General features: G+C 33.8%; 53 protein-coding genes and 3 pseudogenes (1 of these 56 cut by a window edge). 24 read left to right on the top strand and 32 right to left on the bottom strand.

All coding sequences use genetic code 11. The annotated features are described in order from the left end of the window. The 5 genes and pseudogenes from PSA_RS19395 to PSA_RS19375 form a co-directional block, all read right to left on the bottom strand. Window positions 1-346, bottom strand: partial view of a hypothetical protein gene (locus tag PSA_RS19395; protein WP_042151993.1) — the start only. 2,096 nt of this gene lie to the left of the window's left edge; 346 of the gene's 2,442 nt are visible here — the first part of the coding sequence; its start codon is at window positions 344-346; its stop codon lies beyond the left edge, outside the window. 639 nt (window positions 347-985) lie between these two features. After that, window positions 986-1,582, bottom strand: a pseudogene (locus PSA_RS19390) (transposase); the annotation flags it as partial. A 164-nt stretch (window positions 1,583-1,746) separates the two neighbouring features. Next, a complete protein-coding gene (locus PSA_RS19385) occupies window positions 1,747-2,136 on the bottom strand; it encodes a hypothetical protein (protein ID WP_042145731.1) in 390 nt (129 codons plus the stop codon). Between the two features lie 139 nt (window positions 2,137-2,275). Further along, the gene (locus PSA_RS19380) at window positions 2,276-2,584 is read right to left on the bottom strand and encodes a hypothetical protein (RefSeq protein WP_042145729.1); all 309 of its coding nucleotides are present in this window, start codon (window positions 2,582-2,584) and stop codon (window positions 2,276-2,278) included. Window positions 2,585-3,054: 470 nt separating this feature from the next. Then, window positions 3,055-5,235, bottom strand: coding sequence for a malate synthase G (locus PSA_RS19375; protein WP_042145726.1), 2,181 nt, complete (start codon window positions 5,233-5,235; stop codon window positions 3,055-3,057). A gap of 237 nt (window positions 5,236-5,472) precedes the next feature. Here PSA_RS19375 and PSA_RS19370 point away from each other — a divergent pair, with 237 nt between their 5' ends. The 6 genes and pseudogenes from PSA_RS19370 to PSA_RS19345 all read left to right on the top strand — a co-directional run bounded on the left by PSA_RS19370 (window position 5,473) and on the right by PSA_RS19345 (window position 12,311). Further along, complete coding sequence (locus PSA_RS19370) at window positions 5,473-7,077, top strand: isocitrate lyase (RefSeq protein WP_042145723.1); 1,605 nt, start codon at window positions 5,473-5,475, stop codon at window positions 7,075-7,077. Window positions 7,078-8,063: 986 nt separating this feature from the next. After that, window positions 8,064-8,255 carry a hypothetical protein gene (locus PSA_RS19365; protein WP_042145720.1) on the top strand — a complete coding sequence of 64 codons (192 nt, stop codon included), beginning with the start codon at window positions 8,064-8,066 and terminating at the stop codon, window positions 8,253-8,255. After that, complete coding sequence (locus PSA_RS19360; protein ID WP_042145718.1) at window positions 8,255-10,108, top strand: CIA30 family protein; 1,854 nt, start codon at window positions 8,255-8,257, stop codon at window positions 10,106-10,108. The genes PSA_RS19365 and PSA_RS19360 overlap by 1 nt, the downstream gene beginning before the upstream one ends. 69 nt (window positions 10,109-10,177) lie before the next feature. Beyond that, on the top strand, window positions 10,178-11,161 hold the full coding sequence (locus PSA_RS19355) for a sensor histidine kinase (protein WP_042145715.1): 984 nt from the start codon (window positions 10,178-10,180) through the stop codon (window positions 11,159-11,161). Beyond that, entirely contained in the window at window positions 11,158-11,916 is a 759-nt protein-coding gene (locus PSA_RS19350) for a LytTR family DNA-binding domain-containing protein (protein ID WP_127924121.1), read from the top strand. The genes PSA_RS19355 and PSA_RS19350 overlap by 4 nt, the downstream gene beginning before the upstream one ends. A 1-nt stretch (window position 11,917) precedes the next feature. Continuing rightward, window positions 11,918-12,311 (top strand): annotated as a pseudogene (locus tag PSA_RS19345) (VOC family protein). A 538-nt stretch (window positions 12,312-12,849) separates the two neighbouring features. Here the strand turns inward: PSA_RS19345 and PSA_RS19340 are convergent. The 3 genes from PSA_RS19340 to PSA_RS19330 form a co-directional block, all read right to left on the bottom strand. Then, on the bottom strand, window positions 12,850-16,056 hold the full coding sequence (locus PSA_RS19340; RefSeq protein WP_042145710.1) for a DEAD/DEAH box helicase: 3,207 nt from the start codon (window positions 16,054-16,056) through the stop codon (window positions 12,850-12,852). 397 nt (window positions 16,057-16,453) lie between these two features. After that, on the bottom strand, window positions 16,454-17,422 hold the full coding sequence (locus PSA_RS19335; protein WP_042145707.1) for a transcriptional regulator: 969 nt from the start codon (window positions 17,420-17,422) through the stop codon (window positions 16,454-16,456). A 13-nt stretch (window positions 17,423-17,435) separates the two neighbouring features. Continuing rightward, on the bottom strand, window positions 17,436-18,671 hold the full coding sequence (locus PSA_RS19330; protein ID WP_042145704.1) for an AAA family ATPase: 1,236 nt from the start codon (window positions 18,669-18,671) through the stop codon (window positions 17,436-17,438). A 797-nt stretch (window positions 18,672-19,468) separates the two neighbouring features. On the opposite strand from PSA_RS19330, the gene PSA_RS19325 reads away from it, so the two are divergent. Next, window positions 19,469-20,683: a hypothetical protein gene (locus tag PSA_RS19325; protein ID WP_042145702.1), complete on the top strand. Its 1,215-nt coding sequence runs from the start codon at window positions 19,469-19,471 to the stop codon at window positions 20,681-20,683. A gap of 39 nt (window positions 20,684-20,722) precedes the next feature. Here the strand turns inward: PSA_RS19325 and PSA_RS19320 are convergent, their stop codons facing one another. Next, a complete protein-coding gene (locus tag PSA_RS19320) occupies window positions 20,723-21,595 on the bottom strand; it encodes a DNA replication terminus site-binding protein (protein WP_042145700.1) in 873 nt (290 codons plus the stop codon). Between the two features lie 319 nt (window positions 21,596-21,914). On the opposite strand from PSA_RS19320, the gene PSA_RS19315 reads away from it, so the two are divergent. The 3 genes from PSA_RS19315 (at window position 21,915) to PSA_RS19305 (ending at window position 25,123) form a co-directional block, all read left to right on the top strand. Continuing rightward, a complete protein-coding gene (locus PSA_RS19315; protein WP_082305831.1) occupies window positions 21,915-22,904 on the top strand; it encodes an iron ABC transporter permease in 990 nt (329 codons plus the stop codon). Further along, window positions 22,904-23,665: an ABC transporter ATP-binding protein gene (locus PSA_RS19310; RefSeq protein ID WP_042145698.1), complete on the top strand. Its 762-nt coding sequence runs from the start codon at window positions 22,904-22,906 to the stop codon at window positions 23,663-23,665. The genes PSA_RS19315 and PSA_RS19310 overlap by 1 nt, the downstream gene beginning before the upstream one ends. Window positions 23,666-23,767: 102 nt before the next feature. Beyond that, on the top strand, window positions 23,768-25,123 hold the full coding sequence (locus PSA_RS19305; RefSeq protein ID WP_193216511.1) for a class II 3-deoxy-7-phosphoheptulonate synthase: 1,356 nt from the start codon (window positions 23,768-23,770) through the stop codon (window positions 25,121-25,123). Window positions 25,124-25,252: 129 nt separating this feature from the next. Here the strand turns inward: PSA_RS19305 and rlmF are convergent, their stop codons facing one another. Then, a complete protein-coding gene (gene rlmF, locus PSA_RS19300; RefSeq protein ID WP_042145693.1) occupies window positions 25,253-26,197 on the bottom strand; it encodes a 23S rRNA (adenine(1618)-N(6))-methyltransferase RlmF in 945 nt (314 codons plus the stop codon). Window positions 26,198-26,347: 150 nt separating this feature from the next. On the opposite strand from rlmF, the gene PSA_RS19295 reads away from it, so the two are divergent. Beyond that, the gene (locus tag PSA_RS19295; RefSeq protein WP_042145691.1) at window positions 26,348-27,253 is read left to right on the top strand and encodes an alpha/beta fold hydrolase; all 906 of its coding nucleotides are present in this window, start codon (window positions 26,348-26,350) and stop codon (window positions 27,251-27,253) included. A 72-nt stretch (window positions 27,254-27,325) separates the two neighbouring features. On the opposite strand, the gene PSA_RS19290 is transcribed toward PSA_RS19295, so the two are convergent. From PSA_RS19290 to PSA_RS24790, 3 genes are all read right to left on the bottom strand, one after another. Next, entirely contained in the window at window positions 27,326-29,899 is a 2,574-nt protein-coding gene (locus tag PSA_RS19290) for a TonB-dependent siderophore receptor (protein WP_042145688.1), read from the bottom strand. A gap of 400 nt (window positions 29,900-30,299) precedes the next feature. After that, window positions 30,300-32,867, bottom strand: coding sequence for a TonB-dependent siderophore receptor (locus PSA_RS19285; protein ID WP_042145685.1), 2,568 nt, complete (start codon window positions 32,865-32,867; stop codon window positions 30,300-30,302). A gap of 207 nt (window positions 32,868-33,074) precedes the next feature. After that, window positions 33,075-33,236: an oxidoreductase-like domain-containing protein gene (locus tag PSA_RS24790; RefSeq protein ID WP_082305830.1), complete on the bottom strand. Its 162-nt coding sequence runs from the start codon at window positions 33,234-33,236 to the stop codon at window positions 33,075-33,077. Window positions 33,237-33,349: 113 nt separating this feature from the next. Between PSA_RS24790 and PSA_RS19280 the strand changes: the two genes are divergently transcribed. Continuing rightward, complete coding sequence (locus PSA_RS19280; protein WP_042145679.1) at window positions 33,350-33,718, top strand: hypothetical protein; 369 nt, start codon at window positions 33,350-33,352, stop codon at window positions 33,716-33,718. Window positions 33,719-33,882: 164 nt separating this feature from the next. Continuing rightward, window positions 33,883-35,247 carry a M17 family metallopeptidase gene (locus PSA_RS19275; protein WP_042145677.1) on the top strand — a complete coding sequence of 455 codons (1,365 nt, stop codon included), beginning with the start codon at window positions 33,883-33,885 and terminating at the stop codon, window positions 35,245-35,247. A gap of 49 nt (window positions 35,248-35,296) precedes the next feature. Here PSA_RS19275 and PSA_RS19270 read toward each other — a convergent pair whose 3' ends face one another. The 6 genes from PSA_RS19270 to PSA_RS19245 form a co-directional block, all read right to left on the bottom strand. Next, window positions 35,297-35,638, bottom strand: coding sequence for a hypothetical protein (locus tag PSA_RS19270; protein ID WP_042145675.1), 342 nt, complete (start codon window positions 35,636-35,638; stop codon window positions 35,297-35,299). After that, on the bottom strand, window positions 35,625-36,293 hold the full coding sequence (locus PSA_RS19265; RefSeq protein WP_042145672.1) for an AAA family ATPase: 669 nt from the start codon (window positions 36,291-36,293) through the stop codon (window positions 35,625-35,627). The genes PSA_RS19270 and PSA_RS19265 overlap by 14 nt, the downstream gene beginning before the upstream one ends. Window positions 36,294-36,333: 40 nt before the next feature. Beyond that, the gene (locus PSA_RS19260) at window positions 36,334-36,627 is read right to left on the bottom strand and encodes a PilZ domain-containing protein (RefSeq protein WP_042145669.1); all 294 of its coding nucleotides are present in this window, start codon (window positions 36,625-36,627) and stop codon (window positions 36,334-36,336) included. Window positions 36,628-36,814: 187 nt separating this feature from the next. Continuing rightward, window positions 36,815-37,885 (bottom strand): ketoacyl-ACP synthase III, encoded by a 1,071-nt coding sequence (locus PSA_RS19255; RefSeq protein WP_042145666.1) that lies wholly within the window; start codon window positions 37,883-37,885, stop codon window positions 36,815-36,817. A gap of 134 nt (window positions 37,886-38,019) precedes the next feature. Further along, window positions 38,020-38,796, bottom strand: coding sequence for a motility protein A (locus tag PSA_RS19250; protein WP_042145664.1), 777 nt, complete (start codon window positions 38,794-38,796; stop codon window positions 38,020-38,022). Window positions 38,797-38,805: 9 nt separating this feature from the next. Then, window positions 38,806-39,627: a flagellar motor protein MotB gene (locus tag PSA_RS19245; RefSeq protein ID WP_371257871.1), complete on the bottom strand. Its 822-nt coding sequence runs from the start codon at window positions 39,625-39,627 to the stop codon at window positions 38,806-38,808. A 173-nt stretch (window positions 39,628-39,800) separates the two neighbouring features. Between PSA_RS19245 and PSA_RS19240 the strand changes: the two genes are divergently transcribed. The 4 genes from PSA_RS19240 to PSA_RS19225 all read left to right on the top strand — a co-directional run bounded on the left by PSA_RS19240 (window position 39,801) and on the right by PSA_RS19225 (window position 43,101). Continuing rightward, a complete protein-coding gene (locus PSA_RS19240; RefSeq protein WP_042145660.1) occupies window positions 39,801-41,024 on the top strand; it encodes a HAMP domain-containing sensor histidine kinase in 1,224 nt (407 codons plus the stop codon). A 17-nt stretch (window positions 41,025-41,041) separates the two neighbouring features. Continuing rightward, window positions 41,042-41,569: a response regulator transcription factor gene (locus PSA_RS19235; protein WP_042145657.1), complete on the top strand. Its 528-nt coding sequence runs from the start codon at window positions 41,042-41,044 to the stop codon at window positions 41,567-41,569. A gap of 764 nt (window positions 41,570-42,333) precedes the next feature. Continuing rightward, a complete protein-coding gene (locus tag PSA_RS19230) occupies window positions 42,334-42,804 on the top strand; it encodes a hypothetical protein (RefSeq protein ID WP_042145655.1) in 471 nt (156 codons plus the stop codon). Window positions 42,805-42,894: 90 nt separating this feature from the next. Continuing rightward, window positions 42,895-43,101 carry a hypothetical protein gene (locus PSA_RS19225; RefSeq protein ID WP_042145653.1) on the top strand — a complete coding sequence of 69 codons (207 nt, stop codon included), beginning with the start codon at window positions 42,895-42,897 and terminating at the stop codon, window positions 43,099-43,101. A gap of 78 nt (window positions 43,102-43,179) precedes the next feature. On the opposite strand, the gene PSA_RS27315 is transcribed toward PSA_RS19225, so the two are convergent. The 4 genes from PSA_RS27315 to PSA_RS19210 form a co-directional block, all read right to left on the bottom strand. Then, window positions 43,180-43,530, bottom strand: coding sequence for a TonB-dependent receptor domain-containing protein (locus PSA_RS27315; RefSeq protein ID WP_193216514.1), 351 nt, complete (start codon window positions 43,528-43,530; stop codon window positions 43,180-43,182). A 137-nt stretch (window positions 43,531-43,667) separates the two neighbouring features. Further along, window positions 43,668-43,952 (bottom strand): hypothetical protein, encoded by a 285-nt coding sequence (locus PSA_RS19220; protein WP_042145650.1) that lies wholly within the window; start codon window positions 43,950-43,952, stop codon window positions 43,668-43,670. Beyond that, a complete protein-coding gene (locus PSA_RS19215; protein WP_042145648.1) occupies window positions 43,952-44,338 on the bottom strand; it encodes a hypothetical protein in 387 nt (128 codons plus the stop codon). Before PSA_RS19215 ends, PSA_RS19220 begins: the two co-directional genes overlap by 1 nt. A gap of 15 nt (window positions 44,339-44,353) precedes the next feature. Further along, entirely contained in the window at window positions 44,354-44,866 is a 513-nt protein-coding gene (locus tag PSA_RS19210) for a hypothetical protein (protein ID WP_042145645.1), read from the bottom strand. 183 nt (window positions 44,867-45,049) lie between these two features. Between PSA_RS19210 and PSA_RS19205 the strand changes: the two genes are divergently transcribed. The 5 genes from PSA_RS19205 (at window position 45,050) to PSA_RS19185 (ending at window position 48,269) form a co-directional block, all read left to right on the top strand. After that, window positions 45,050-45,568 carry a redoxin domain-containing protein gene (locus PSA_RS19205; RefSeq protein WP_042145643.1) on the top strand — a complete coding sequence of 173 codons (519 nt, stop codon included), beginning with the start codon at window positions 45,050-45,052 and terminating at the stop codon, window positions 45,566-45,568. A 4-nt stretch (window positions 45,569-45,572) separates the two neighbouring features. Beyond that, window positions 45,573-45,824 (top strand): hypothetical protein, encoded by a 252-nt coding sequence (locus tag PSA_RS26535; protein ID WP_042145639.1) that lies wholly within the window; start codon window positions 45,573-45,575, stop codon window positions 45,822-45,824. Between the two features lie 65 nt (window positions 45,825-45,889). Further along, the gene (locus PSA_RS26530) at window positions 45,890-46,168 is read left to right on the top strand and encodes a TonB-dependent receptor plug domain-containing protein (RefSeq protein WP_337589996.1); all 279 of its coding nucleotides are present in this window, start codon (window positions 45,890-45,892) and stop codon (window positions 46,166-46,168) included. A gap of 5 nt (window positions 46,169-46,173) precedes the next feature. Then, entirely contained in the window at window positions 46,174-46,611 is a 438-nt protein-coding gene (locus PSA_RS26525; protein ID WP_231665424.1) for a hypothetical protein, read from the top strand. Between the two features lie 215 nt (window positions 46,612-46,826). Further along, window positions 46,827-48,269 carry a coniferyl aldehyde dehydrogenase gene (locus PSA_RS19185; RefSeq protein ID WP_042145634.1) on the top strand — a complete coding sequence of 481 codons (1,443 nt, stop codon included), beginning with the start codon at window positions 46,827-46,829 and terminating at the stop codon, window positions 48,267-48,269. Here the strand turns inward: PSA_RS19185 and PSA_RS19180 are convergent. From PSA_RS19180 to PSA_RS19160, 6 genes and pseudogenes are all read right to left on the bottom strand, one after another. Continuing rightward, a complete protein-coding gene (locus tag PSA_RS19180) occupies window positions 48,266-48,985 on the bottom strand; it encodes a tetratricopeptide repeat protein (protein WP_042145631.1) in 720 nt (239 codons plus the stop codon). The genes PSA_RS19185 and PSA_RS19180 overlap by 4 nt on opposite strands. Window positions 48,986-49,149: 164 nt before the next feature. Next, on the bottom strand, window positions 49,150-50,829 hold the full coding sequence (locus PSA_RS19175) for a bifunctional diguanylate cyclase/phosphodiesterase (protein WP_231665422.1): 1,680 nt from the start codon (window positions 50,827-50,829) through the stop codon (window positions 49,150-49,152). Between the two features lie 561 nt (window positions 50,830-51,390). After that, window positions 51,391-51,594 (bottom strand): annotated as a pseudogene (locus PSA_RS26520) (methyl-accepting chemotaxis protein); the annotation flags it as partial. Window positions 51,595-51,832: 238 nt separating this feature from the next. Next, a complete protein-coding gene (locus PSA_RS19165) occupies window positions 51,833-52,267 on the bottom strand; it encodes a cache domain-containing protein (protein WP_127924120.1) in 435 nt (144 codons plus the stop codon). Next, a complete protein-coding gene (locus PSA_RS26920) occupies window positions 52,267-52,398 on the bottom strand; it encodes a hypothetical protein (protein ID WP_269432846.1) in 132 nt (43 codons plus the stop codon). Before PSA_RS26920 ends, PSA_RS19165 begins: the two co-directional genes overlap by 1 nt. Window positions 52,399-52,633: 235 nt before the next feature. After that, window positions 52,634-54,403 (bottom strand): MFS transporter, encoded by a 1,770-nt coding sequence (locus PSA_RS19160; protein ID WP_059365011.1) that lies wholly within the window; start codon window positions 54,401-54,403, stop codon window positions 52,634-52,636. 326 nt (window positions 54,404-54,729) lie between these two features. Here PSA_RS19160 and PSA_RS19155 point away from each other — a divergent pair, with 326 nt between their 5' ends. Together PSA_RS19155 and cdd are read left to right on the top strand one after the other, a co-directional pair. Next, window positions 54,730-55,005, top strand: a complete 276-nt coding sequence (locus PSA_RS19155; RefSeq protein ID WP_059365010.1) for a hypothetical protein — start codon at window positions 54,730-54,732, stop codon at window positions 55,003-55,005. A gap of 92 nt (window positions 55,006-55,097) precedes the next feature. Next, complete coding sequence (gene cdd, locus PSA_RS19150; RefSeq protein ID WP_042145621.1) at window positions 55,098-55,991, top strand: cytidine deaminase; 894 nt, start codon at window positions 55,098-55,100, stop codon at window positions 55,989-55,991. 57 nt (window positions 55,992-56,048) lie between these two features. On the opposite strand, the gene udp is transcribed toward cdd, so the two are convergent. The 3 genes from udp to PSA_RS19135 all read right to left on the bottom strand — a co-directional run bounded on the left by udp (window position 56,049) and on the right by PSA_RS19135 (window position 57,488). Beyond that, window positions 56,049-56,813: a uridine phosphorylase gene (gene udp / locus PSA_RS19145; protein WP_042145620.1), complete on the bottom strand. Its 765-nt coding sequence runs from the start codon at window positions 56,811-56,813 to the stop codon at window positions 56,049-56,051. 160 nt (window positions 56,814-56,973) lie between these two features. Continuing rightward, a complete protein-coding gene (locus PSA_RS19140; RefSeq protein ID WP_042145617.1) occupies window positions 56,974-57,168 on the bottom strand; it encodes a bacterioferritin-associated ferredoxin in 195 nt (64 codons plus the stop codon). A 131-nt stretch (window positions 57,169-57,299) separates the two neighbouring features. Continuing rightward, complete coding sequence (locus PSA_RS19135; RefSeq protein ID WP_042145615.1) at window positions 57,300-57,488, bottom strand: EAL domain-containing protein; 189 nt, start codon at window positions 57,486-57,488, stop codon at window positions 57,300-57,302. Window positions 57,489-57,671 lie beyond the last annotated feature (183 nt).

Genomic DNA, 57,671 nt, shown 5'->3' with positions numbered 1-57,671 from the left:
TACCGTAAGTCGTTTGCCATTCTCCGATAAACAATTCTGTATTGGCAAAAACAGGGAATGAGGGAATTATTGCAGTAGATGCAAGGATAGCTGACGTAAATAAAGTTTTCTTTAGTGCAATACGCTTTTCAATTTTAAAATCAGGATTCCTCTTTAGCTCACTAACATGTTTATGAATTTGATGTGATAAGGAGTTTTCTTTTAATATGTAAAGAGATAAACCATCAACGAATATAGTGCCGTTATCAGGCTTAAAAATATGCTGTATTTTATTACATACTTGGTTTGCTTCATCTAACGTATGAAATGTAAAACTATAGTGACGAGTTGCTTCTTTATTGCTCATTGTAAGTTTACCTTTGTTAATTTAAAGTTGCTTCACTTCCCTCTGTCTCAATGTAGGCGTCATATAATAACTTCTAACGAATAGACTTCGAGAATTTCAAAAGTACACAAACATTTACGAACTCGCAAACATTTATTTACAGCAAATTAGCAACCTAGCAATAATTAAACGAGGTGCTATCACCCGTAAAATAAAGTTCAAGCAATTGTTTTAAAAATAAAAATAAAAAATTTAATCTTGAGGTTTTATCGCCATTGTTACGCTACTGAAAAATAGTTTTGTAAACTAGTAATAATTTAGTGCGTTTTATAGCCTAAGATAGAACAATAATTACAATTTCTTAGATTAAGTGACCAACTATACAAACAATTAACTTTAAAAATATAAATTAGTTTTATTATTATCTGATGGGACTGGTGCATGATTTAACAAAGTTGATTGCTTTTGAATGCGTCAGGCAACATTTAAAAGCAGATGCACCTTCATCTCTAGAGAATGTGAAATAAAAACAAACGCTACCTCAAAGCTCATTATATCTGTCGATACAAATCGCAATATCATAGTAACTACCCACAGTAATTATTGAATATTTGCAATTAAATTAATCACAAAAGATATTATTAGCAAGACTCAAATGACGTCTATAAGTGAGTCAACCATTTTTGCTCTAATAGGATTTAAATCAACATACATCATGCAACTTAAAATTGCTGATTCATCTAGCAAAGCCTGTGATTTGAAACGTCCTTCCCAAAATTTACCCGTGCAATTATCTTCTTTATTCGCTTTACGCGCTATAAACTCATTTAGGCTGCGCATAAACCAACTAATATCATATAGCCTTATGCGCCATTCATTAACTATTTCATTAATTCTAAACATGTATGCAGCATTGAGTTTTTCACCCGACCTATAACGGTCGACCAAAATACAACCATGATATAACTGATACCAACGCGCGATGACTTCATCATTTGATAGGTTTAAAGCGTCGTCTCTATTAACTTTTAAAACAAGATGATAGTGATTAGACATAATCGCATAAGCTGCAATATCAATTGAAAAAACAGTTGAAAGGTATTTAATTCTATCTACTAACCAAGTTCTACGATGGTCAAAGTTATTACCTGAATATTTATCATCGCCACATAAGTAACTTCTTCGGATACAGCGATTTATACAATGATAATACGGGGTTGCATCTAAATCGATTAACGACTCTCTCACCCTAGCCATAATAACCACCAATAACAATTCATCAGTGGGTAAAGTTTAGTCTAAAAGATGAGTTTTAATCTACTTTTCAATAAGAAAATATGGCTGTCTTTAATTTTTTTCTTTAATTTTTTTTTAATTTTTTTGTTTTTAATTTTTTTTGCTGTCTGTCTTTAATTTTATTCTTATATGCGTACTCCTTTGAAGTACTTTGTTTTAAAATAAAAAACCACACCTGAACATGCCCCTAAAAAGGAATAACTTAGCATTTCTTGAATTAAATAATTACGGCTAAAATCATACGATGTACTGAGAAATAAAAATAATAATGGTGTAAATAGTGCACCTACCATTAAGTAGATCACAACATTATTTTTTAATTTTTTAGAGACTACCCAACAAGCTATAAATGAAGTAATTAGTACTAAAGCTAATTTGGCAAAATATATAAAAACAGTCATACCTAGATAATCGTATCCAAGTGATTTCCCAATACTATTGAAAGACAGGAAAGCCATTGGAATTTGCCCAATAAGAATAAGTATTACAATATACTTTGGTTGATTAATATCCATCGTTAAATCCTTGTGATGAGTCATACCAACGCCCTCTTAAACGGGGAAAAATTAATGGCGCTTGTTTTTACAAAAGGCGACATGATTTTGAATCCGATTTCAAGCGCTTGTTAAATGGCATATTTACAATGCTTAAAAGTCAGTCTCCCGCGCATTGAACCTTAATTTTATTTCTATACGCAAAACTAAAAAAAGATGTAAGCCGTACTAAAGCCGGCTCTAACCATTTATGACTTTCAGATTTGACGACTTTATCTCTTACAAATAACAATTCATGCTCTAACTCATTTGATGCACTGGGTTCAAATGCTGGACTAGCATAAAACTGTTTCCAGATTTCTAATAATCTAGGAAGGTTATCGAACTCATCAGCCAAGTATTCAAAAAGTATCACTTCATGATAATCTATTTCATCCTTCCTTTCGCCTGCATATATATCGAACGCCATATCTCTCCTTGCCATATAACAACTTACTAGATCCCAAACAGGTGTATAGTATTCACACGAGTTGGTGTCTAGTAATTTTTAATTCATATTAGAATACGGGTTTTATTATTTAAAAAACAATCAAATAGAGTAATATAACCTTAATTATTTTGCGTGTAAAAATACAAATAGGTGTATAGTAGGTTACAAAATAACACTGAGTTTAATCATAAAATTAATATCGAACATAGCATTCTGACAATAGCTGATATTGAATATAAACTTGCTCACTTCATGGGCAGAATAGGCTCTTTACAGACGAAATAAACAAACGATAAATCCTAGATTAAAGGTTATCTGATTAAGTAAGTTTTACTACAAATATGTGCAGTGTAAACCCCCTGTACAATATCTGTTTTATTCAATAAAAAAGGCCATAACAATTATGTTATGGCCTAAAGTCGAAAGGGACTCGATATTGAGTCTATCGACTAATCATTTAAAGACTTTAGCTTTAAGCGCATTTTATGTAATACAGGTTCAGTATAACCACTAGGCTGCTTAGTACCTTCAATTACTAACTCCAGTGCTGCTTGCACTGCAATTGAGTTAGTAAAATTTTGCTCTGAGTCTGCCATATTAATATAATTTTCATCAGCTAAATTTTGTAAATCAACCACTTTAGCCATACGTTTCATGGTATCTATCACTTGCTGTTCATCACATACGCCATGATGTAACCAATTGGCGATATGCTGAGATGAAATTCGCAACGTTGCTCTGTCTTCCATTAATCCTACATGATTGATATCTGGCACTTTAGAGCAACCTACGCCTTGATCAATCCAACGTACAACGTAACCTAAAATACCTTGGGCATTATTATCTAGTTCACTTTGGATTTGTTGTGGTGTTAAGCTAGATGCTTCTTTCATTAAAGGCGGTGTTAAAATATCAGTTAATGATGCTTGCTCACGCTCAAATAATGGTTTTTGCACATCAAATACATTTAAAGTGTGATAATGCGTTGCATGTAAAGTAGCAGCAGTAGGAGAGGGTACCCAAGCTGTATTTGCACCAGACTCTAAATGGGCTATTTTTTGCGTCATCATGGCAGCCATTTCATCAGGCATAGCCCACATGCCTTTACCTATTTGTGCTCTTTGACTCAAACCTGTTGCTAAACCTATGTCTACATTATTATTTTCATACGCACTGATCCAAGGTTGAGATTTAATATGCGCTTTTGGCATCACAATACCCGCTTCCATAGAGGTATGTATCTCATCACCCGTTCTATCTAAAAACCCCGTATTAATAAATACCACACGCTCTTTAGCTTGATAAATACAGGCTTTTAAATTTACAGTTGTGCGTCGCTCTTCATCCATAATGCCCATTTTCATGGTGTTTTTTGGTAAATTAAGTGCAGATTCAACTTGCGAAAATAACTCACATGTAAATGCGACTTCTTCAGGACCATGCATTTTAGGTTTTACAATATTAATGCTTTGAGCAGATGAGTTTTTAAAAGGGCTATTACCTTGTAAATCATGCATAGCACATAAAGAAGTGATCATCGCATCCATGATGCCTTCAAAAACTTCTTCATTATTCTCATCTAAAATAGCAGGGTTAGTCATTAAGTGGCCAACATTACGCACAAACATCATGCTACGACCTTTTAAACTCAAAGGTTCACCATTCAAGTTAGTAAAATTTCGATCTGAATTTAAAGTTCGCTCCATTAATTGGCCTGACTTTTCAAAACTTTCACTCAAATTACCTTGCATTAAACCAAGCCAATTTTTGTAAACTAATGCTTTATCTTCACCGTCTACTGCAGCGACAGAGTCTTCACAATCCATTATGGTTGTTAAAGCAGATTCTAAAATAATATCTTTTATGCCCGCTTTATCAGAACGACCAATCTGGCTTTGCGGATCTATTTGCAACTCTATATGTAACCCGTTATTTTTAAAAAGAATACTTGTTGGATTTTGTGTTTTTCCTGAGTAACCAATTAGCTGTTTATTATCGGCCAGTGTCACTTGTAAATTGCCTTGTAAACTTACTATAAGCTGACCATCAACTATGGCATAGTTTTCACTATCATGATGCGAACCACTATTGAATGGCAATGCCTTATCTAAAAAGTCTTTTGCGTATTCAATCACTTTAAAACCACGCACTTCATTGTAACTTTTCGTTTTTTCAGCACCATCAGCCTGTGAAATAACATCTGTGCCATAGAGTGCGTCAAATAGTGATCCCCAACGTGCATTTGCCGCATTTAAAGCAAATCTAGCATTATTTACAGGCACAACGAGCTGAGGGCCAGCCAATTTAGCAATTTCGTTATCTACATTCTGAGTTTCTATACTAAAGTCTTTATTTTCAGTAACTAAATAACCAATTTCAGTTAGAAAATTTTGATATTTTTGCGCATCCCATAGCGGGTTTTCTTTATGATAAGCATCTATTTTCTTTTGCAGCTCATCTCTTTTAACCAATAAAGCTTTATTTTTAGGAGTTAGTATTTTAATGATCTGTGAAAATGAAGACCAAAAAGCATCTTGGCTTATACCTGTATCAGGCAAAGCGTGATTGTTAACAAAATCATATAAAATTTGATCTATTTGCAATCCAGAGTGAGAGATTCTACTTGTCATGTTATTTGCCTCAATGAAGGGTGTAATTCTTGTATGCCAATACTTTACCTTAACTTTAGTTAAAAGTGCGAAACACAGCTGATTTAGGTATTCACTGAAAAAATGTTAGTGATAGAAACTATAAATTAACGAAATCATAACAAATGAGCCTATTGTTTATACCAGAGCTTCAAGCGCTACATAAAAAAAGTTGAAGCGACTCTCTCACAACAAAAAGCAATATGGATGGAAATAAATATGTCAGACACTACTCCTAACTACAGACAAGATATCGACCACGTAGCTACTTTATGCCAAGTGAATGGCAATAACTGGCAATCTATTAACCCAGAATATGCAGCTAGAATGAAAATGCAGAACCGTTTTAAAACAGGTTTAGACATTGCCAAATATACAGCTGATATTATGCGCGCTGATATGGATAATTATGATGCTGATACGTCAAAATACACGCAGTCTTTAGGGTGTTGGCATGGTTTTATCGGTCAACAAAAAATGATTTCAATTAAAAAACATTTTGAAAATACCGACCGTCGCTACTTATACCTATCAGGTTGGATGGTTGCGGCATTAAGATCTGAATTTGGCCCACTTCCAGATCAATCAATGCACGAAAAAACATCTGTAGCAGGCTTAATTGAAGAACTTTATACATTCCTTCGTCAAGCAGATGCGAGAGAGCTTGGTGGCTTATTTAGAGCGCTAGACGAAGCAAAAGAAGCAAATAATTCTGCAGAAACAGCTGCAGTGCAAGACAAAATTGATAACTATGTAACACATGTTGTACCAATTATAGCTGATATTGATGCTGGTTTTGGTAATGCAGAAGCCACTTACCTAATGGCTAAACAAATGATTGAAGCTGGCGCATGTTGTATTCAAATAGAAAACCAAGTTTCAGATGAAAAACAATGTGGACATCAAGATGGTAAAGTAACAGTTCCTCACGAAGATTTCTTAGCTAAAATCAATGCTGTGCGTTATGCATTCCTAGAGCTTGGTATCGATAATGGTGTCATTGTAGCGCGTACAGATTCATTAGGTGCAGGCCTAACCAAGCAAATCGCAGTTACAAAAGAGCCTGGTGATTTAGGCGACCAATACAACGCATTTTTAGATTGTGATGAAGTGACAGCTGATGATTTAGGCAATGGTGACGTAGTAATAAAACAAGATGGTAAGTTAGTACGTCCTAAGCGTTTAGCAAGTAATTTATATCAGTTCAAGAAAGGTACTGGTGAGGCGCGTTGTGTTTTAGATTGTATTACATCACTACAAAATGGCGCTGATTTATTATGGATTGAAACTGAAAAGCCACATGTGGGTCAAATTGGTGCTATGGTAAATGCTATTCGTGAAGTAGTACCAAATGCAAAACTAGTTTATAACAATTCACCATCATTTAACTGGACATTAAATTTCCGCCAACAAGTATTTGATGCCATGGTTGAAGAAGGTAAAGATGTATCAGCTTATGATCGTAACTCATTAATGAGTGAAGAATATGATTCGAGTGAATTATCACAGCTAGCAGATGAGAAAATTCGTAATTTCCAAGCTGATGCAGCAAAAGAAGCGGGAATTTTCCATCATTTAATTACTTTACCAACATATCACACTGCAGCGTTATCAACTGATAACTTAGCGAAAGGTTACTTTGGTGATGAAGGTATGCTTGCTTATGTACAAGGCGTTCAACGTAAAGAAATTCGCCAAGGTATCGCCTGTGTTAAACACCAAAATATGGCTGGCTCTGATATGGGTGATGATCATAAAGAGTACTTTGCAGGTGAAGCGGCACTTAAAGCGTCTGGTAAAGATAATACAATGAACCAGTTCTAGTTTATTTATTCCTTCCAACAATACAAAGGCTGCGATTGCAGCCTTTTTTAATGCCAAAGTTTTAATAAGCGGCATAACATTAAAGTCATCATGCATTGTAGGCGGGAGTTTACTCGCGCGATATTATCTAAAATCAAAAGATCGCGGCCGAAGCCCCGCCTACAGTAGCTTTTCATACATATATATCACTCATCTAAACATCAAATGTAGGTGAGCGTTTACGCTTACATCACAGTGCTAAACCTTTTAACAAAGCTAAAGCATCGTCTACATTCAGTTGAATAACCGATATAACATTAAAGTCATCATACATTTGTAGGTGAGTGTTTACGCTTATATCACTGTATTAAACCTTTTAACAAAGCTAAAGCATCGTCTACAGCCTTATCTACGATGATGTTATTTACAAATATCACATCAAGATCTACCGCAGATCACTTTTTTACTAAGTAAACTACTAAAGAATATATTCGGATCAATATTTTACTAATAGAAGAAAACATAGGGCTGAACTGGCTAAAAATGCGCTAAACCCCTTATGAAGTGCAGATATTTCCTATTTAATAGCCGTTTTAGAGCAACTTTTGCAATCAGAGATCAAACTTTTACTAACTAAGGTTAATGATCATCATTTTCAGGTCAAATTTTTACTAAGTCAAAGCATCTTTTAAGAATAAAAACCATACAATTTCATGATTTTTTAACAAAAGTCACTCAAAAAAGACAAAAACACGAGTCTATATTCATTTAAAAAATACCAAAGATATTACCTATGAATCATTTTTATACTAAAACTAGACATTAAATCCGATATTAGAAACAACTTAGTAAAATTTTGATCTGAGCATCTTAAATTAACTTTCTGTCGATTCAAAAGGAAATAATGTCAGTTCAAAGTAATGACACCGACAACCCTAAGCATAAAAGCTACATTTGGCTCAACAAAACCAATGACATAACACGCTTAAAGCAAAGGTAAATTCATAATGGAACAAAAAATAGCACAACTAGCAGGCATTATCGTTTTTGTATTATCAGTACTTAACTACGTACTAGGTATAAATCTGATCTCAATGAATACCGAATTTTCATCACTTATCTTTTTAAACCTCATTTTATTAGTGATGCACATTAGTAAACATGGTTTTTCTAAATTTAATAACAAGGAAGTAGAATAATGAAAAATAAACTAACAGCAATTGCAGCTTTATTGATGAGTTTAAATGTTAATGCCATAGATTTAAGAATAGATAACGTAAAATTCTATCAAAATGAAAGTCAGACATTTTCAGAGCTAAGCCGTTTGTATATAGAAGATGGCAAGATCATTGAAACAACAAATATGTCTCAAACAGCAAAATCAGCAGATGAAATAATTAATGCTAATAATCAATATATTGTACCAGGTTTAATAGATTTACATGTTCATTTAGGTGCTTCAGGCAGTAATTATGGTGCTGAGTTTCAATATCTACCAGTTGTGTCACATTTTAACTCTAACTTATATTTAGGTGTGACAAACATTGTTGATTTATTCTCTTTTGACAATACTTTAAGTGAAGCAAAATCATTAACCGAACAACAAATTGCACCAAATTTATTTTATGCTGGCGCTTTATTTACCAATCCAGGAGGTCACGGAACGCAATTTGGCAGCGCAGCACTTGAAGTTACAAGTGATGATGCGATAGCTGCATTATGGCAACAACATATGGCAAAAAAGCCAAATGTCACAAAAGCAGTTATTGAAACATTTGGGGGTCATGGTAAATCTCTCACAGATCATCAATTAACCGAAATAGGAAAACGTTCAAAAGCAGCTGGTTTACCTTATTTTGTGCATGTTTCAACATTACAAGAAGGAAAAAGAGCGATCAGAGCAGGCGCGACAGCTTTAGCACACGGTATTAACTCAGAACTGATTGATGAAGAATTTATAAAACTAATGATCGATAATAAAGTGGCTTATATTCCTACATTAGCTGTTTATCATAATCACAATGAAGAACATGAAAATCAACAGATCAGTAACCAAACCCATTTATTAAAAACGGTACATAAAAAACTACAGCATTGTTTATTTGAAAATGTGCCAGAGCCTTCCGTTTGGAAAAAGCAGGTATGGAAAAAACATGATATTGCATATAAAAATGTAATCACCTTATATAAGGCAGGCGTAGTGATAGGAACAGGCTCTGATGCTGGTAACCCTTATACACTTCATGGATCTGGCTTACACAATGAAATACAAGCTTTAAATAAAGCGGGGCTTAAGCCTGGACATATAATAAACGCAGCAACATCTGATGCGGCAAAAGTCATTAATCAAGAAAACGTAATAGGGCAATTAAAACCAGGTTTTGAGGCAAGCTTTATTCTTTTAGCAGATAACCCTTTAAAAGACATTTCGAATTTATCAAGAATAAACTCAGTTTATAAATCAGGTAAATTAGTTAATCGTGATGAGTTAATTGCAAACAATGCCAAAATTTCACCGCAAGGTGAAAAATGTCATACACAAACAGAAGTTGCAAATAAGGCAACACAAGTAATCGATGACTTTAAAGGCGAATTAAAATGGCAAGCAATAAGCGATAAAATGATGGGAGGGCAATCAAGCTCTCAAGTAAATAACAATAAAAATGAGCTTATTGTAGAAACAAAATTAGGAAAACCAACTGGGTTTGGTGCTTGGGCTGGCACACAATTAATGTTTAATAAACCTGCCGATGCTTCAAACTATCAAGGTATAAAAGTCACATTCAAAGGTTCTAACATTCCTTTTGGGATCTCCGTATATCATAGTGAAGTGAAAGATTGGGATCATTTTTATACTAACATACAACCCAGTTCACAATGGCAAACTGTAAAAATACCATTTAACAGCCTAAAACAGTTTGGTTATGGTGTTAAAAAGCAATGGTCAGCAAAAAGTTTATCTGGTTTAAGCTTTGTTTGGAGAACAGCACCCAATACTGAAATATCAGATAAAGGAAATAAAATCCTAGTTAGAGAAATATCTTACTTTTAAATTTGATATGCTAACAAGATAGGTACATGCCTATCTTGTTAAAAAATAAAATAACTCAAAGAGAAAACAATGCTACGCCACCCCTTTTTTAAATATAGCTTTTTAATTTTATTATTTATCGATTTAATTTTTACGATAGGATTAATATTAGCAGGGATAAATGATATTTCACTGGACACATTAAAAGCGACAACAATCTGGTTTGTGTGTTTTTACTGGTTACCTGTTTGGTTAAGTGCAGCAATTATTTTAAAGCTAAGAAATATCAATATTCACTATACAATTTTAGAGTTAATCATTTCTATTATCGCTTTAACACTAGGATTAATGGTAACAGAAAAACTACTACAATTTACATTTAGCGAGTTTAAATCAATGGGCGCATTTGTTATTTTTGGCGGATTCACTTGGGCCGTACCTATTTATTTTGTATCTAGGTTTATAGAACATAAAAAGGGCATTGCAATAGAAAAATCAGCAAGAGAGCAGGCCCAACTAGAAACTCTGAGATATCAACTTAACCCACATTTTATGTTCAATAGCTTGAATACCATATCTGCTTATATACATACAAAACCCGATCTCGCAGATGAAGTATTACATGAACTCGCTGATATTTTACGCTACTCTCTCGATACAGCCCAAACTAAAAGTATTTCCCTGCAACAAGAAATCGATATTATTAATAAGTATTTTAATATTGAAAAAGCACGATTTGGCGATAGATTAACTGTTAATTATGATATTTCAGATACTCTTTTAACACAACAAATACCGCCTTTACTATTACAGCCCATAGTTGAAAATGCGATCAAACATAATGCCAAACAAACCGAATTAATCATAAATATAAAAGTTGAAAAACAAGATGATCTTCTAAAAGTCATTATTAGCGATAATGGTTCAGGTTTTAATGAGACAATATTATCGCAAGGGTATGGAAAAGGTGTAGGCATGAAAAACTTACAACAAAGAGTTACGCAGCTTAATCAAGGTAAAATGACTTTAAATAATAAAAATGGCGCAGAAGTTCTATTGGAGATGGCAATATGAATAAAGAACAGCCCATAATGCGTATTGTATTTGCGGATGATGAACTGCCTGCAAGAGAAAAGCTAAGCCATCAATTAAGTTTAATTCCAAATATTGAAGTTGTCGGGTTTGCAACCACAGGTAAAGAAACCATAACACTTATTAATGATGAACAACCAGATTTAGTACTACTGGATATTCAAATGCCTGAAATTAATGGTATGGACTTATTAAGCTTATTAACACACAAGCCTATGGTGATATTTACGACCGCTTATGATCAATACGCAATCGCAGCATTTGAACAGGCCTCAACAGATTATTTATTAAAACCATTTCCTTTAGCAAGGCTAAAAAGCGCAATAGATAAAGCTTATACAGCCTTTTTACAAAAAGAAGCGCTACAAGTTCACTCTGAATCATTTAAAAACCTACAAAAGCCTATGAAAAGGTTAATAAGCAAAAATGGTGAACGCATGATTATTTTATCTCCCGATGACATTTTTTATATCAAATCAGAACAAGGCAATAGCTTTGCAGTAAATGGTGATAAACAGCATTATTTAAATGAAACCTTAGATCAATTAGAACTCAATTTATCTGAATCACAATATGTTCGCATTCACAGAAGTTACTTAGTTAATATAGATAAAATTAAAGAGATCCAACGTTGGTTTAACGGTAAGTTAATGGTGATTATGGCTGATGATAAAAAATCTGAACTGAGCACTAGCCGAGCTGGAGCAGATAAACTAAAACAGCTGCTTGGAATTTAAATTGAACAAATCATATTTTAAAGGTGTACATCATGTTGCCATCATATGTTCTGATTATCAAAAAACAAAAAAATTCTATACCAAGATTTTAGGTTTAGAGATAATCGCCGAAAATTACAGGAAAGAAAGAGACTCTTATAAGTTAGACCTACAACTGCTAGACGGTACTCAATTATAAATATTCTCATTTCCTGACAGACCTAAACGACCAAGTATCCTGAAGCACAAGGATTAAGACATCTCGCATTTTTTGTTGATTCAGTTGAAGAGGTTTCGAGATATTTAAAATCAAATATGATTGAAGTAGAAGACATAAGATTAGATGAGCACACAGGTAAAAATTTACCTTTTTTAATGATCCTGATAATTTGCCATTAGAATTATATGAAGCATAAACTGTAATTACAGCTTAAAACTCAATCCTGCCTACATTTATTCCCAACTTTAAACCTAAATAATCCAAACATTAAAAAAGCTCCAAAGGGGCACTAAGGAGCTTAAAACGTAGGGATGTTTCATGATAACTAAATTGCTGAATGCTATATAGAATAACGAGCTTTCGTATATCACAGGTATTAATATACAGATATTAACTAAATATATTAATGTGAAAAGGTTGTTTTTAAATATATATACCATTGAAATTAAAGGCTTTACATTGTAAAAATATTCGCAATGAAACACATGCACCCATAAAAAGTACAAGCAGTTCAAAAAACAAACATACAATTAAAATTATAGGATAAGCTTAAAAGAGGGCATAAAAAAACCAGTCTAAATAGACTGGTTAATATTACAAAACTCTGTAATCAATGGGGAATAACATTCAACTTTCAGGGATAGACGTTAATAATACAAATATCATTATCAGCGCCTAATTAAGTAGACTAAGCTTTTTAGATTTAGTTCAAAATAAATTGAAATAAAATGAATTTAATTATTTTCAGATAATAAATTCAACATTTGGTCTTCAGTTTGAGTATTAAATTTCCCGCCTTTGGCATCAAAGAAACTATCAGCTAATTCCGCTTTATCTTGCTGCATTTGGAAAACTCGCTCTTCTATCGAATTTTGACAAATTAACTTATAAACAAACACAGGTTTTAACTGACCAATTCTATGTGCTCTGTCGGTAGCTTGTCTTTCAACAGCTGGATTCCACCATGGGTCGTAATGAATCACCGTATCCGCTTTAGTTAAATTAAGCCCTGTACCACCTGCTTTTAAACTAATTAAGAAAATAGGGTTATCACCATTTTGAAAGCTGTTTACAACTTCGTCTCTATCTTTAGTCTTTCCTGTTAGAATACTGTATTTAACATTCAACTCAACCAGCTCTTGCTCAATAATTGATAGCATACTTGTAAACTGACTGAATATAATAATCTTACGTCCTTTCGCTAACATTAAAGGTATGTTTTCACATAACCAAGTTAATTTAGCACTGTCAGCTGTATTACTTGTATTAGGCAGTAAATCTTGCTGCTCTAGGTCTTCTGCGCCATTAACTAATCTAGGATCACAACATGCTTGGCGTAATCTAAGTAGCGCTTCAAGGAATGCAAAACGGCTTTTATCAGCGCCTTGCTCTTTAAATAGCTCTTTGATTTTCTGTTCCATATTGGCACGAATGCCTTGGTATACCATTTGTTGTTTTGGTGCTAACTCAATCATACGAACAAGTTCAGTTTTAGCAGGTAACTCAGTTAATACTTGCTCTTTTGTTCGACGTAAAACAAATGGCAGCACTAAGTTTTTTAATTGTTCAGCTCTATGCTCGTTATGCTCTTTTTCAATAGGTACTTGATAATAGGTTTTAAACTGCGCCATGGAACCAATAAGCCCTGGCATAGCAAAATCGAGTAATGATTTAAGTTCTTTTAAGTTATTTTCAACAGGAGTACCGGTTAAACACAAATTAAAATCACTACTTAACGCTTTTACAGCGCGAGAGATTTTAGCTTGGTTATTTTTTATCGTTTGCGCTTCATCTAATATCACATGGCTAAAATGTAATTCTTCATAAACCGTATTATCACGAGTGATCAATGGGTAGGTCGTAATTACACAATCTGCACTGCTAATTTGATTGAATATATTTTTACGGCTAGCGCCATGACTTACCAATACGTTTAAATCAGGAGCAAATCGATTAATTTCTTTCACCCAGTTTGAAACTAAACTAGTAGGGCAAATAATTAAAGCTGGCGATTTTAATCCTGTTGTTTCTTTTTGAGATAACAAAAAAGCAATTGTTTGCAGTGTTTTACCTAGTCCCATGTCATCAGCTAAGATACCACCGAGTTGATGTTTTCTTAAAAACTGTAGCCAATTTACAGCTTGCTTTTGATAGTCTCTTAAGGTGGCATTTAAACCTTTAGGTATCACAAGAGAATCATGAAAATCAGGATTAGAAACTTGTGTAATAAGCTCTAATAAAGCCTTATCAGCACAATCTATCTGACTATCGTCAAAATCAGAAAAAGAAGAGGCGTATGATAGCGGTAAACTTAATCGTTTAGGCACAGTTTTATTAGCATAAAATTGTGCTAATAAATCAAAAATACAATTTATGTCAGGTTTATGAACCGCTAACCAAGTATCTTGATATTTATAATAGTTAAATAAATGAGATTTGTTATTACACAGGGCTGCAGAAGTCAGTAAATCACTTAAATATACCGTTTTATCTGAAATATCAAAATAAGGAGCAACAGAAAGTTTATTAATTCGGCTTCGTGTCATAGCTAAAATAAGCGGCGTTAAAATAATATCAGGATCTGTGTACGCTTTCGTATTTATCACCCAAGATTCATCTGATAGCTGCTTACATACTTCATTTACAAACCAGTGATGCTGTGGAGAAGATTCATCTGAAGCATTAAAAGTAAGATAACATGCTTTTTCAACAGGCCCTTTGCTTAAAATTAACCCACAATTTTGTAAACGGTTTAAACAAGTATCTTCAAATGCAGTTTTTATTTGTGCATCTTGCTGCTCATCTAGGTTTAATTCATGTATTTTTTTGCCATATGCAAACTGAAGATGAAACAAACTACGATCTTCATGTTTAACAAGAGACAAACGCGGTACAACATCTTCACTGGTTAAAGCTTTAGATTCAGACTTTTGAATTAAAGCAGAACCAAAAATACGTTTAAATTGCTGATTAACGTGATCAAACATTTCATCCGCTACAGGCGGAATTGTAAATAAATGAGATACTTCAGCAGCTGTTAAAGATGTTTCAAGTTCACCTATTTCAAAGTTGTTTATATCTATATAATAAGGAGGTGTCGTATTAAACACTTGCCATTTATCACACTGAGGTAGACTGAGGTTTAGCTCATGAATCGTATCAGTTTCTCGCCAAGATATATCGAGCGGCCTTTGTGCCGATAACCTTATTGCTTGTCTAGAGTCTTGCCAAAAACACCGTCCGGTAGCAACCATTTGCACTAAAGCCATTACGCCCCATCGGTTTTCTAATACAAGTTGACCAAAAGAATTTTGAGAGCGGATCCAACTTAATAATCGAAAATCACTTTCGTTTATATGCTCAGGAGTCACTAAACTGTTTAGTTGCTGTTTTGTAAGTGGTCTACCTTGTGAATATCGACCATTGGAAATTGGCGACGATTGTTTTGGTACAAGCACTAAACCATTATCATGTTTTTCGATTACAAATAATATAACGTCTTTTTTGGTAGTCTGACGTTGTTTTTTTAACTGTTCGAGCTGATTAAACCAATCATGTAATAAATAGTGCTTTCCAAAGAGACCCGAATGTTGGGTTTTTAATTTTAATAGCGCAGCACCTATATGATGGCATTTCTTACCAATCTTACATGAACATAACCCTGAAATAGATAAATCAGCGTGAGATTTTTTGATTTGAATATGTTGATGAAAAATATCACCTGACTCACTGTAAACTTCAGCACTGACCTGAGTAAACTTATCATCACTTTCAACCCAATTAACAAGATCTTTTGTTAAGCATTGTTTAGCCTTTTCAAATACAGCTGGTTTAAAGTATCTTTTTAAGAACCCTTCTGTAATTGGAAAAGCGACTTCTTGCTCTTTTTTTATTTCATCAAATAAAGCAATTAGATCTGTTTTAGTTAAGCCTTTGGACATCTGCAACCAGTAAAAAATCAAAGATTGCTCCAGTATAGAGCTTATAAGATCTAAGCTAAAGCATTAAATTTATCAAAATCAAAAAAAAAATTCAGATCAATATTTTACTAAGTATAAAAAGAAAATAAACAATAATGTAAAGGGGGTTTACACCAAAAGTTAACAACACACTAAAAACAACTTTTCAACAGGTTACCCACAAGAATTAAACAAGCCAACAAAATAACAGAACAAATTTTTACTAACACAGGTTGTAAAGGGACTTAGAAGCAATTAAATAGGAAATAAAGGGGGAAAACAGCTATTTAAACTTAGTAAAAAAATGATCTAGAACTCATTAATAAAGAAATAGATCAGATTTATACTAAGGTTGAAAACACTTTAGATCAGTATTTTACTAATTAAAATGTGTTAATAATTTAGATAATTGCTCAAACCTTTTGTCTGTCATAACGTTATTATCTATTTTAATCACGAGATCACCGGTTTTAGCGTTGCGATGAGCATTGATATATTTGTTATTAAAATCTAAAGATTCACGTTTTATTTTAGTTTCAGCTTTAACTTCAGTTAATTGCTTCGTTATAGCTGACGAAGTTTTATCATCAGTATCTAAAATAAAGGCATTTAAATTTACTTTTAAATAATTAACTCGTGATAAAAAGCCATCTGCATCTAAATCTATTGCCAGCATCAGTTTTTTGGCGATTTCACGGCCAACGTGGTTTGCTGTAGGGTATAAAGCAAGTACATCACTAGGGATTTTTGTAAAAGCTTTTAGAGAGTCAGCTATAGCTGTATGTGAAACCCCTTCAATAGCTGCTATTTCTCTGTAAGAACCTTTTTTACCTTGGCTTATAAGATCACTACGCGTTTCGTCATATGCTTTACCAAGCTCCCATAAGCTAGGCGCAATATATTGATCCGATGAAACAGCTAAAATTTTAGCATCTTCATCTGTGAAGTCAGCAGATGTTAAAACGATATAATCTGCATTACTTAATAAACAGGCTTTACGTCGGCGAGAGCCTGATAGTACATGCTCAATACCGTCTTTACTCCAGCTAAGTGCTGGGTGTTGATTTCTACCATCAGAGCTGATTGCAGGTAGTATATCTGCTACAGAAGCTTTAGATAATAAAGACTGCTCTCGTCTATTTTTTCCATAAACACGTGTTGAAGATTCTATTTTGTCAGATGTGATGATCTTACAACTAAGACGAATTATACGGCTTGGATCCGAAGGAGCTGGCATGGTGATCTCATCACCAACAGCTGCGTTTTCAAGTAATTGATCTAAACTACTAGCTTCTACAGCTGAAGCAAAAGGGTCTATTCTTGTATCATTTTTACGTTTTTTAGCCATTATTTATACCTTTCTACGCACTTTCCAATTGGCATTGTGTTGATGCCCAATTTGATCTGATTAACATCTCTAATTCATCTACAACATCTTTAATATTTTCTTGTGATTTTATTAAAGATTCACGACTTGCTAAACTATCAGATGTTTTTTGATCGAAAATAGTATTAAAAGATGAAGAACTGGCTGTAATTGCTGAGCTATGGTTGATTGGATAACTCATCACTTGTCTACCAAAAGCGCTTCTAATATCTTTTACAATATCTCGCTGAGAATGATTTCCTTTAACATAATTAGTCACAACAAATTGCATAAAGTCCCACCCTTCGTGCCCCAAAGCAGCAACTGTATGATAGATTTCTGCAAGACGTTTTAAGAATTTATTATTAGCGTCAAAATCAACTGCTTCTGGGTGTACAGGAATTAACATGGCTGTTGAGGCCATTAAAGCATTGTAAAACATAAAGTTAAGAGAAGGGGCTGTATCTACTAAAATGATATCAAATTCGTCTTCTACTGGCTGAATCACTTTTTCTAATAACTTGTGATAGTGACGATTTTCAGAATAAGTATGATTTTCATTTAATTGTGTTGCAGTTTCATGTTCAAAATAGAAATCGTCCATACCTGACGGTAAAACACGAATATTAGGAATATGAGTAGGTAAAAATGCACTAGAAATCACATCTTTTTGGCTTTCATTTTCTTCAAATTCTATACAATCACGCATTAAATCTCCTACAGTAATTGGATCTGGCTCTGTGGGTGGAAAGAAACTAGATGATGAACCTTGTGGATCTAAATCAATAATACCAATTCTGTAACGTTTAATATTTGTCGTAGCTAAAGCAGCAGCGATATTTACAAGACTAGTTGTTTTACCACAGCCACCTTTTAACGAATTAACGATAATTACTTGAAGTTTATCGTTAGGCTTTCTATTTTGAGCTTCAATGCCGAGAATTTCAGCCATTTCATGAATATTAGATAATGTATAAGCATAGTGACCATTTGCACCACGACGTATATCAAGGTCACTGAAGTCTCCTTGGTCGTGACGTCTTTTTAAAGTACGATTATTACAACCTAATAAATCAGCTGCGGCTTTTTGAGTGTAAGTCCTAAGCTCTTTTTCTTCCGTTTTTAGATGAGCTCGGTAGTGTTGAATACGCCCTTCTAATGAGTCTTCTGCAACTGTGGCTGTTGCTTTGAGCAATTTATAGGTATCTAGCGCACTTTTACTTATTGTCATTATAATATCCTTACTGGTGAGCAGCTATTATAATGTCACCCTTAATTGAAGTAAACTCTTTTATTGATAGACATTCATCAAAAAGAAAAACATTTATTAGTTAAAATTTAACTAAAGAATAATATATAAGATTAAATTTGGTTAAATATATAGGTATTAAAGGATAAGAAATGAGATGTTATATTTAACTAGTTGTTTTAAATGAATTTTAATGAAATTAACAGATCAGATTTTAACTTGGTAAAGATCAGTTCTTTAATAACTCGTAGATCAATAAAATACTAACTGCTAATTAAATATCCTATTTAATCACAGTTTATCCAAAGAGTTATTAACAGTAAAAGTATAGAGATCAATATTTTACTAATTATTTTTAACTTTTTATCCACTAAAATAAAAAATATAGCTTCCTTTTGTAAGTAAAGATCTGATCTTGACCAGGTGGAGATCAGATCTTTACTAATTAGGAATGATCTTATCAACAAGTTCTTTATAAAATCTTTCTTAGATCAATTTTTTACTAAGTAATTACGCATTCTATTCACAAATTATGCTGTTAAGTATGAAAAAAAAGCAATTAGTGTCATATGAACATTATTTGAGTTAGTAAAAAATTGCTTTGTAAGCTTACCTTAGTAAAAATGTGATCTGTGAATGAATAAACTACACTAGGTTAGTAAAAAAATGATCTGCAAAAAAAAACTTTGCTAAGATCAGTTTTATACTAACTTAAAAGATTAACATTTTACTGAATATATGTTGTTATTAACTGTCTAATAAAAATAATGGTAAAAATCATGAAACCAAAGGTAAACATCTCTGTAGAAAATCTACCAGATTCTCTAAGAGGTCAAATTCAGGGAGTTGAAAGCGCAAGAGATAATGAAAGTCTTGCTTTGTTTACTGATAATAAAGATGTACGGGTTTCAGTTGATAATACCATCTACCAAGATTTGCGTTCGTATTCTAATACTTTTAACCACTATGATTTATGGGGTCGATTTGTAAGATCAGGTCATAAAAAGCTGCCTTTAGAAGAAGCGCCAAAAAGAACCATAATTACACGTAAAATATCTGAAAAAGTTGATGGTATTCAATACACTGGAGAAATAAAAATTACACCAGCTGTTGTGAGTACACGTCAAAACGGAGAAGATGTTGAGTTTTTAGTGTGGCCATCAGATAGAGAAGAAAAAGTAGAACGCGCATTAATTAGACTGGCTTCGAAAGGTAAGATTGTAAAAATTAACTTTAAATCAGGAATACAATATGCTGTTGTATTTTCTATGAACGAATTGGCCCAAGAGTTGAAATCTGTGGGACAATCAATGCCCTTTCCTCAAATAAAAGAAGCTTTAGAAGCCTTACAAGGTTCAAAGCTCTCTTTTAAATATTCTGCAAATGATACTAAGAATTCGGATGTTGATGATTCATTTTATGAATCAAATATGAATTTCTTGTCTTCGTTACATTTTAGCGGCAAAAAAGGACAAGGCGGTAATATAAAGTGTGTTGCATGTTTGAATGCTTTTGTTCATAACATGATTGATAACTTAGAATATAAAGGATATTACTTTAATCGAGCGCAAGAACAAAAACGAGGTTTGTCTCGCTGGATGATGTTAAGGCTTTATCACTTATGGCGATATGCTGCACCAGGAAAAACCCATCATTTTAGATTATTATCTATTATGGAAAAATATGGCTCAATTTATTCAACTGATGATATTAGTGAAAATAAACTTAAAGCATTACGCCGTGATATGACTACAACAATGAAAGACTTAATCACAAACGGTGCAATTTCTGATTATAGTATTTCTAATGTGAAAGATGATAAGACTGGAAAAATTATCGACTATACATATGAGCTGCATCCAACTAATGAATTTTGTGAAGAGATCTTGACTTTAAATAAACAAAATAAAAGAATTGAAATTCAAGGTGGAAAAAGAATTGTTGAACCGACACTGACTATTGACGAAGATAAAATCGATCAATTTGTTGAATAAATATTTTATAAATAGCCAGATATTCTTCTGGCTAAATTTTTATGAGCTTTTTTCTAAGTACAATCTCTCAATCAGGTAATGGTTTTGTTTTTTTCTTGGGTGATTATCTTTTTTTATATAATCTTTTAAGACTCCGAATTTAACTTCGCTATCTGGATTTATAATAATAAAAGGCAGAGCTGCACTTACGTGATATCTATTTTTAGCATCATACCTGATATTAACTTGAGGACTGACACGTGTTGGTCTTCTTATTCTTAATTTCTCATCATCTTTTAAACTTAATACATTCAATTTTTCTTTTTGAATAATTGAATGCCAGCTTTGGCTAGAAATCTTGTTTGTGCTACCAAATATTTCAGAATTATCTAATAAAGTTAAGGCCTCTGATTTTGATAAAAGTTTTATAGAATGTTTGTTCATCCATGTAAACCTAATCGAGTAGGGAGATTGCGTTTCATAATGAATATTTCTGTAAGCACACAGCGTTATTAAATTTGGTACCGCACTATGTACTATTTCAAATCGAGCATCATTGTTACCACAATTAATAATTATATTTTTAAGTTTATGTTTAGCTTGATTAATTTGTTTAATTCTTTGAATAATTAAATCGGGTTGTTCAGATTTTATCGCAATTATTCCTGGATGTCTTTTTAAGACTCGACCACTAAGCTCTGTGCGTTTATATAAATCTTTAAATGAATCGCAACACTTTTTAAATGCCTGTTCAGAATTTAAAGCTGTTACTGAAATTTCTTCATTGAATTGGGATTCGGTATCTGGAGATACTTCAGGTAATTGATAATAGCTACAATATATTAATTCTTGTTGTTTTAGCTCTATTATTAATTGATCAATCAGATTTTCGATATTATCGAACTGACTTCGTATTTCAAACTTAATATTCATCAATATATCAAACAGTTAAAAATTTATTATTCATATTAGCAGTTTCTTATGACAAATTCTTCTTTACTTATACTTTGCCGCTACGCATTGTATTTCTAACTATTAGGTATGATGTGTTCTTTATGTGGGGTGTAAGATCTTCTTTTAGATTTAGAATACGAATGTCTGTAAACTATCGAAAATTTATTATTGTTAAAATAGGGCATTATATTGCAAAACATACACAACTATTATTATATATATCGTACCTTTGCAAGATATATAAAACATTTCATAGGGTTATCATCTATAAATAGCAATCAGATAAATGGAACAGTACATGACTGTTAATGTTCAACGTATAACATTCGCTATCTGCTCACTAATACTAGCTTCTATAGTTGCTTTGTATTTTGGTGGTCTTGCATCAACAAACATAAGTCCTTTTGATTTATCTCAAATTGAAAGCGTTATTGTCTATGAATTACGATTACCTAAGATTTTAACTGCTGTTTTAGTTGGCGCATGTTTAGCGCTAAGCGGGCATTTATTCCAAATACTATTATCTAACCCGCTAGCTGAGCCAGGGTTGTTAGGAGTCTCGAGTTTATCATCTCTATTTATTATTACTGGAGCTGTCCTGTTTGGATACTTAAACATAAAGTATGATGTGTTCTTTTTGGTTTCATGCTCTAGTTTAGGTGCATTAATTGCTGTTACTATCATTTTAAAGTTAGCAAAAGTGCTTGGCCAATACTCTAGTGCAGCACTTATTTTAAGTGGAATTAGTCTTACAACGCTCATATCGGCACTTACAAGTTGGTTAATCTTTTATTCCGAAAATGAACAACTACGCACATTTAATCTTTGGATGCTAGGCAGTTTTGAACATGTAACCTATGCACAAATCATATTTATCAGTGTGATAGCGATTGCATGTAGTGTAGTAGCCGTATATAAAAGTAGTGATTTAAACTTATTATATTTAGGAGATCAAAACGCAAGTTTATATGGTGTCAAAGTCAATAAGCTTAGAAAATATATGTTGGTTGTAGCAAGTGCTTTGGCTGCATGCGCAGTTGCCCTTGGTGGTGTAATTGCTTTTATTGGTTTATTAGTACCTCACGCAACAAGGATGAAGTTTGGACACGATAATAAACTAGTATTACCTATGTTAATTATCAATGGTGGGACTTGCATGATTATCATCGAATGGATTTCTAGAACTACCATGTCTTTACAGCTACCCTTAGGCTTGGTTACAGCAACAATTGGCGGACCATTTTTCTTATTAATTCTGTTTAAGCATTTTAAAAACCAAGGTTTGTAATGATTACTGTTTCCAATGTAAATTACTGCGTGAGTAAAAAATTTAAATTATCTAATATTAAATTAACAATCAGCCCAGGTGTACATCATTTATTGGGCCCTAACGGAGCCGGAAAAACCAGTTTCCTAAACTTGTTAAGTGGTCTAATTTCAGCTGACAGTGGTGAAATATTTATAAATGATGTGGAAGCAACCCCATTAAACTTAAAGCATTTAAGTAAAGTTAGAGCTTACTTACTGCAGAAGCAATCAGCGCATTTTTCATTAACTGTTAGAGCCATGCTTACGATTACATTATCGTTAACTGATCAAGATATAGAAAGTTTATGTCAAAACAGCCTAATTATAAAAGGATTAGATTTAGAACCGCTATTAGATCGTGTCATTACCGGATTATCAGGTGGGGAATCGCAAAGAGCCCATTTAGCACGGGTCTTATTACATTGTGAAGTTCAAGATAACCCTGCTGCGTGTCTATTATTAGATGAACCTTTTACCGGCTTAGATGTCGCACATAAATTATGGCTTAATCAGTTTCTAGCAAGTTTAGGACAAAAAATAGCTATCATCATAAGTCACCATGAATTGAACTTAGCCTTAAATTTAGGTCAACCTTGTATAATTATAAATAATGGTCGGATACATAGCGTATTAAAAGATAGTCGCGATATTGAAATAACAACTTTACTTGATGTTTTTAAACTACCAAAGCACTCATTAGTTGAGACAAATGAAGGTATCTTGCAAATAATCGGGATTTAAGCAAATTTCATCTTGAAATTTACTACAAGATAGGTAGATTCATTGTATACATAAAAATATGTATAAAGTTTAAATATTGTTATACGGAATGAGGAAATAACAGTGAAATCTTGGAGTCCTAACAGTTGGAGAGAATCCCCAATTGTGCAACAACCGCAATACCCAGACCTTGCAGAATTAGCGAGTATTGAAAGTCAAATAAATAGTGCACCACCTTTAGTTTTTGCAGAAGAAACTAGAAGCCTCTATAAGCAACTAGCTGATGTATGTGAAGGTAAAGCCTTTTTATTACAAGGCGGCGATTGTGCTGAGTCTTTTTCAGAATTTAATGCTGCAGGGATTCGTGATACTTTTAAAACATTATTACAAATGGCTGTTGTTTTAACATACGGCGGTAAATGTCCTGTAGTAAAAATTGCACGTATGGCTGGCCAATATGCTAAACCACGCTCTGCAGACTTAGAAACAATCAACGGTGTCGATTTACCATCTTATCGTGGTGATATTGTTAACGGTATCGATTTTACAGCAGAAGCACGCGTACCGGATCCTAAACGCCTTTTAACTGCATATCATCAAAGTGCTGCCACACTAAACTTATTACGTGCATTTGCACAAGGTGGATTAGCTGATTTACATCAAGTTAACCGCTGGAACATGAGCTTTGTCGCTGCCAATCCACTTAAAGAAAAATACCAAATTCTTGCTGCGAAGATCCAAGAAGCATTAGAGTTTATGGAAGTATGTGGGATAAATGCAAGCAATGCGCCTAGCATTAAAGAAACCAGTCTATATACTTCGCATGAAGCGCTTTTATTAGGGTACGAAGAAGCATTGACTCGTAGAGATCACTTAACTGGTGATTGGTATGACTGTTCAGCTCACTTTGTATGGATAGGTGAAAGAACAAGACAATTAGATCATGCACATATTGAATTCTTCCGTGGTATCAAAAATCCAATTGGTGTAAAAGTTGGTCCAGGAATGGACCCTGACGCTTTAATTCGTTTAATTGATGCTGTTAATCCTGATAATATTCCAGGACGTTTAACATTGATCACACGTATGGGCGCTGATGTGCTTGCTGATAAACTTCCAGCACTTGTTCGCCGTGTTGAGCAAGAAGGCCGTAAAGTAGTTTGGACTTCTGATCCTATGCATGGCAACACAGAAAAAGCCAGCAACGGATATAAAACACGTAGTTTTAATAATATATTACGTGAAATAAGCCAATTCTTCGCAGTTCATAATGCTGAAGGCTCTTACCCAGGTGGTATTCACTTAGAGATGACAGGTCAACATGTCACTGAATGTACAGGTGGCGCTTATGGTTTATCTGAGCATGACTTAGCACAAAGATATAAAACACAATGTGATCCACGTCTTAATGCAGATCAAGTACTTGAGCTAGGCTTCTTAGTGGCTGATCTTCTTAAAGATGCAAGAAGTAATCGCTAACTAACTTCAATATAGAGTATGTGGTTATTTAATCATTTACTCTATAATAATTCTGTTATCTTAATTACAGAAACAAAAAAGCGCCTCGATTTATTCAAGCGCTTTTTTTAATTTAGACTCGTTATTTTATCAATTTTTCCATCGGGATTTCGCCCATTCTTGTCTCTGATCATTATTATAAAATGACCATGCTATGAATCGACTTATTTTTTGTCCTTGCGCCATATCTATGGTTTTAACTTCTGTGATCTTATGTAATTCTAACTCTTTATATATTGCTGCTAGATTTTCTTTCTTTGATACTAAACACGTAAACCATAAGCATTGCTCTTGAAATTCAGTGCTCTCAGCAATCATATTTTTAATAAATTGTAACTCACCGCCTGGATACCATAACTCAGCTTTTTGGCCACCAAAATTTAAGTTGTTTTTGTCTTTTACAGATTTATTTGATTTCTTATTTAAGTTTTTCCATTTACGTTCTGAGCCCTTATTAGCTTCTTCAATGGAACTATGGAACGGTGGGTTGCAAAGTGTTATGTCAAAGAAATCCTTAGGTTGAATCACATTTGTAAATATATTTGATTGATTTTTTTGAAATCTAATATAAAATTTTTGATTATTAAATTGTGCTATTTGTTTTGCAATTTTTACTGATATAGGATCAACATCGCTACCGGTAAAATGCCATTGATAACTACTATTGCCAACAAGGGGATATATTACATTTGCGCCTGTGCCAATATCTAACAATTTTATTTTTTTACCTGTTGGGATTAAATTCTCGTTGTCTTTAGCAAGTAAATCAGCTAAGTAATGCATATAATCAACCCTACCAGGGACTGGTGGGCATAAATAAGTATCAGGTATATCCCAAAAATCCACCTGATAATACCCTTTTAATAATGCTTTATTGAGTTGCTTTACTGACTGACTATCACTGAAATCAATCGTTTGTTCATTTCTTGCTGATGTGATCACAAAGGGCTGTAATTCTGGTGACGCTTTGATCAAAAAATCAAAATCATATCCATTAATATGTTGGTTTCTAGGATGTAGCTTAGGTTGTTTCATTAATGGCAATTTCACGGCTTAAAGATAATTTATGACATATTATAAACTTAATTAAACACTAGATATAGCAAATGTGGACTTTGTTCATTTCTTTGATTTTATAGACCTTCACTGGTACGATGTCTGACTAATTCTAAAAGTGATGCCCATATGAATTGTGTTAAACAAAAATCTATTTTAATACCCATTGAAGAAAATCAAGTTCTTCATTTAAGGCATATTTATCAAGGGGGTAATGCAGGGCCTGCCGTATTACTTTTACATGGTGCAGTTGAAAACGGTAAAATTTTTTATACTGAGAAAAATAAAGGATTTGCACCATTTTTAGCTAAACATGGCTTTAACTGCTTTGTTGCAGACTTGAGAGGCAGAGGACAAAGTAAACCAAATATCAGCGCACAATCTCAATATGGTCAAACTGAGGCCATACTTGAAGACATACCGGCTTTTATCAACTCAATTAAAGAACTCACCGGAGCAGAACCGGAATACTGGGTAGCGCATTCATGGGGTGGGGTGTTAATGAATAGCTATTTAGTCAGACATCCTGAAATGATCCCAAAGGTTAAAGCACTAGCATATTTTGGTTCAAAAAGATCTTTATATAACAAACACCCGCAAAAGTTATTTAAAGCAAATTTATTGTGGTATTTTTTAGCTCCCAAAATAGTCAAAAGAAAAGGCTTCTTACCCGCTAAAAAGCTAAAGTGGGGCTCTGATGATGAAACTCAAAAATCTTTAATGCACAGCGTTGCCTGGGCTAAAATAGCACCTTGGATAGACCCCCAAGATAATTTTGATTACGGTCTTGCGGCTGAAGATTCAATTTTACCACCAATACTTCATATTGCAGCTGTTAAAGATAAGGCTTTAGCGCAAACTATAGATATTCAAAAATTTATGGATGAATCAGGGAAAGGTATCCAAAAAATGAATTTGTATGGTAAAAAATATGGTCATAAGCATAACTATGATCATATAGATATGTTAACTCATCCAAATGCACATGATGATCAATTTCAAGATGTTTTATTTTGGTTTAAAATATATAAATAATTTTCGAATTAAATAAAAAGGCCTAATCACAAGATTAGGCCTTTTAGATTTCACTTCATTTTATGTTAATCATTAAAAGTTATATGTTGCTCTTAAGTAGTATGAACCACCATTAAAACCAAATGGAGATGTTTCATAGTATTGTGCACCTAGTAAGTTCCCCGGTAAAATTTCACCATCTGATACAAAATCTGAAACTTCATCAGGATATTCATCAAATAAGTTTTGTGCACCTAAGCTAATACTTAAATTTTCACTTGCAAAATAGGTAACATCTAAATCAACTGTCACAGCTGAGCTTACAGTATTTGCTGTAGCATCCCAATCGGCGTGTACACCTTGGAACTCACCAAAGTAGTTAGCACGTGCTAGCATAGATACGCTATCCCAAGATTGTGTCCAGGCTAATGTACCTTTATGTTTTGGAATATCATTTTCAATACGAGACACTTTAAAATCAGTTGTTACTGAACCTTTGTTTGTTACTTCCGTTTTATTATAGTTGTACGCTAAGTTAAAGCTAGCATCACCACCTAACATCTGAGTGCGGTAACCTGCAACAAAGTCTAAGCCAGATGTTTGAGTATCAAAATCATTTGTAAAGAAACTTACTTTACCTTTACTTGCATCATTTGGATCAACAGCAAATTTATCTGATTGTGAGATACGGTCAGTTACATCAATTTTATATAAATCAACAGTGAAATGGAAGTCAGCTACATTCCAAACTGCACCAAGTGCAAAACTTTCAGATTGTTCAGGTGTTAACTCTTTTGCACCTAATGCAACAGCAATTGGGTCATTTGATGGGATTAGTGCTGAATCAATAAGTACGCCACCATCTAATGCAGTCTGAACATTACGGTAATTTTCTTGTCCTACAGTTGGCGCTCTAAAGCCTGTACTTAATGAACTTCTTAAAGAAAAATCATCAGTAATACTGTATTGTGCCGCAACTTTGTAGTTTGTATCAGTACCAAAACTATCATAATCTTCATAACGAACAGCATAGGCCATCATAAAGTCTTCAGTGTATTGAGCTTCAACATCAATATATAAAGCACTGTTTGTACGAGATGATTTTCCTGCAGCTTCTGGTTTAAAACCCGGGAAGCCGTTTGAACCTACACTGAACCCTTGTGTATATAAATCACCTTGTGCATAAGATTCAGCTTGTCCTGCAATTACTTCAAAGCTTTCATCACGATATTCAAAACCGCCGGCAACTACTAGAGACTCAATAGAATTAACCTCTAGCTCTTTTACTAAATCAATATTTAAAGCGGTTTCACGTTGAATATGTGAACCCGTATAAAAATCAGTTGGTGTTGCAGGACCTAATGAGGCATTTACCGTATCACGTAACCAATAGCCTGATTCATTTTTACCTGTAGATAAACTGATATCGTAATCTATTTCATTAAATTTACCTTTAACACCCGCAACAAATGAGCTATCACTAATTTTACCTGTGAACTGAGGTGTAAAACCACCAGGGAACATTTCATTAAAGCTAAAACAATCTTCGTTAGCAGCCATTGCTAGATAAGCTGGATCAGTGAGTACATTATCTACATCTTTTAAACTTACAACTGGACAGTTTCCTGACATATCACCAGTCAAATCTCCAACTAGCAAAGCAGGAAAATCATCATTATCTAAATCAGGTGTTCCATTATCATTCGTATAACTAAATACACCGCCTCGGCTTTGAGGGTTTCTAAAGTAGTAACCACCAGTTACTTCACGATCAGAGTAGTTACCAAAAGCATATGCTTGAGTATCATTATTGATTTCTATGCCTGCATTAAGGAAAATTGTTAAATCATCTTTTATTTTAGGAGAGCCCCAAACTTGTGCTGGAGTTGAAACAAATGAATTACCTGCATTAATCATAGCTTGAGCATCTGGACGTTGTACACTGCGATCTGTCGCATCAGCATTTTTATATTGAAAGCTTAAGTTTGCAAAACCATCATCTGTTAAAGGTAAACCAAGGTTTCCTGAAATCTCAACTGATTGACCATCCCCTTCATAATACTCACCAGTACGCGCTGTAATTGAACCACCTTCATCACTATCATTAAGTACAAAGTTGATTACACCTGCGATAGCATCTGAACCATATTGAGCCGCAGCACCATCACGTAAAATTTCAACTTGTTTTAATGCAATACTTGGGATCACTGAGATATCCGCACCATGTGCGCCATCATTAATACCAGCGCCTTGTAATGCAATAACAGACGAACGATGACGACGTTTACCATTTACCAAAATGAGTGTGCTATCTGCAGGTAAGCCACGTAAGTTAGCTGGGCGGATAAATGAAGCTGCGTCACTGATTGGATTTGTTTGAACTGAAAAGGCAGGTACTGTACTTTTTAAAACTTCAAGCATATCTGTATTACCAGATTTACTGATTTCATCTACGCCTATAACATCAACTGGTACTGGAGAATCATCAATTGATCTCGGTGCACCACGTGTACCAACAACCGCTATTTTTTCAATGTTTTTTTCAGCTTTATCAGTTTGTAAATCATCAACAGCATAAACAGATTGTGATAATAATAAACCAGCAGTAGCTGTACTTGTAAGCGCTAATTTAACGGCTTTATGTAGCGTATTGTAATTTTTTTTCATTGTATATCCCCAGATATATTTTATTTTTATACATTTTTTGTGAGAGTAAATTAGGTATTAGAGACCCTTATTTATCAATACATTTTATTTACATGTTTATCAATCATTTATTTAATGTTTGTAAAATGTAACTAAACTGCAATATATCTGACAGGTAGAAAGTAACTTTCCTCTATTATATTTGAGGATTTATTCATATATTTTATAAAATAGGATGTTTTAACAGGTTAAGGTACTGATTTTAAAAGCTTATATATCATTTTAATATTTTATGAATTAAATTAAATTTTCTTATGATATTTAGTGCGGTTAAATATTGTGACAGTGAAGTTTAAATTATTTAAAGAGATGTAATATGAGCCGAAAAGTAAATATTCGGCTCATAATTTTTTAGTTATGCTTAAAAGTTATAAGTTAATTTTGCGTAGTAAAAGCCACCATTATAATCAAATGGACCACTTTCGTAGTATTGTGCACCCAACACACCATAAGAACTGGTGGGTAATTTTTGTGCCTCTTGATCTAAGATATTATTACCTCCAACGGAGATGGTAAATTGATCACTCATATAATAGCTAACTTCAGCATCGAGCGTAAATGCAGAGTCAGCCATTTGGTTCCAGCCACCAGCACCTGCATCATCAGCATGCACCGCAAAATATTCACCAAAATAATTTAGTCTAATAAAGGAACTGAAAGTATCCCAATCTTGTGCTATGGTAAATGTACCGCGATGATCTGGCATACCTTCTTCTAAGCGACGTACTTTACCCGAGTTCACAGTGTTTGGATTAAATTCATCTACTGAGGTTTCATTCCAGTTGTACGCTAAGCTGAATTTTGTACTACCACCCAGTAAATCAGCTGCATAGTTTGCAACTAAATCGATGCCTTGTGTTGTGGTATCAAAATCATTGGCAAAATAAGACACTTTAGAGATTAACTCCGGATTGCTAACCCCTAAGGCTTCTAATGCTTCATAATCAGAAGCTTTCACATCAATCTGACTCGATTGCGCAATTCTATCAGTGACTTCGATACTATAATAATCAGCAGTTAAAAATACTTCACCAAGTGTTAGTACAATACCTGCTGCGTAACTGACTGATTCTTCAGGATCTAATTCTTTACCACCGTAAAATGCAGATAACGGAGCCGTCGGCGGCGCTAAGAATGTTTGAATTAATTCACCTTCTACCATAGATGTTTGTGTATTGACTACATTTGCTTGTCCAACGGTCGGTGCTCTAAACCCAGTGCTATGAGATGCTCTCAAAGATAAATCTTCTGTGACAGAGTATTGAGCTGTGATTTTATAATTAGTTGTTGAGCCAAAAGAGGTAAAATCTTCGTATCTAATTGCTGTACCAAGTAAAAAATCTTCTGTTAAGTAAGCTTCTAAGTCTACATAAGATGCAAAACTTCTTCTTGTATTAATACCTTGCGCTTCTGGGCCAAAACCCTTAAATCCATGAGAGCCAATATTAAAGCCCTGATCTGCATAAGGGCCAGCCTTCCAAGAAGCTTCTTCTCCGGATACGATTTCAAAGCTTTCTTCTCGCCATTCTAAACCAAATGCAACATTGACAGGTTCATCCAAACCTAGTTCAATGCCTTTGACAACATCTAGATTAAATCCTTTTTCTAATTGTATGTATTTGCCTGTGTCGAATTCAGTTGGAGTTTCAAGACCCATTGAAGGATTGAGTGTATTTTTTAAGTTAAATGCTGATTCGTTTCGCCCGACCGTACCACTTACATCATAATACCACTCCTCAAAAAAACCCGAAGAGATCTCTCCTTTAGTACCAACAGCTAGTGATGTATCAGTAATGTTACCGCCAAAAGCTGGCGTATAACCACCCGGCATTATTTGGTTCATTGAAAAACAATTGGGATCTGCGACCATTTGTGCATAGGCAGATGTTGATAATACATTTGGCACGTTTGCAGGCACAGTCGCACAACTTGATTGTACGCCATTTACTGCACCAACGAGTAACGTTTCTCCGTCATCAATTGAGAAAACATTACCTCTGTTATGAGGATTACGATAATAAAAGCCACCCGTTACATCACGCTCTGAATAATTACCGAACATGTAAAATTCTTTGTCATTACCAACATCAAAGCCGACATTTGCAAAAAAAGTCACATCATCTTCTATCTCTGGGCTACCCCATATTTGAGCAGGACTAATGACAGCTGAATTACCTGCTTCGAAAATACCTTGGGCATCTGGACGTTGAACACTTCTGCTTGTCGGATCAGCTTCTTTGAATTGGAAACTTAAATTGGCAAAGCCATTATCTGTAAATGGCAAACCAATATTACCATCTACGATGACTTGATTGCCATCTCCTTCAAAATATTCACCTGTTTTAACTGACAGAGATCCACCTTCTGAAGAGTCTTTTAGGACAAAGTTCATTACACCTGCGATTGCATCCGAGCCATATTGTGCAGCAGCACCATCACGTAAAACTTCAACTTGTTTGAGGGCTATACTAGGAATTACTGAAATATCAGGTCCTTGAGCACCGTCATTGACACCGCCACCTTGGAATGCGATTACAGAGGCTCTATGTCTTCTCTTGCCATTTAAAAGTACTAAGGTACTATCGGATGATAATCCTCTGAGGTTTACTGGTCGAATAAGCGTTGCGGCATCACTGATAGGTTGTGCCCTTACATTAAAGGATGGAACAGCTCCGACTAACATTTCAAGCATATCACTAGAGCCATTTTTACCTAATTCGTCACCACCAATGATATCAATCGGTACAGGTGAATCAGAAATAGAACGTGGTGCAGAACGAGAACCAACCACAGCAATTTTTTCAATGTTTTTTTCAGCGACAACTTCGTCACCGTCAGCACTATATGCTGAGCTTGAATAAAATAAACCTGCAGTAAGTGTTAATCCCATCTTAACGGCAGTATTAAGAATTGTATATTGAGTCTTCATTATTTCTCCCCGGATATTTTTAATATTTATATGTATAAATGTCTGGCTCAATCAATGGTTACAACTTTGGCTAATACCTTAATGATTTAGCTTAAACATTTAGTTTATTAATATTAGGCGGGAATTGAGGATTTTGCCTCTAACACAGATATTTATTTGAAAAAAAAGCAGAATAGAGTGAATACAAGGGTAATAATTTAACTTTGACTATAGTGATAGAGGCTCATTTTCTTGTTTTTCATTTTGCGCAGCCTGCCATTGTGAGTATGCTTCATGATATGCATCCCATACACAAGGGCAACAACTTCCGCCGCCACAACAATCATCATCAGCTGGCCTTTGTGGTTTTTTAGTATGGTGATTTTGCATTTGAATAATTTTTTTGTCCGTAATGTACTTTAATTTTATCATACTGATGTGTTTCAATCGATAATTAACAGTTTAATTTGGCACTTAAGCTGATTGTGTGTGACAATTAGATGATGAAATTATATGTTTACCTTCATAAAGCACCGATTAGAGTCATAAAAATCAGTCATAAACGCAGTCGTTTAAAATTACGACGCACTATGCTGCAACTAAAAGTTGCTTTAGCGCAAGAAACGCTTGAGACAAAAGAAATGATTGTTATTTATAAGCGTTATACGAAAAAACAAGCTAGTCCCGAAGAATTAAAAATTGCGAATCAGCAATTTTTTGATGTACTAAAAGGCTTAGGGCTTGGCGTGTTTGCAGTTTTACCTTTTGCTCCGCTAACTATCCCGGTAATCGTAAAACTTGGTAAAGTGGTTGGTGTTGATGTTCTGCCTAGTTCTTTTAACGCCCCGGTCACAAAAAAGACTAAACCATGATCGCATAATAGTTGAGTTAGAAAAATCTGGAGCTATTTCCACTTCATTTCATTTCATTGTTCAAAAACAAAAAACACCAAGATTTCAAACACCTCTAAACACATACCTTTAAAGCAATAAAATTGCTATGATTAAAGCAACTTATCTTATTTTTATGAGCTATTATGAAAAATCTATATTCTTTGGGAAATAAAGGAACACCATTATTTATTTTGACAAATACAGAGTTTGAATCATGGAAAACGCAACAGTCAGATTTTATTAAAGCATGGTTAGAATCAACAAGTTTTAACGGCCATGGATTGACCTTATTACCAGATGATAAAACTGGTAAAGTATTTCAAGCTGTCTATTTTGTAGAAGATATCACTTCTTATTGGCAATGTGGTGATCTTGCTTCTTTACTTCCTAAAGGAGAGTATATTTTCCAGGGTGATGCACAGCATAGAGAGCTAGTTGCATTTGGTTGGGCACTGGGTGCTTATCAATTTGATTCATATAAAACAAATACTCAACCCAAGGCAAAACTTATCGTTGAATGCCAACAAGAATTAAAGAAATATCAAGATTTAGTTCAAAGCATAATATTGGTACGAGATCTCGTTAATACACCTGCTATCGATATGATGCCACAGCATTTAGCTGAAACAATGCAAGATTTAGCTGATTCGTTTAATGGAGAGTTCAGTCAATGGGTTGGAGATGAATTACTAGAACAAAACTATCCAACAATTCATATGGTTGGTAGGGCAAGCGAGCATAAACCTAGATTAATTGATCTGTCATGGGGTAACGAGAACGCTCCTAAAGTTACTTTGGTTGGTAAGGGTGTTTGTTTTGACTCTGGAGGGTTAGATTTAAAACCTGGTGCAGGTATGCGTAACATGAAAAAAGATATGGGCGGAGCAGCCCATGTTATTGGCTTAGCTCACTTAATAATGGCATTTAATTTACCCGTTAGACTAAGAGTTTTAGTTCCAGCAGTTGAAAATGCGGTATCAAATAACGCATTTAGACCCGGAGATGTGATCAAAACACGAAAAGGGATCACAGTTGAAATAGATAATACAGATGCTGAAGGACGATTAGTGTTATGTGACGCACTGTGTGAAGCACAAAATGATAGCCCTGATTTATTGGTTGATTTTGCCACATTAACGGGTGCGTGTCGTGTTGCTTTAGGTACAGAGTTACCAGGTTTTTTCACAAATAATGATGCTGTGGCGGCAGGTTTAATACAATCAGGAAAAAATGTAGATGATCATGTATGGCAGTTACCTTTATATGCACCTTATAAAGATATGCTCAAAAGTGATGTTGCTGATTTATCAAACTGTGCTGTCTCTGGTTTTGGCGGGGCTATTACAGCTGCATTATATTTACAAGAGTTTGTTGAGCCTCAAACACCTTGGATACATTTTGATGTTATGGCTTGGAATAATAGAAAATTGCCAGGGCGCCCAATAGGCGGCGAAGCGTTTGGTGTGCGTGCAATGTTTGACTATATTCAATCTAGATACGCAATTTAACATAATAAATCAATAGGCATTATGTGAGTAATGTCTATCATAATTCCTTCTACTTTTTATTTTTGTTTTCTAACGTTTCTAATAGCTGATTTAAATCATTATTTTCACCATTGGCAAGCTCTTCAATTAACAACCTTAAAATACGAGATTTTGCAAAACCGGAATGCTCGGCCAGATCATTGAGTTGATCTATATTGGCGGGAGAGAGCGTAAAAGTTGCATTTTTAAAGTTTCTTTGCCTTTTTTTATTAACAGGAGTGTTCTCATCTAGGCTAGGAACTAAAATAGACTTTCCTTTAGCATAAGACGTAGCATCTTCGATAAAATCGTCTATATCAATTTTCTTCCTTTTTTTTGCTTCTGCTTTTCGTTTTAAATCAGCTAAACTCATGGGAGTCTCCGGGCTGTTTTGAAAGCATCTCTTCTGCAATAGCAATAATTTCTAACGCCGCTTTGCCATTAGGATCGTTTTCTAATACAGATTCTCCATTTTCTTCACTGTCATCATATATATTTCTACTATAAGTAATACATTCCAAGACATTAATACCAAATGTTTCACAGACTTCTTTGGCCTCAAGAATTCTTGATGCTTGATTTGGTAAAGAAGGGCATTGGGTCATAACAAAAGAGGCGTTCATTTTTGGATTAACCATTTTACAGGTAGATAAAATGTCTTCCATATGCGGCACTGTTTTTAAATCACGACGTTTGGGTCTAAGAGGAATTAATACATGATCAGCTACCGACATTGCAGCACGTAAAGCTAAATTATCTTGACCACCACAATCTACAAGCAAGTAATCATAGTTATTCTCTAAACTGATCAAATCATTTCTTATTTTACCATATAGTTGAACACAATTAATAAGCGGCAAATCAGGATTATTATTCCTTGCTTGGATCCAATCTGAAGTCGTTCTTTGTGGATCACAATCTATCATTAAAACAGATGCTTTTTTATGCTTTGCAAGGTAAACACCTATGTTTTGTGCTAAGCAGCTTTTACCACTACCCCCTTTTTCACCACCAACAAGAATAATCATAAATATAAACTCCAATGCTTTAAATTTAAAAAACGTCCATTTATTTATTGAAAATTAAACCGATATCGTACCAACCATGATCTTGTTTAATTGACCTTAAAACACGGGTTACATAAATTTTACTTTCAATTAAATTTGATTTGAATTGCACCTTTACTTGAGTATCAACCTCAATATCACGTTCAATGCTAAACTTAATCCCTCCTTTAGATACATCTACGCACATTACATCTCTTATATATTGGCGATCGTTTTCACCTTGCCAACTTACGGTAATAAGTTGTTTCTCCATATCTAAGCGTAAGGAACCACGTCTGTCCTCAACATTTTCCATCTATTACTCCATTAAAAAACATAAAAAATTACATGCTTATTAAAAGTTTAGTTTAAATATTGAATATTGTAAGAAAGAACATTGAAATCGTTATTGGTAGGATAATGAGTGGAAGAAACTGTAATAAAGTTAAAAGTAATTTATAAATAACTTTTAACTTTATATTGTGTTTTAGCTAGCGTGCATTTTAGTTTTTACAAGCTAGCACTGCTTCATTAATAAGTTCAAGGCCTGTTTTATCACAATCAGGTAAAGTTGCATTACTGATTTTTATTGGAGTAATGCGATCTGACCACTGTATATAAGAGGCTGCCCAGGTTAAACCGGCACCAAATGCAGCGGACATAATTTTTGAATTAGGCTGTATTAACCCTTGTTCGACTGCTTCACAAATAGCAATAGGAATAGTTGCCGCAGAAGTATTACCGTAGTTTTGTATATTAACCATGACTTTATCATCGCTAACTGAAAGCTTTTGCTGAATAGCTTGAATAATTCTTAAGTTTGCTTGATGAGGTATTAATACATTAATATCATCTAACGCTAAGTTAGCTTGTTCTAATACATCATCACAGGCTTCAGCCATTCCTTTAACAGCACGTTTAAATACTTCTCTACCTTCAAATAATAAATCTGACGGTCCAACTGGTTGGTCATATTTATTAATATCTGTACCAAAATTTGTAATATGTAAGATATCTCGATTACTGGTATCACAGCCAGTTTTACTCGCTAGTAGGCCAGACTTTTCTTCACTTGCTTCAATTACAACAGCACCTGCGCCATCACCAAACAAAACAGCACTGTCTCTTTTAGACCAATTAACATACCAAGTCATGCGTTCAGCTCCAATTATCACTGCTTTTTTTATCATGCCAGCATTAATTTGGGCCGTCGCATTTTGTAGCGCGTATAAAAAGCCTGAGCAAGCAGCATTAACATCACACGCAGCTGCCCCCATTGCATTGAGGTTTTTTTGCACTAAAGACGCTGTATTTGCAACCAAAGTTGATGGACTACATGTTGCCAATAAAACGAGGTCTATTTCATCGCCATTAATTCCTGCACAGTCTAAAGCTTGTTGTGCTGCAACAGTAGCAAGTTCTGCAGTTGAAACATGGCTGATCCTACGTTCAGCAATACCGGTTCTGGTTTTTATCCATTCGTCATTTGTATCAACAACAGTACTTAAATCGTCGTTTGATAATTTTGCTGGCGGAATACATTTACCCCAACCTGTAATTTTTGCGTAGTTCATACTGTGTTCCAAATTATTTCATCTAATAGCAAGTTACCAATAGTGGTCTGATGAGTTATAACAAAATTATAAACCTAAAACTACAATTAGATTGAACATATACCCATTCCAATAATTAGTGGAAATAGTATTATCTAATTATTTGACGGTTTTTCATTTACTGGGCTGTCAATATTTTCACCTAAATAACTTGCAAGCATTTCAATAATTAATTTAGGGTTATCACCGTTAGAAATATGTAAAACACCATCACGAACTAACATCATATGTTGCTTAATTTCATCGGCTCTTTCACCCAGTTTATTTGCTAAAGGTCCGGTAAAAGCATTTGCTAGCAGTGCGCCATATAATGTTGTCAGTAATGCGACGGACATTGAAGGGCCAATACTTTTAGGGTCGTCCATCGCCACCAACATCGCAACTAATCCAATCAGTGTTCCTGCCATTCCCATTGCAGGTGCTAACTCTGTAAAACTGTTAAGAACCTTAATTGATTGATTATTTCTTTGACGTGTTTGCAAAATCTCTCTGTTAAATGCAAATTCAATTGTCTGGGTATCGTGGCCATCAAGCAGCAAGTTTACACCTTTTTGTAAATATTCATCATTGAGTTGTTTATCTTCTAACGCTAAAACCCCTTTTTTTCTTGCTATTTCACTTAACTCAATCAACTGATCTAATGTTTCAAATAAATTAGGCTGCTTATTACTAAAAGCTAATCGAATATTTGATAACCCTTGAAAGAAATTATTAATTCTGTAACTGAACATCACAGCGCCAAAAGTTCCGCCTATAACAATCAGTAAAGAAGGGATACTAACAAATATCCCAGGAGCAGCTCCACTCATCAAAATTGCTGAAATGACTGCTAAAATAATGACGCTCAACCCTAACCCGCTTGCTTTATCCACTAAAATTCCTTAATTCATTAAAATAGTTGCCATTTCTTTAGGCTTACCTTGATTAATTGCGATTTCAACACGCCGATTTCGGCTACGATTACTGACACTGTTATTTTTAACTAATGGCTGGTTATCCGCAAATGCTTCCATTTTAATTCTCGACGCATCAAAATGGATATCTTTTAATATTTCATTTAATACTGCTGCGGCACGTTTGGCGGATAAATCCCAGTTATTATGATGCAACTCATTTGAGACGGGTAAATTATCAGTATGGCCAGATACTGTTATTTCACCGGGAATATTATTCAATTCTGTAGATATTCTGGCTAGAAGAGGCTTAAATTTTGGTTGCAGATAACTAGAACCAGATGGAAATGAGCCATTTTCTTTTAGTCTAATTATAAGTTGCTGTCCTAAAAGCTCAAATTCAATTAAACCATCTTCAATTTCTTGCGCAAAAATCTTTTCAAGTTCAACTTTATATCTGTCATTGTCTTTAGTATTTTGATCTTTACCATCTTTAATTTGTAATTGAGTTTCGGTTGCAGATTGGGTATTTTGCTGCACAGTATTGATTGGTGTAGGTTCCGGTGTTGCTGGGGAGAACTCATCCATTATTACTGAAGTTCCTTTTGGAATATCTTGTGCCTCAACTTGATTTTGCACGCCAAAAGCCATTTTCATAGAACCTGCAATTTGTTTAAACTTGATCACATCCATTTCAGAATATGATAAAAGTAGCACAAAAAAACACATTAATAACGACATTAAATCTGCAAAAGTTGTCATCCAACTTGGACTTCCTTTCGCTTTAATATCTTCGCTGTCGTCACTCAGTTCTGTCATTTAATACTTCATAGTTTAGTTATTGATTTTAAGATCATAATTGAGTATTACTTTAGTTGCAATATTTTGAGAAGAATCAAACAACCATGCCTAAATTTTTGATAAGATCTAACTATCAAAAATATTAGCATCAAACAGTACTATAAAAGGATTTTAGTTAAATAATGAAGATATTTGATTTTCAATCAACAAAAGCCATACAAAGAGTATTTTTACTCAGAACTATCGCAATTATCCTACAACTATCAAGTGTCATAGCCATTAGTTTAATTATGTCTTTACAGATACCATTACTGCCGTTAATGATAATCATAGCAATAGAGACTGCTTTTCATTTATTAAGTATTTTTTATTTTAAAAACCGAACTGCAAATCATAAGGGAATATTGATCCAAATATTAGCGGATGTCACATTTCTCACAATACTAATGTACCTTAGTGGCGGTGCGACCAATGCATTTGTTTCCTTATTACTTATGCCAATTGTAATCGCAGCAGTCAGCCTACCAACTCGGTTTTTACTCCTAATTTCAGTAAGTTCAGTATTGGCTTACACAGGGTTATTGTTCAATATGCCTACTCACAGTATGCACCATATGGATATGAGTAACCATTTCATTGGTATGTGGGCAAACTTTTTACTATCTGTGATAGTCGTCACTTTTGTTGTGGGCGCCATGGCAAATGCAATCACAAGTAGAGAACGCCTTTTGGCTGCACAAAGAGAGGAACAACTCAGAAAAGAGCAATTATTAGCTCTGGGTGTTGCTTCATCACAAGTGACACATCAGCTTGCAACACCACTTGGTAATCTACAATTATTATTTGATGAATTAATAGAAGATTACCCTAATGTTGAAGCCGTTATGTCGATGCAGCACCCACTTAAACAATGTACATCTCAGCTTGGATACTTTCGCACATTAGCCTCTTCAATTCGTGAAAATAAAACTGGAATTTATGCTATCAAGGAACTGATTGAGCAATTCAGGGATTGTGTCCAACTTAACTTTCCCAATGTCAATTTAAACATCATTCTTGATGATCTACTGGAGCAACATAAAATTGAAGCCGATGCGATGCTATTGCCCGCTTTATTGAATTTGGTACAAAATGCTGTAAAAGCCAACGAAGACAATAATAGCCAAGATATAGAGTTAAATGCTTACATACACGCTAATGAGTTAAATATAAAATTACGAGACTTTGGTCATGGTATTTCAACAAAACAAATATCTTTAGGGCAACAATTAGTAAAAAGTGAAACAGGTTTAGGGATGGCGGTCTTATTATCAAACTCAAGTTTAGAAAGATTAGGTGGTTCTCTGAAGTTATATAATCACACTAAGCAAGGTGCAATCGCACACGTCAGTTTACCTACTGTGTAAATTATAGGTTTTTAAATATGAAGTTATTAATTGTTGAAGATGATAAAGCGCTATCTGCTACGTTAAACCGCAGATTAACAAAACATCATTTTGTTTGTCATGAAGTACATCAAGCAGATCAAGTATTACACAATTGCCATTTAATTAAGCCTACACATATTATTTTAGATATGAAGTTAGCAAATGAAAACAGTTTGGGTCTAATAAAACCTATCAGAGCTGCATTACCACATGTTAGGTTATTACTCTTGACTGGTTTTGCCAGTATTACAACAGCAGTTGAAGCAATGCGATTGGGAGCTGATGATTATTTATCAAAACCAGCTGATACAAAAATGATTTTAAAATCCCTTTTAGGTCAAGAAGAATCACAACCACAACAAGATTATGAATTGCAAACAATGTCTACAGAACGGCTGGAGTGGGAACATATTCAACAAATACTCAATTGTAATGATGGTAATGTTTCTGCAACAGCGAGGCAATTAGGTATGCACAGACGAACTTTGCAACGTAAGTTACAAAAAAAACCTGTGATCAAATAAAATTTGAATATTTTGAGATTTCTAGGATTTAAACTTTAAAACAGCTTGTTGCTAATTTTGGTATAAAATGTTAACTAACCAAATGAAATAAACGACTTAACTAAATGGAAATTTAGGAGTTTTAAATCCTCTATCGTTGCCTGTTCATTAATTATTTTTTCTAGCACATCATATTCAAGTTCAATTAATAGTTTAACGGATCAGTATGGCGAGGAAGAAATATTCAATCGTTAATTTTAGGAAAACTGACGTCTGCAACAAAAAACGAGTTCTTGGTTTTTTCAGGTTAAACACTCAGTATTTATGATATTGACACTAAAACGGAGAAATTAAGTTTTGAGAATATAATCCAACCAGTACTGCTAGGATCTTTTACTGAAAAAGGTGCTAGAGAGTTACTTCTCGCTGATGGGAGAGTTATTCGAATAGAGTCAGGAAAAGTTAATAATATTAAAACGCTTACTCAATTACCGTTAAATTATACACAAGTTATTGATGCAGATGGTGATGAAATAGACGATATAGTAACTGCGGCATCTTGGTATTACCTAAAAGTAATTAGCCCACTAAGAGATGAAATCATTTGGTCACATCTTGCAGGCCTCGATATTAACGCATTAATTTTAAAAGACATTAATGAAGATGGAAAAGTAGATAGCTTATACGGTGATGGCCAGTGGGGAAGTATCCACGCGCTTTCATTAGCAAGTGGCGATGAATTTTAGTCAATTAACAACCCTAATCATGGTGTAACTAATATTTTAGTGACTGATGTAGATTCAAATGGAAAGAATCATACAGGCTCTCAAGGTCAATATTTTAGAATATTAAATGCTAAGACAGGTGAGTTATTAAAGACCTCTCCAGCTGTTGATAATAATTGGAGTGGCATAGATCAACTTGTAGAATTTGATGATCCTAACACAGATAGGTTAGATGTATTTGGCGTTGGCAATGGTGCTATTTATCGGTATAACTTTGAATCAAATACTTCTAAGAAAATAGAATATCCATCACATATAAAGAGCATTACAAATACGATATTTGAGGGGAATCCTGTATTAATAGGTGGAGATAATCAAGGTCGGTTATTAAAACTTGAACTAGATGGTAGCTTGTCAGAGATTGCAACTTTTTGTGATAATCAATCTGTTTTACAACTTGGCGCGCTTTCTATAAACCAAATATTATTTAGTGGTAATAAAGTAACTTTATATTCAAATAGTGACGCTTAAAAACTCGCTAAGCCTACTGATTTATTTTTAAATACGCATGTATTAGCTCCAGTTTCAGGCCAGCTTAATCCAGATAGCGATATTGATTACATGATCTTGGATGGTACTCCTAAGTATGGTGCTTTTGAATTCTCCGATAGGCAATTAGGTAAATTTACATATTCTCCTAGCGGTCAAGTTGCAATAAAAGATAATTCAATATCAGAAAAGGCAATATTATCTATTAGTGTTGAAAATAATGCTCCAGTTGTTGAATCATTAGTTTTTGAAACTCACTGGAATAGCTCTTTATCTTAATTATTAATTGCTCACGATAGCGATATTGAAACGCTAACTTTTAATATTGAAATTATGCCTGAAACGGGCAGTCTAGATCTAGTGGATATTAATACCGGTAAAATTGTTTACACCACCTCGCACAACTAAACCACTTGTTACAAAATAATCAACTTGCCAATCAACAACAGCATACCCAGCTGTTTCTTTTTCATTGTTAATTTCAGATATATTGTTCTGTTTTGAGTAAGCATGTAGCGCTAAATCAGTTTGCCAATCTCCGAGCTGATAGTTTATGTTAAATCGTGTATTCAGTGGTGATATACGATATAAATCATCATTTAAATCACTGCGAGTACCACGTACATAACTTGCAATACCTGATAATTTTAAACTGTCAGATAACTTATAATACCAATTTAAGTCTGCACCGTATAATTTAGCATCTATATTTGTAAATTCTAATGGGTTTCATCACCCATCATAGCAGCAACCATTTTGACATGCATATTGTCAGATGGTGTGCCTTGGATGTAGTTATCAACTTTTTGATAAAATATATGTGGTGAAAATGCAAACGAAGTACTTTAAAAATTATAACCAAGGTCTAATTGGTAAGCTGTTTCTGACTCTAAATTGATATCACCGACATATGTTTTACCATCTGCCAAACCACCTGTTGATTGCATAGGCATCCAAAGGTAACGCTCCTGATAACTTGCAGCGCGTTGTTTAATTGCGACTGCATAAGTAATATCGTGATTATTATCAATAGTATTTAAACTGTTTAACACAATATCATAAGTTGTTTCTGAAACATCTTTATCGTAGGCATTAAATTGATCTTGCAATACTTTTACGTGCGGATTCATCATTGCCATTGAGCTGATAACATCATATTTTCTGGATTGGTTATTGTGGAGTTATGTTCAGCGCTGAATCCTTCAATGCCAAATGATAGCACATCACTGATAACTTCAAACTTATAATCTAATGTTTTCGCTTCGGCTGTATTATATCTGTATTTATCTGGATCAGTATTTTCACGCTGGCTAAAATTATCCATTGCGTGTGTAGCGTCTTGTAAACCAAGTTGCCATTTAAATTTTAGTAATGCAGTCTCATACTCACCATCATGATTATATCTATTAGACTCTATGAAATCGATATCCATTGGCAAAGCAGGCGTACCTGAGCTATTAGTTTTAGAATGATGCCATGTAGCACCTAAAGATAAATGAGGAACTTGATAACTCAAGTCTATCCCGTATTGCTATTTATCATATTGAGTCGACTTTACAGTCTGATCATTTGCACTTTTATAATCATCACCTTTTTGATCGCTAAAATATGACAATAAACCAAAGTTATTGCCACTGATATTGACATTAGCAGCAAGTGTAGAAGCATTATTAATATCATTATAGCTTGTTGCCATATCACCAGATATTATCATTTCTTCACTTGCAGCAGCACGTTTTAAATTAACTTCAACGGAGCCTCCTAATGTATCTATACCACTATTAACAGGCGCAATACCCGTAATTGGACCATTTTTATTGATATTTGCCGCAGGTACTGTTTTAAGCCAATCTGCCACATCAGGCATCACCAAGTTACCTTCAGCCAAAGCCGTTTCCGAATGGATTAATTTTGGCGCCTTTACAGTAATAACCTCTATAGATGTTTGCTTAGTATCATTTGCAAGCGTAGTTTGACTTGAAAAAGTAAGACCTAGCGTAATAGCAAGGCAAAGTGGTCTGAGCTTGATAAAAATCCTTAGCACTTGGTGCTGTAATTTTATACCCTATTTTCTAAGTATTTAGCTTTTATAACAAAGTTTATATAGTTAACTGCGACAATATGTCGCACATTTATTACACTACTGTTTTTAATACATATTTTGCTATTTTTTTGATTGATCTATATCATCAATTTACAACTTTGAAACCATGGTTTTATATTTATTATGTTTAAATACTTTTCTATATTAATAATCGCTTTAACTAGCTTTATCAGTAGCGCAACAGACTTAAAAGTAGGGGATATTGCTCCTAACTTTAATTTACAAGCAACAACGGGAGATTTTTATAAATTAAGTGATTATAAAAACAAAAAAACAGTCGTACTTGCATGGTACCCAATGGCCAATACAAGGGGCTGTACAATAGAATGTCGCTCGCTAGTTCAGAAAGGTCATATGATCCGAGAATATAATGCAAGTTACTTTATGGCTTCTGTTGACCCTCTTGATGATAATCGTGATTTTGCTAAAAAAACAAATGCTGATTTCCCGATGTTAAGTGATCCAACAAAATCCACAGCAAAAGCATACGATGTGCTAAATTTGTTTGGCTTAGCTAGCAGAGTCACTTTCTATATTGGTTCTAATGGTAAAATTTTAAAAATAGATGATGATATAAACCCAAAGACGGCTGCAGAAGATATCGCTGCTAATTTAAAATCTTTAAACATAGCAAAACCTTAAATTAATGGCTAAACCAAATAAAAAAGGTCCTTCTAAAACAGTAGATATATATTGTGTTAAATGTAAAACACAGTTGTTTAAATATCGAAAGGGCGGTAAAGGGGCATTAGTAAAATGCTTTAAAGAAAGAATAAGCCAAAATTTTACAAATGAGTCATGTGTGTGCCCAAAATGCTTGCAAATTTTTGCGAGAGAAACATTAATAAAAGGCACACCTGCTTATAAGATTATCGGCGGGAAAGTGTGGTTCAAGTGATTATTTGATAAAGAAAACCAATTTATTGCAGAATAAACTGGTTTAAAGTAACAATATAGCAACAGATTCAAAAGCTCGCTGTCGAGAATGCATACGACATCATAAATTTTGTTCCTGGCTTTCAGGTAACACGTGGTGACTGGGTGGGTGCTGTTCCAAAAGAGCAAGATAGAGGTGTATTTTTGGATAATGGCTACATACTCGTTATGATAAATCGTCAAAAGCTCAACAAGATATCTGGTAAAGCTTCTGTTTATACACCTTACATTCCTGCAGCGATTGTTGAACGAATTGAATTTATTAGAGGAGTAGGCTCTGGGCTTTATGGTAGTAATACTTTTTAGGTATGATGAATATCATTACAGAAAAAAATAGCAATGAAGTCGAGCTCTCTTTAGACACAAATGGGTTATGGCAAATAGCAGCTTCCTTAAATAAACGAGTCAATAATGATTTAAGAGATTTTGAAAATAAGGTTGTCACCCCAGTCCAAACTGCCGAGTTTACTTTTGAGAATAATATTAATAAAAGAATTCAAGGGATAGAAAGTGCGTTAAATTGTCATGTTACAAATCACATAGAGTGGGGAATGACTGCCACTGTATTATTAAATAATCCAATAAACGAAAGTTATAAGCGGTTTGCTACAACTTATGTAAATTATAGCCATGAAAAATTCACATTTAATGTCAATGCGGTAATTCGAGATAAACTTCGAGGAAAAACGGCAACAAATCAAACTTTCCTTTCATCTAGTTACAGTTTATTTTCTGCCGGCTTAATATAACAAATATCGCATTCTTCAAGCTTAAGTTTAAAGGCAAACATTGTGTTCGATAAACAGTATATGACGATTGATCAAGGGTACCTAAATTAGAAATTCCGGGACAAGGGCAACAAATTAAACTATATTTACACTATCTGTTCGATTGAATTCATTGACTAATACTAGAGAGCTTGGTAAATTTTTAATATTAGACTATTTATTCTATTGGAATTTTAATGAGCTTACATGACGATGTAACTACCCCGAAAAACAGCAATTGTGAGCAAAGCCAACATTTAATTAATAGTTACAATAAACTGAAAAATGATTTTGATAAACAGCCGTATTCAGACAAAAACCATAGGGTTAAACGACTCAAAATATTAAAAACAGAACTACTTAAATTTAAGCCTGCACTTATAAATGCACTTGAAACTGATTATGGTCATCGAAGTGATTTTGATTCTGTTTTAGCTGATATATTACCAACCATTCAACACATAAAATATTCAATTAAGAACTTATCAAAATGGATGAAACCTTCTAGAAGAAGTAGTGGGTTACTTTTGGCTCCATCAACTATAAAAGTACAATATCAACCATTAGGCGTTGTTGGTATAATTGTGCCTTGGAACTTTCCAATATTTTTAAGCTTAGGCCCTATCGCGACAGCATTAGCTGCAGGTAATAAAATTATGGTGAAACTCAGTGAGTTTACACCGAATACCAACCAAGTAATTCTAAATCTACTAAAGCCACTTTCTGACGAAATCACAGTTATTGAAGGTGAAAGTGAAGTTGCCCAAAAATTCTCTTCTCTAAAGTTCGACCATTTATTATTTACAGGTTCAACAGAGGTAGGGAAACATGTCATGCGAGCTGCCGCAGAAAATTTAACGCCCGTTACTTTAGAATTAGGCGGTAAGTCTCCAGTCATTATTGATGATGAAATTAATATAAAAACAGCTGTTTCACGTTTGTTAATCGGCAAAACATTAAATGCAGGACAAATCTGTGTTGCACCCGATTATGTTTTATTACCAAAAGAAAAAATTGAAGAGTTTAAAAAGCATTTTATTCAAGAGTTTAATAAAGCTTACCCACAAGGTTTAGAAGATAAAAACTATAGTTCCATCATTAATGTTAAACAGTTTTTACGATTAAACGCTTATTTAGAAGATGCAAAGGACAAAGGCGCAAATATTACGCCAGTAACAAATCAATCAATAGATTTAACTAAACACAGATTATTACCCCAACTAGTTACTAATGTATCTGAAGATATGTTGTTAATGAAAGATGAGATCTTTGGTCCGATTTTACCATTAATAGGTTACAATAATTTGGATGAAGCAATCGATATCATTAACAAAAAAGAGCGACCTTTAGCCTTATATATCATGAGTTTTAATAATAAAACACAGAAAAAAGTACTTAAACAAACTCATAGCGGCGGTGTGTGTATTAATGATACTTTGATGCATGTTTCAGCTGATGACGCGCCTTTTGGCGGTATAGGGCCTTCTGGTATGGGACAGTATCATGGGAAAGAGGGGTTTTTAACTTTTTCTAAAGCTAAAACAGTACTCACAAGTTACCGATTTAGCCCTAGAAGCTCGCTTCTTAATCACTATAAAAAGCTAATGCATGCAGCGCTTGAAAAACTATTTATAAATTAAATACGTCTTTCTCCAAAATATTTACCACCTTTGATTTTATAATACATGCTATCTGCTTTTTCTTTTGCTAATTCAATTTGGCTAGGAGAAAGCTTTTTTTCATCTAACATTCGACTTTTACTTGCTTGGTCATTACCATTATATTCAGCGATAGTATTCCAGATGTAAGACATTTCAATGCTTTTATCTACACCTAATCCCTCATAATACATCAGAGCTAAGTTAAATTGCGCTAAGGTATAGTTTTGCGCTGCTGATTTAATATACCACTTTACCGCAGTATGATAGTTTTGTCTGGTACCTTCACCATTTGTATACATAACACCTAAATTATATTGTGCAGCAGCCATGCCTTTTTCAGCAGCAATCGTAAATAAATCTAATGACTTTGTTGTATTAGACTTAACACCGTTACCATATTTATAAATAACAGCTAAGGCAAAGGTCGCATCTGTAAAATCTTTTTTAGAAGCGCTCTCATACAGTTCGATTGCTTTTTGCTGATCTTTTGGCACACCTAAACCACGAGAATATAATTCTGCTAGATGATACATACCAGAAGGATAGTCAAGATCAACTAAATATTGAAACTCATGAATAGCAGTTTCGAAATCTCCATTATTTGCAGCATTTATGCCCTTTTGTAAATCAGCAAATACAGGGACAGATAATAAAGCGGTAGATAAAATAACGTACTTCAATTGTCTAAATATCATATTGTTAGCCACATAAATTTAAGTTGATTCATTAATTCTAGCTTGCATAAATCATCATATCCAGTTTTTTCTATGATAATACCAATTCAGATAATTAAATGACCTGTTAATTAACGAAAATGGTAGCAAACAGTGTTAATTAAATTTTATTGCCATAATTGTACTTATTTAATAACAAGATTATTCACAGTAGTATTAAGCTTCTGAGGTAGCCAAACATTGGTGCCAGTCATAGCAACATGGTTTAGATTATTCTTTAACACTTTTGTACCAACGTTTCTTGATGTTTCAGGCCTACTTATTAAATATCCTTGCGCACATTGAATTCCTAATTTACGTACTAGTTCAAATTGCTCGGTCTCTTCAACACCTTCGGCAACTAATTTTAAATTCAGCTTTTTACCCAATTCACTAATTGACTCTAGTATTTTGTTATATTTAGTTTTTTCATTAGCTTGATCTATAAATAACTTATCAATTTTAATTATATCAACGGGTAAATCAGCTAACGTACTTAAAGAACTAAAACCGGTGCCAAAATCATCAATCGCAATTTGAACACCTTCTTTTCTTAATAAGTCTAGCTGCTCAATGGTGTCACTTGTTGCTTCTATAAAGCAAGATTCAGTGATCTCTAACAGTAAAGCATGTGATGGTAGACCTGTTTTGTCTAAAATATCCATCACCCAAGGATGTAGTTCTCTGTGTTTTAGTTGCACGCCAGATATGTTTACCGATATCTTTACTTTTTTCATACCCGCGTTAAACCAAGCAGCCATCTGCCTACAAGCCTCATGAATAATCCAATCACCTAAAGGCAAAATCAAATTAGAATCCTCAGCAATAGGGATAAATTCACTCGGTGTAATTTCACCTTCAACAGGATGATTCCAACGTATTAGAGACTCAAAATACAAAATGCTGCAATCTTGGACATTTACGATTGGTTGAAATGAAAGTTTAAAATTTTGGTTTGCAAGCGCAAGCCTCATTTCTTCTAATAAATAATGATAGCGTCGCATTTTATTTCCCATTTCAGGGGAATAGATTCTAAAGATGCCTCTGCCATCGGTTTTTGCACGATACATGGCCACATCAGCCATCTGTAATAGGGCATGTGCATGAACACCACTATCAGGATAAACTGCAATGCCAATACTCGCTCCAATCTTTATAACCTTGTTACCAAGTACAAAATCACGCTCAATTTCCTGAATAATATTCTGTGCAACTTCTACTGCTTTTTCTGGATCTGCGACATCTTCAATGAAAACAGAAAATTCATCACCTCCTAAACGAGATAAGTTTTGTTCTAGTAAAGTGACTGAATCTAAAGAGCTTAAAGATTGATTTCTAACGGTTGTTTTAAGTCTTTCTGCAACTTGAATTAATATTTCGTCGCCAAAACTGTGCCCAAACGAATCGTTCACTTGTTTAAAGCCATCTAAATCAATAAAAAGCAGGCTTTTTTTAGTTTTCAGTTTTTCAGCTATTTCTAATTGCTCGCTTAAATGCTGCAAATAAGCATGCCTATCAGATAATCCAGTCAATTTATCTTGAAATATATTGATTGAAGATTCATGTTGAAATTTATTTGCTTTATCTAAAATAAGATCTAACGAGGTATTTAATTTTGAAAATGTATCATGATTTGATTTCTCTAATATTGGAATATCAAAAACTTTATGAATTGAGTTTAACTTATTATTAATACCTTCGATTAAAATAAAGTTTTTTCTCTTATTTTTTATATTTAAATAAAAAGGTATTAAAAAGGCACTAAGGAATAAAACTAACAATGGAAAATTAGTTAATAGAATCACTTTATTGAACATAGCACGCATGGGTACAGCATGATAATTTTTGTGATCTTTTTTTACGACAAAATAAATTTTTTTGTCTTGTATAAATACCGTGTTATGCAAAAATAACGCTGACAGAAACGAATTCTTTGATTGTTCAGTCTCTGAAATTGAAATTTTTTCGACACTCGACGGAAATAAATCTTGATGTAAAGCTGACATTCCCTGTGTAAAAGATAAAACAAGAACGATATATGCTAAGAGGGCACTAAAGAAAAGGACAAAAACTGATTTTAAAAACCAATGTCTATGATTTTTCAACTTAAAGTCCTTTTATTTACATTAATTTCAACCACTACGACATAACTTCCTAAAAACAGCATATAAAACACAACATATTGATTTATTATTATTACAAAATACATTCAAATTATAGTGTATGAAAACAATGGAAACAATTTTAATTTTATTTAACAATTCATTTAAACTTTAAATCTTTTAACTAAATTGAAAAGGTTTGAACTCGAGGCTGCTAATTGGTTTTGGCACAGCGCTATTTCACAAGAGCGATTCATTTGCTCTGACACTTCGGATTGCAATTTTTGCTCTTGTTTGTAACTTTTCAATAATCTCATGTATTTGATTCTTAGACTCTTGGCTTCTTCCTGCTAATTGACGAACTTCATCAGCAACTACCGCAAAACCTCTGCCATTTTCACCCGCTCTTGCTGCTTCAATCGCTGCATTTAAAGCAAGTAGATTCGTTTGCTCTGCGACCGACTTAATAACATCAAGTACTGCTGTTATATCATTAGTTTGCTCATTTGATTTATCAATTTCCAATGCCGTATGAGTAAACTGTTGCGCTAAGTCTATTAAGTCTTGATTACTTTTTAGGATCATAGCCTGTCCTTAATCACTGAGTGCATTTGCTTGATTAACAGAATCTTCAGTATCATGCGCTTGTATATCGATTTTAGTTGGAGATTGCATTAATTCATCAATTGATTTAACTACAGTATCCATATAATTTAATATGCTTTGATTACTGACATTTTAGATAAATCAGCGACATGACTAACAGCTTATCTAACTCATTGGTATAGCAGATAATTTGTGAAATTATTAACTGCAAGTGTGAGATAATATTATTAACTGCCGTTGCTACTTTTTCAGCAATGGGTTGATTCAATCGAAAATTATTTAGCTTTGAAAAGTGAATGGTGCGCCCTAAAGAATCAAATAAAAATGCTTGCCCTTGATTTTGAAACTTTAATTCTTCAACCATATTTGAAATAGTTGTTACTAAAATATCAGCACCACCAACACCTATAAACTCATTTTTATGAAAAACAAGAACGTTAATTGCTTTATAAAGATTTAAAGGCAGGGTATAGTTGAACTTCTGAAATACTCGTTTCATGTGTTTGTTTGATCTCTTCCCACCATGAACGACCGTAAACACTATAGTTATCATCACTATAAATGCCTTTGATTTGCTAAATATTGGCTTAATGCAACTGTGATAATAGCTAAAACAATCGTAATACTAATTGATATCGTAAGAATCATCTTTTTACTGGTTGATGAATAGTTTTTGTAATGTTTCATTATAATTCTTATCACTGAATTTTTGGGTATAATGCATACAATTTACTCGTGTGAATCTCGTTAAAATTATTCAACGCATAAAGTTCAATCTAATGGAACATTCAAAGGGAGGGATATTACCAATTCCGATAATTAATAAGTCAATCATCGGGAATTCAGAGTGTTTTAGGCAAGGTACTGGTATCTTGTTTCAAAAAGTTGCTCTTAATATTAAAGAGCAACTGTAAATTTTAAGTTAATTTTGCTTTTGAGATTCTAACTTATGAGCAAAAAACTTATCATATGCAAATAAGGCTAACGCTGATAATACGCCTATTGCGGCAAACATAAACCAGAATAATTCTGGTTTATTAAGGGTTTTAGCAAAATATTCATAGCCAACACCCGATAAAAGTCCTCCGGCTAAAAAACCAAAAGCAGACGCTAAATACAAATATCCTTGATACATTGCAGATTTTTCTTTAGGCATTACCATCGCGATATATTCCATACTTTTTGGTGATACTAACATTTCACCAATTGAAAATAGTAATACAGCAGCGACCACCGCAGTACCAGCAATAAGCAATGATGGCGCAATCGCTAACATCAAATAGCTTAAAGATAACAATAATGTTCCGCCAACTAAGACATGGAATATTTTAAATTTTGATGACATTTTACTAAAGAACAGTTGTAAAATGACGATTGAACCAAAGTTAATTGATGCTATAAGTTCAGGTTTCACTTGCTGATATTTATTAATCCATTGATTGGCTATTACGGCTGTTTTACTCATATCTAGCATACCTTTGTCTAAACTTAATAGCTTTGATATCTCATCAAAAGGCACCATAACACTATAATTAGTTAGCTTAAAATATGATTGTTGGATCACTTCAAGGCTTATATTTCCTCCATGTGTCAGATTAAGCTGCTGCAGAAACTGAACTAATTTTTCAGAATTAGCACCTGACATAAAATTTGATACGTTTGGGTTAAGTGAGTTAAAAAATGTGATCAGATCCCCTGTATTTATATAATCCCTAATAAATATATTCAAGGAGACAAATATTTGCAGATATACAGCCCAAAAACCAGCCAAAATAAGTAAGTACAATATAAAAGGTACATTGCCAAGTTTTATTTTTTCACCATACCAAGTTCTATTATCATCTTGTGCGACCTTATCCCAAATGAAATTAATGACTAGCCATGATGCACAGAAAATTGAAATCAACTTCCAGGATAAAAGACCTGTTCCGGGGATCAACAACATCACCATAATTGGGACAACCATTAATGCGAGCCTACCATTACCAAGCACATCTTGTACTTCAACTAAAGTTTCTTTTATAGACTTATTATTCTTTGATGACTCAACACTTTTTGTTGGGTCCCTAAAGAAAAATATGGCAGGAATAAAGTTGATAGCAATCGAAACAGCAGCCATTGTAAACGCTAATTCCCAGCTGATTTCTCTCAGATAAGCAACTGTAAGAGGCCCTAAAAAACCACCTATATTAACCATAGTATAAAATAAGCCAAAACCTAGGCTACGATTTGCATCTGTTGTTTCACGGCTAACAGTACCAACAATAAGCGGTTTAAATATCGCGGCACCAACAGCGAGAACCATATAAGTTATAAAAAATGCACCATAGGAATCAACTTGGCCTAACATATAATAAGAAGGTGTCATCAAAGCAAAGGATATTAATAACATTTTTCTATAACCGTACCTATCTCCTAATGCGCCAGTCAATACAGGTAAAAGATAAATAAAGCTCATAACAACAGCAGATAAAGTTCCTCTTTGCTGATCAGTTGCACCTAATCCACCAAGCTCTAATGGCGCAGTCATATAAAGAGATAAAACACCAAAAATACCATACCAAGCTAGTCGCTCAAAAATTTCCATTGTATTAGCAACGAAATAATTACTGCTAAAACTAAAAATTGAATTATTTTTACTTATGTCGCGACTATTATTTGAATCCCTTTTTATTGTCTGTTCATCTGACACACATTTCCCCTAATTTACCCACACAGTTAACTATAGATATAGTTTAAATTTTAAATTTGAATACAATATACATAAATTACATCTTTGATGCTAAGTTTATTTTATGTGAATTAAATTGAATATCCCTAAGACTTTGATAATTAAATAACTAGCCTTATAGCATTTCTGTTAATTAACTGCCATTCAGAGGAAACGGTATTAAATATAATATTTAATAAATTCGCTGCGATATTTATTCCTAGCTTTTATTATTTATGATTTAATCTGATTAATTAATGTCAAATCTAATCACTAATCTAAGCTATGATGCTTCTGAGAATTTAGTAATGGTAAAACTTTTCGGCACAGCTAATGTTAAAGATGTCGTCAGCATTTACAAGAAAATAACTGAGTACGCAAAACTCAACGCAACAAATAAATTATTGGTTGATATGATGGAGCTCGAACATGAATATCCAGCAATAGAAGTTATTAATTTAGTTGTACAAATCACATCTATTTTGCAAGGTTTTAAAGTTGCTAGAATCATTGGATTTAAAGGGTTTCACCATGATTTAGTACAGCAAAAAGCTAAAAGCAAAACGCTTAAATGTTTACGCTGAAAACTTTGATTGTAGTAAAAAAGCAAAACATTGGTTGAATACTGCGGCTTAAATTCATAAAATAGTGAACCATTAATTACAACAATAATAATATGATTTTAAGTTCACCAAATCAAAAAATTAACTTTTCAACTTCCCACATATTAGATATTAATTCACTTTTAAAAAACACTAGCGGCATGCTTAATTCGCAATTTATTAGCAAGTTAAAAAGTGAGTTAGATACTTCTTTAGATGATTTATTAACCGCGTTATTACCATTTGCATCAGAGTTTTCTGTTGCGCCCATTTCTAACTTTTATGTTGGAGCTATCGCGGTCGGGTCTTCTGGTAATTTATACTTTGGCGCCAATTTAGAGTTTACTAATCAAGCACTATCTTTAGTACTACACGGAGAACAATCTGCTATTAGTAATGCCTGGCTACATGGTGAAACACATATTACCAAACTTGCAATAAATGCAGCACCTTGTGGCTATTGTAGACAATTTATTAATGAATTGGCATGTGCTCATCATATTGAGATTTTGTTAAATGGTGAAGTGATCGCTTTTGATAAGTTTTTACCTATGTCCTTTGGACCAAAAGATTTAGGTAACGATTTTGGATTATTGACACTTAAGGAAAACCTTAAAAATAGTGAAAAGCCAGACAGTATTTCATCTGAATTATTTCAACAGATCAGTTTAAGTTATGCACCTTATTCAAACAATTTAGCGGCTTGTGAAATACAAACCTTTGATGGTCAGGTATTTTATGGCCGTTATGCAGAAAATGCCGCGTACAGTCCGAGTTTATCCCCACTTCAGGCGGCGATCAGTCAATTAATTTTATCAGGAAATGCTTTTTCTAAAGAGGTCATCAAACAAGTAACACTTGTTGAGATGGAAAATATAGAAAATCAGTTGAGTGTTACTAAAGCGGTACTAGAAAGTTATGACTTTAAAGTACCGTTTAATTATGTATTATTAGGTAATAATACATAAATTCGTTATACCGATTCTAATAAAAAAGTGATTTAATATAAATTAGAATTGGTATTCTTATGCCGGCTGTTTACATAATGTCTTAGCAGCTTCAAGTACCACTGAAACACTTTTTGCTTCAATTAAGCTATGATCAACATCAGGGATTTCTTGGCGAGTTCGATTTACAAGTACACCAGCAACACAGGCTGCTTTTAAACCCAGTGCTGAACACATAGTAAATAATGTAGCTGACTCCATTTCATAATTCATTACGCCAAGCTTTTGCCATTCAACAAAACTGCCTTGGAATGAATTTGTAACATAGCCAGAATAAGTATCGTAGCGTTCTTGTCCAGGATAAAAAGTATCTGATGATGCAGTGATCCCTAAATGATATGGCATCTCTAATGCATCACATGCTTCTACCATAGCTTTTGTTGCAAAAAAATCAGCAACAGCAGGGTAGGTGATTGGTGCAAAGTGCTGACTTGCACCATCAAGGCGAACTGCACCATGGGAGATCAATACATCACCTTCATTAATATGAGGTTGAATAGCACCTGTCGTCCCAATTCTTAAAAATGTGCGTATACCTAATTGAGCTAACTCTTCCACAGCAATCGAAGTGGAAGGACCGCCTATACCTGTTGAACAAACAACAATTGGATGTTCATCTAAATATCCTAAATAAACATGATATTCACGTGTTTGAGCGAGACAAGTAATGTTTTCTAAATGTGAGGCTATACGTTCTGCTCTTGCGGGATCACCAGGTACGATTGCTAGTTTTGCATTATTGATTTGTTCTGAGTGTAAACCTAAATGAAACACTGTTTTCATGAAAAATCCTTAGAAACGGCATAAATGCTAATACTAAAAAATGTTATTATTTATATATAGCAGAGTATTTTAACTTAGGATAAAAGGTTTATTTTATTTAGAAGAGGACTTGTGTCCTGTCAATAAAGGAATTTTGAAATTTATAAGTTAATTGAAGAAATTATGCAACATCAGGCTCAAGGTTTGATATTTGGATTAATTTATTATTCAAAATCTTTTTTGTACATTTGCAACACTTGCCACATTGTTTACCAATATGTAGTTCTGTTGAGAGTTGTTTTAACGTATGTGCACCATTATCTATAGCGGTTTCAATTTTTTTTGTTGTAACACCATTACAAATACAAACATACATACTTAAACAAACTCATTCTCATTTCAATGCGCTAATTTTAATGTAAATGATAACGATTATCAAATTAATTTTTGACATGAAATTGTAATTAAAACTGCATATCATTTGATAAATTTAAATAAAAATATGTGTTAGAACCATTTTTGAGGCTTATGTATATGATAACCCTGTACATAATAAACACCAATTTCATTTAGTTTTTTTAAAATAAGTGCATCTTCTACAAATTCCGCCACTGTTTTTTTACCCATAATTTTTGCTGTTCTTTGGATGTTCTCAACAAATACGGAATTAACTTCATTTATATGTATGTATGTCACGTATAAATATGCCATCTATTTTAATAATATTAATGGGTAATTTTTACAAATAGCTAAAAGACGAAAAACCACTGCCAAAATCATCTAATTAGAAATGACAACCTAATAAATTTATCTTATTCATAAACTCTAATGCTGACTCTATATGAGTGATAGCTGAAGTTTCTGTTACTTCAAATGATA

This window comes from Pseudoalteromonas sp. '520P1 No. 423', from assembly GCF_001269985.1.
Lineage (GTDB): Bacteria > Pseudomonadota > Gammaproteobacteria > Enterobacterales > Alteromonadaceae > Pseudoalteromonas.
The sequence above is the reverse complement of the archived record's forward strand: the minus strand, read 5'-3'. Positions and strand labels throughout refer to the sequence as shown.

What these genes read in the sequence shown, in the direction of transcription:
- PSA_RS19385 (WP_042145731.1), bottom strand. Translation starts at nt 2,136, where the DNA reads ATGGATATTAATCAACCAAAGTATATTGTAATACTTATTCTTATTGGG.
- PSA_RS19380 (WP_042145729.1), bottom strand. Translation starts at nt 2,584, where the DNA reads ATGGCGTTCGATATATATGCAGGCGAAAGGAAGGATGAAATAGATTAT.
- PSA_RS19375 (WP_042145726.1), bottom strand. Translation starts at nt 5,235, where the DNA reads ATGACAAGTAGAATCTCTCACTCTGGATTGCAAATAGATCAAATTTTA.
- PSA_RS19370 (WP_042145723.1), top strand. Translation starts at nt 5,473, where the DNA reads ATGTCAGACACTACTCCTAACTACAGACAAGATATCGACCACGTAGCT.
- PSA_RS19365 (WP_042145720.1), top strand. Translation starts at nt 8,064, where the DNA reads ATGGAACAAAAAATAGCACAACTAGCAGGCATTATCGTTTTTGTATTA.
- PSA_RS19360 (WP_042145718.1), top strand. Translation starts at nt 8,255, where the DNA reads ATGAAAAATAAACTAACAGCAATTGCAGCTTTATTGATGAGTTTAAAT.
- PSA_RS19355 (WP_042145715.1), top strand. Translation starts at nt 10,178, where the DNA reads ATGCTACGCCACCCCTTTTTTAAATATAGCTTTTTAATTTTATTATTT.
- PSA_RS19350 (WP_127924121.1), top strand. Translation starts at nt 11,158, where the DNA reads ATGAATAAAGAACAGCCCATAATGCGTATTGTATTTGCGGATGATGAA.
- PSA_RS19340 (WP_042145710.1), bottom strand. Translation starts at nt 16,056, where the DNA reads ATGTCCAAAGGCTTAACTAAAACAGATCTAATTGCTTTATTTGATGAA.
- PSA_RS19335 (WP_042145707.1), bottom strand. Translation starts at nt 17,422, where the DNA reads ATGGCTAAAAAACGTAAAAATGATACAAGAATAGACCCTTTTGCTTCA.
- PSA_RS19330 (WP_042145704.1), bottom strand. Translation starts at nt 18,671, where the DNA reads ATGACAATAAGTAAAAGTGCGCTAGATACCTATAAATTGCTCAAAGCA.
- PSA_RS19325 (WP_042145702.1), top strand. Translation starts at nt 19,469, where the DNA reads ATGAAACCAAAGGTAAACATCTCTGTAGAAAATCTACCAGATTCTCTA.
- PSA_RS19320 (WP_042145700.1), bottom strand. Translation starts at nt 21,595, where the DNA reads ATGAATATTAAGTTTGAAATACGAAGTCAGTTCGATAATATCGAAAAT.
- PSA_RS19315 (WP_082305831.1), top strand. Translation starts at nt 21,915, where the DNA reads ATGACTGTTAATGTTCAACGTATAACATTCGCTATCTGCTCACTAATA.
- PSA_RS19310 (WP_042145698.1), top strand. Translation starts at nt 22,904, where the DNA reads ATGATTACTGTTTCCAATGTAAATTACTGCGTGAGTAAAAAATTTAAA.
- rlmF (WP_042145693.1), bottom strand. Translation starts at nt 26,197, where the DNA reads ATGAAACAACCTAAGCTACATCCTAGAAACCAACATATTAATGGATAT.
- PSA_RS19295 (WP_042145691.1), top strand. Translation starts at nt 26,348, where the DNA reads ATGAATTGTGTTAAACAAAAATCTATTTTAATACCCATTGAAGAAAAT.
- PSA_RS19290 (WP_042145688.1), bottom strand. Translation starts at nt 29,899, where the DNA reads ATGAAAAAAAATTACAATACGCTACATAAAGCCGTTAAATTAGCGCTT.
- PSA_RS19285 (WP_042145685.1), bottom strand. Translation starts at nt 32,867, where the DNA reads ATGAAGACTCAATATACAATTCTTAATACTGCCGTTAAGATGGGATTA.
- PSA_RS24790 (WP_082305830.1), bottom strand. Translation starts at nt 33,236, where the DNA reads ATGCAAAATCACCATACTAAAAAACCACAAAGGCCAGCTGATGATGAT.
- PSA_RS19280 (WP_042145679.1), top strand. Translation starts at nt 33,350, where the DNA reads ATGAAATTATATGTTTACCTTCATAAAGCACCGATTAGAGTCATAAAA.
- PSA_RS19275 (WP_042145677.1), top strand. Translation starts at nt 33,883, where the DNA reads ATGAAAAATCTATATTCTTTGGGAAATAAAGGAACACCATTATTTATT.
- PSA_RS19270 (WP_042145675.1), bottom strand. Translation starts at nt 35,638, where the DNA reads ATGAGTTTAGCTGATTTAAAACGAAAAGCAGAAGCAAAAAAAAGGAAG.
- PSA_RS19265 (WP_042145672.1), bottom strand. Translation starts at nt 36,293, where the DNA reads ATGATTATTCTTGTTGGTGGTGAAAAAGGGGGTAGTGGTAAAAGCTGC.
- PSA_RS19260 (WP_042145669.1), bottom strand. Translation starts at nt 36,627, where the DNA reads ATGGAAAATGTTGAGGACAGACGTGGTTCCTTACGCTTAGATATGGAG.
- PSA_RS19255 (WP_042145666.1), bottom strand. Translation starts at nt 37,885, where the DNA reads ATGAACTACGCAAAAATTACAGGTTGGGGTAAATGTATTCCGCCAGCA.
- PSA_RS19240 (WP_042145660.1), top strand. Translation starts at nt 39,801, where the DNA reads ATGAAGATATTTGATTTTCAATCAACAAAAGCCATACAAAGAGTATTT.
- PSA_RS19235 (WP_042145657.1), top strand. Translation starts at nt 41,042, where the DNA reads ATGAAGTTATTAATTGTTGAAGATGATAAAGCGCTATCTGCTACGTTA.
- PSA_RS19225 (WP_042145653.1), top strand. Translation starts at nt 42,895, where the DNA reads ATGATCTTGGATGGTACTCCTAAGTATGGTGCTTTTGAATTCTCCGAT.
- PSA_RS19220 (WP_042145650.1), bottom strand. Translation starts at nt 43,952, where the DNA reads ATGAATCCGCACGTAAAAGTATTGCAAGATCAATTTAATGCCTACGAT.
- PSA_RS19205 (WP_042145643.1), top strand. Translation starts at nt 45,050, where the DNA reads ATGTTTAAATACTTTTCTATATTAATAATCGCTTTAACTAGCTTTATC.
- PSA_RS26535 (WP_042145639.1), top strand. Translation starts at nt 45,573, where the DNA reads ATGGCTAAACCAAATAAAAAAGGTCCTTCTAAAACAGTAGATATATAT.
- PSA_RS26525 (WP_231665424.1), top strand. Translation starts at nt 46,174, where the DNA reads ATGAATATCATTACAGAAAAAAATAGCAATGAAGTCGAGCTCTCTTTA.
- PSA_RS19185 (WP_042145634.1), top strand. Translation starts at nt 46,827, where the DNA reads ATGAGCTTACATGACGATGTAACTACCCCGAAAAACAGCAATTGTGAG.
- PSA_RS19180 (WP_042145631.1), bottom strand. Translation starts at nt 48,985, where the DNA reads ATGATATTTAGACAATTGAAGTACGTTATTTTATCTACCGCTTTATTA.
- PSA_RS19175 (WP_231665422.1), bottom strand. Translation starts at nt 50,829, where the DNA reads ATGCGTGCTATGTTCAATAAAGTGATTCTATTAACTAATTTTCCATTG.
- PSA_RS26920 (WP_269432846.1), bottom strand. Translation starts at nt 52,398, where the DNA reads ATGAAACATTACAAAAACTATTCATCAACCAGTAAAAAGATGATTCTT.
- PSA_RS19155 (WP_059365010.1), top strand. Translation starts at nt 54,730, where the DNA reads ATGGTAAAACTTTTCGGCACAGCTAATGTTAAAGATGTCGTCAGCATT.
- cdd (WP_042145621.1), top strand. Translation starts at nt 55,098, where the DNA reads ATGATTTTAAGTTCACCAAATCAAAAAATTAACTTTTCAACTTCCCAC.
- udp (WP_042145620.1), bottom strand. Translation starts at nt 56,813, where the DNA reads ATGAAAACAGTGTTTCATTTAGGTTTACACTCAGAACAAATCAATAAT.
- PSA_RS19140 (WP_042145617.1), bottom strand. Translation starts at nt 57,168, where the DNA reads ATGTATGTTTGTATTTGTAATGGTGTTACAACAAAAAAAATTGAAACC.